We start from the raw sequence: 57671 nt of genomic DNA on the forward strand, positions 1-57671 counted from the left end.
TTGCCGGACTTGTCGCTGTCATCCTTGCCGGATTTGCCGCCGCCGTCCTTGCCGCTGTCGGAGCCGCCATTGCCGTTGCCGCCGGCGTTGCCGTTGCCGCCGGCATTGCCGTTGTCGGTTCCGCCGCCGTTGCCGTTGCCACCGGCGTTGCCGTTGTCGGAGCCGCCGGCGTTGCCGTTACCGTTTCCGCCGGTATTGCCGTTGTCGGCTCCGCCGCCGTTGCCGTTGCCGCCGCCATTGCCGTTATCGGCCCCGCCGCCGTTGCCGTTGCCGCCGGCATTGCCGTTGTCGGACCCGCCGCCGTTGCCGCCGCCGTTGCCGTTGCCGTTGCCGCCGCCATTGCCGTTATCGGCCCCGCCGCCATTGCCGTTGCCGTTGCCGCCGGCATTGCCGTTGTCGGACCCGCCGCCGTTGCCGTTGCCGTTGCCGCCGCCATTGCCGTTATCGGCCCCGCCGCCATTGCCGTTGCCGTTTCCGCCGGCATTGCCGTTGTCGGCCCCGCCGCCGTTGCCGTTGCCGTTGCCACCGGCATTGCCGTTGCCGTTGCCGCCGGCATTGCCGTTATCGGCCCCGCCGCCGTTCCCTCCAGCGTTGCCATTATCGCCGCCAGCGTTGCCGCCGCCCGAATTCCCACCGCCAGCGTTGCCGTTGTCACCGGCGCCATTGTCGGTCCCGCCTCCACTGCCGCCGCCGTTGCCGTTCCCTCCGCCGCGGGCGATGTCCCGGACCGCGCTGCTGAGCTCGGCGAGGACGATCTCGGCTGGCGAGCTGCCCTCGAGCAGACCGCCGGTCAGCTCCGAAAGCGACGGAGCGTCTTCGGTGACCGCAGACTCGATTTCGGCAGGCTGGACATCGGGACCTTTATAGGCGTCCGAACCGGACGCCGGCGTCCCTTCGGGCCCGCGCGCTGCTGCCGCTGCCGCCGGGGCCCCGGGGACGACGGCGACCGTGCCTGCGCCCGCGGCCTCGGAGCGGATCACCTTGCTGGCGTCCCCCTGGATGGTGAGCTGGAAGAGATCCCCCGCGCCGACCTCGGCGACCGAGCCCGGACGCACGATCTCCTTGGCGCCGCCGTCCAGCGTCGACACTTCCACGGCGCCTTCGGTCACCTGGACGGTGCCTCCCTTGGGGCCGACGATCACGGTGAAGGTCGTGCCTTTCACGACGGCGGCGAGATAGGGAGTCTTCACGCCGAAATGGGGCGTGCTCTTCTTCTCGATCTTGAACAGCGAGGTGCCGAAATCGGTGATCATCTGCATCAGCCCGCCGCGGCTCTCCGCCTCGACCGGTACGCGCAGCTGGCTGCGCGGCGAGATCACCACGAACTCCTGGCCCCGCACGATCACCGCGCGGGAATTCGCGCCGGTCGCGATGGCCGAGCCGCTCGACAGCAAGGCGCCCTTGGTTGCGGCGCGCGAGCGGCCGTTGTCGACCAGGCGGACGTCGCCGGATGCTTCGCTGACCCGCCATGCGATCGGCGGGGCCGCCATGGCGCCTCCGGTGATGGAGAGCAGGACCGGCGCTGCCGCGCCCAGGAGGAGCTTCCGCATGGCTGTCGCCTCGTTTCCGCCGGCAGACGCTGCCGGCACTCTGGTCAAGGCTGCAGAATAGGCCTCAGGCTCTTTCGAAGGTCTTGCCGGGGCTGGTTAATTGGGCTGAAGGCTGTGTGACGGCGATGCTCTGCGGGCGGCGCCCGCTCAACGCTCGTCGTGATCGCGATCGTCGCCGCGCCTGCCGCCACGATCCTCGTCACGATCCTTGTGACGCTTGTCGTCGTCGCGATCCTTTTCGTCGTGATCCTTGCCGCGCTTGCCGCCGCGATCATCATCGTCGCCGCCCTTGCTCCCACCACGGCCGTGCTTGTCTTCGTCGCGCGTGTCGTCGTCATGTTTGCCGAAGCTTCCCGGATTGCCGCGCGCTTCGCCGGCGCCGGGGGGCGGACCGGGCTCACCGCCGCTCCGCGTTGGTCCCTGATCATCCGAAGGGCCCGCGCTGGATCCGCCGTTCGCCGGCCCATCGGGGCCGTTGCCGCCCGCGCCAGCGGGAGGAAGCGCGCCGGCGTCGCCGCCCTTCGACGGCCTGCCCGCATCGGCAAGGAGCTGGTCTTCCACCGCGTCCCCGGGGGCCTTCTTGCCGCCCTCCGCCGGCCGTTTGACGTCGCGCGAGGAATTCACGGCTTGGGCAGCGTCAACGGCATCGCTGCCCAGCTCTGCGAACAGTTGCGCGGCAGGTGATCCTCGATCGAAAGTTTGAGCGGCAACCATCGGAAGAAGAGCCGATTCTTCCGAAATGACGAGGTCCATGGGTGCGATCTTCAACACCGGCGCGACCGGCGTGGGAGCGCCTTCGTCGGCTCTCGCCGTGGGCGCCGCCCCATCGGATCGGATGACCTTGCTGACATCTCCCTGGATGTTCAGCTGGAACATGTCGCTGGCCACGATCGAGGCGATCGAGCCCGGCCGGATGATCTCGGAGGCGCGGCCATCGAGCGTCGACACCTGCACGGCGCCTTCCGTGACCTGCACGGCGCCGCCTTCCGCGCCGACCGTCACGGTGAACGTCGTTCCTTTTACGACTGCCGCAAGAAACGGAGTTTTAACAGAGAAATGCGGGGTACTCTTCTTTTCAATCCTGAAAAGGGAGGAGCCAAAATCCGCGATCATCTGCACCAATCCGCCGGCGCTTTCCGCCTCAACGGGAACGCGCAGACGGCTGCGCGGCGAGATCACCACGAATTCCTTGCCGCGCACGATCACCGCGCGCGACGCGGCGGCGGTGGCGATGGTCGCGCCGCTGGCGAGCAGCGCGCCGCGCAGCGCCGGTCGCGGCTTGCCGTTCTCGATCAGCTGAACGTCTCCGGCGACCTCGCTGACCGTCCATGGCGGCGGCGCCGCCTGCGCGGCGATCGGGGCGAGCAGCAGGGCAAGAGCCGCGGGCCCAAGCAAGACCTTGCGCATGCTCGTCTCTCCTCCACCTGAGGGCGCGCGGCACGCACGCGCCTGTTCAACCATCGCCATTGCACGCATCCGATTGCGAGGAGCTTTTCGGGGGAGGTTAACGGCGCGCTAGGCAAGCGCGGCTCTAAACCATTCCTTCAACTTGTCCGGCTAAGACCGGAGAGATTGCGAATGGAGAGCCGATGCGCCGGATTGTCCTGATCGAAGTCTCGGTGCTCGCCGCCTTCGCTGGCGCGGCGTCGCCCGCGCTCGCGCAGCAGAACGGTGCGGATCGCGCCGATCCCTCGGTCGCCGAGCAGGAACTGCGCGAGGAGAGGGCGGTGCCCACCACGTCGGCCGAGCCGATCCTGCGCCCTGCCGAAGGCTTGCGAACGGGCAGCGCGGTGACCGAGCCGATCCTGGCCGGCGCCATTCTCGTCGAAGGGGCGGAGGCGCTGCCGCAGGCAGCGTTCGCGCCGGTGGTCGAGCGCTATCTGGGCCGCACCCTTTCGGTAGAGGAGCTTCGCACCCTCGCCGCCGACATCGCGGCCGTGGCGCGCGATGCCGGCTATGGTCTCGCGACCGCCTGGATTCCCGAGCAGCGGCTGCAGAATGGGCTGCTTCGCGTGCGCATCGAGGAAGGGCGGATCGACGCCGTCGAGGTCAATGGCGACGGACGCGATGCGGTGGAGCCGCGCCTGACGCCGCTCGCCGACGGGCGGCCGGTCCGCACCGCCGCGCTCGAGCGCCAGCTGCTTCTTGCCGGCGACGTCGCCGGCATCCGGATGGGGAAGGCCAAGCTCGAGCGCCGCGGCGGCCGCAACGTGCTGGTCGTCAACGCGACGCGCGATCGTTTCTCCGGCCGCGGCGGCGTCGATAATTGGGGCTCCTCGACCTCCGGGCCGGTCCGCGCTCGGGTCGCCATCGACTTCAACCGGCTGCTCCGCCCCGACGATTCGCTCACGCTCGAGGCACTGACCACGCCGTTCGAGCCGAAAGAATTCGGCCTGATTGCCGCACGTTACACGGCGGCGCTCGGATACAGTGGAACGGAATTCTCGGTTGGCGGCTATCTCGCCCGGTCCGAGGCCGGAGGTTTCCTGGCGGACCGCGATCTCGACGGCCGCAGCAGCGAGATCGAGGCCGAGCTGCGCCATCCGCTGAAAAGGAGCCGTGCCGGCAGCCTCTGGGCCTCGCTCGATGCGCGGATCCGCGACTCGGAACAGACCCGCGAGGACCTGCTGGTCCGCGACGACAGGCTCGCGCTCGTCTCGGCGAGCGCCTTCGCCTATCGGCGGCTCGGCGCCGGACGGCTGCGCGCCCGGGTCAGCCTTGTCCAGGGCCTCGACCTGTTCGGCGCCAGCGACGCGGGCGATCCGCTCTCGTCCCGGTCCGATGCCGATGGCCGCTTTTCGAAGCTGGAGCTGTGGGCCGAGCTCGATCAGCGCCTCGCACCGCAGCTCAGCCTAGTGATCCAGAGCGAGGGGCAGGTCGCCAACGGGCCGCTGCTCTCCTCGGAAGAAATGGGGCTCGGCGGCCGCCGCTTCGGCCGTGCCTGGGATTATCGCGAATTCTCGGGCGACCGCGGAATTGCCGGCAGCGTCGAGCTTCGCAAGGATTTTCCGAAGCCGGTGAAGGGCGTCGCCAACGCCCAGGTCTACGCTTATGCGGACGCCGGCGCGGTCGACAATTACCGCCTGGGGTTCGGCGGCGGGTCGCTGGCTTCGGCCGGCGGCGGCGTCCGCCTGCGTTTCCCGCCGGGGGTGTGGACGAGCCTCGAGCTCGGCGTGCCGCTGACCGACGGCTACGATCCTTCGCGACACCGCGATCCGCGGCTCTCGTTCACGATCGATTTCCGGTTCTGACGGCGCCTCGGGCGCGCTCCTGACGGACCGCCTCGGCTTAGCCCGCCGCCTCGTTGGACGCGGTGGGGACGATCTCGACGATCCGATCGCCCGCCTCCAGCCTCGCCGCCTCGGGCTCCCAGAAGCCATGGGCCTTGCCATTGCGGTAGATCCGCACGCCGAGACCGCGGGCGAGGGCGGAGAGCGGCTTGCCCGCCTCCTGCGCCGTCACCTCGCGCTCGGCCAGCTGGACGGTGCCGGAGGTCGAGGCGAGGTCGGCGATATAGTCGGCGAGATGCTCGCCATGAGTCGATCCGGCGAGGAGCAGGCCAGCGAAGCTGATCGGGTTGATCACCGTCGTTGCGCCCGCCTGGCGGGCGAGCAGCTCATTGTCCTCGTTGCGGACGACGATGCTGATCGGCAGCGACGGCACCAGATGGCGGGCAGTGAGGGTGATCAGGATCGACGTATCGTCCCGTCCGGCGGACACGATCATCGCGCGCGCCCGCTCGATCCTGACCGCCTGCAGCGTCTTGTCGCGGGTCGCATCGGCCTCGGCGGTGAAGCAGCCGATGGAGGCGGCGCGCTCCAGCGCCTCGGACGTGCAGTCGATCACGACGATCTGGTCACCCGGCGTGCCGCGGGCGATCAGCTCGTCCACCGTCTCCGATCCGGTCGTGCCGAAGCCGGCGACGATGATGTGATCGCACAGATCCTTGCGCAGCTTTTCCATCCGAAACCTTTCCCAGACGCGCCGCAGCACGAACGTGTATGCTGTCCCGATGAAGATCAGCACGAAGAACAACCGGATCGGAGTCACGACCAAAGCGTCGAACATGCGCGCCCGATCGGTCACCGGCACGATGTCGCCATAGCCCGTGGTGGTGATGCTGATCATGGTGAAATAGATGACGTCGAGGAAGCTGACGTGGCCGTCGTGCGTGTCCTTGAGGCCCCCGCGCTCGATCCAGTGAACGGCGATCGCCAGGCCGAGCAGACCGAGGACGAGCCCGACCCGCCACGCGATCTGCGCGCCGACCGGCAGGCGGCTGCGCCGGCGGAGAGTCACCTCGTCCGGGCGTCGCGCGGGCATCAGCCGTAAAGCGCCTTTAGCCGGGCGAGCGTCGGCTCATGGGTGAGGTCGAGGTGGAGCGGCGTCATCGAGACATAGCCGTCCGCAATCGCTTCCAGGTCGGTGGTATGCCCCGGGGTCTCCACGGTCGGGCCGAGAGCGAACCAGAAATAGTCATAGCCCCGCGGATCGGTGCGCTGCACGATCTTCAGCCGGCCATAGTCCCGGATCCCCTGTCGGACGAGGCGGATCCCCTTGATCTCTTCGGGCGGCAAAGCGGGGAAGTTGACGTTGATCAGGGTGCGCGGCTCGATTCGGGCGGAGAGCAGGGGCGCCAGCGCCCGCTCTGCCCAGGCCTCGGCGGCGGCGAACGGCACTGCGTCGCCCATGCCGGCGCGCGCATAGACCTGGGAGAGGGCGATCGAGGGGATGCCGGCCAGCGCGCCCTCCATCGCGGCGGAGACCGTCCCGGAATAGGTGCAGTCCTCGCCAAGGTTGGCGCCGCGGTTGACCCCGGACAGGATGAGGTCCGGCGGGTGATCCTGCATGATATGGGCGATCGCCATCATCACGCTGTCGGTCGGGGTGCCGGCGACGCAGAAGCGGCGCTCCCCCAGTCGGCGCAGCCGGACGGGGCGGGTGAGCGTCAGCGAATGTCCGGTGCCGGACTGCTCCTCGGTCGGAGCGACGATCCAGATATCGTCCGAGAAACGCCGCGCGATGCTCTCCAGCACCTTGAGGCCGCACGCATTCACGCCGTCGTCATTGGTGAGGAGGATCCGCACCGCCCGGCTATGCGGCGCGACGGCAGGAGACGCAAGGCCGTCGGACGGCCGAAACCATCGCCGCCGCTCCGGCGTTCACCATGCGAGAACAAGAGGAGATTGCGATGCAGGTTCCGCACAATACGTTCGTGGTCGTTGCCGACGGGAAGAAGATGCTCTTCCTGCGCAACGAGGGCGATGCGGAATATCCGAAGCTCGAGCTCGAGCGGAAGGTGGAGCAGGAGGATGCTGCCGATCGGGATCAGAAGACCGACGGTCCGGGCCGGACATTCGATGCCTCCGGCGGCGCCGGGCGAAGCGCCTATGAGGAAGTCGACTTCCACCAGCTCGAGGAAGACCGCTTCGCGCACGAGACGGCCGAGATGCTCAAGCGGCGCGCCCTGCGCAACGAGTTCGACTCGCTGATCGTGGTCGCGCCGCCCCGCACTCTGGGCGAGCTCCGCAAGCATTATCACAAAGAGGTCGAGAAACGTCTCGCCGGCGAAGTCGCCAAGGATTTGACCGGCCACCCGGTGCCGGAGATCGAGAAGATCCTTCAGAGCGCCTGACGATCCGGCGGAGCCGAGACGCGGGACCGGCGACCAAGGTCGCCGGTCCCGTTTGCGTGTCGATCCCACGAAATCGGGGGCTCCCTAACGACTTCGGTGGAAGCGCAGAGCGCTTCCACCTCGTCGATCGGGCCCCGAAGGGAGGCGGAGCCCGCTCGCAGTCGGCAGGGCGGGCCGGTTCTTCCGGTCCCGTCCTGCTCAGGCCTGCGCGGGTCCCGTTGCGCGGCCGAGCCTCCGCCGTGCCACCAGAGCGGCCGCGGCGGCACCGAACAGAAGCACCATCGGCGGTGCCGGCACCTCGGTGCCGCCCGTGCTCGACGGCGGCTTGCCGCTGGAGCCCGAAGAGGTCGACGAGGAGGTCGAGCTGGACGTGGAGCTCGAGGTCGAGCTCGACGTGGAGCTGGAAGTCGACGAGCTGGTCGAGGTCGAGCCCGAGGTCGTGCTGGTCGTGCTGATCCCGCCGAAGCTGCTCGACGAGGAGGTCGTCGAGACGTTGCCGCTCGACGAGGTGGTCGAGACGGTGCCGCTCGAGGTCGAGCTGGTGCTCGAGATCGTGCCGCTCGACGTCGAGGTCGTGCTCGACACGCCGCTCGAGGTCGAGACGTTGCCGCTCGAGGTCGAGACGCCGCTCGACGTGGAGACGTTGCCCGTCGAGGTCGAGACGTTGCCGCTCGAGGTCGAGATGCCGCCGGTCGAGGTCGAGGTGCTGGTCGAGGCGGTGAAGATCGCGTTGCCGCTCGACCCGCCGAAGAAGCCGCCGCTGAAGAAGCCGCCGCCGAACCCGCCGCCGAAGCCGCCACCACCGCCGATCACGACGGGGACGCCGCCGCCGCCGCTCACGAAGCCTTCCGCGGGCGGGAGCGGGGGAATCGGCATCGGTGCTACGCCGGGGTAAGTCACCGTACGGGTGGTGACGGTCTGCGCCGGCTGCCGAACCACGCAGGCGGTCCGCGCCACCTTGCGGACCCGCTTGGTCCGCACCTTGGCGGTCGGGCGCAGCTTCGACCGGCCGGCCGATTTGATCTTTGCCTTCGCCTGCTTGACGATCGCGGGTCGCGCTGCGGGGTTTTCGGCCACGTGCACAGCGCCGCCGCCGATGATCGCCCCGCCGCAGGTGCAGGCGCAGAGTTTCGCTAAGGCCATTCGTACCGACATATGACGCACCCTGTTCCAGGCTTTGAAGTCGGTCCGGATAATCGTCGCCAAGAATCCGGTTCCGCTTCTGGCTATTCCAGACAGATGCAAAGGAATCCTTCCGGCGCAAGCGTGTTAACCATGATGATGCCCGGAAATGCCGCGTAAATGGCCTCGCCGAGGACTTCCGTCCCATTAGGAGACATTGTCGGAGAGCGGGTGAATGAAGGAAGCCGCCGCCGGGCGCGCGGATCGTGCGCGGCGGCTGCTTCAATCGCCCCGATTCGCGGGTCGAATCATTGGCTCCTCAAATTCGCCGAGTGGCCCGCAGCCGCGCTCCGATGGCGTCTTTGCACGAACATTTTTAGCCCTTTTTGAGTGACTTGTGCTGCAACGCTGCTGCGCGTATAGGCGCGCTGGGGACAGGTTCCGGTAAACTCCCGGACGACTCGGGAGCGGAACCCTAGGAATTGCGTGTTCGCACATGGCGAGGACGTGAGGATCGGAGGGGTTATGGCAACGGCGTTGAGTGGGGTTTACGACCAAAGCTATAATGAGATCGCGGGAATGGAGGCCTATCGGCCGACCGCCAACGAAGATTTCATGAATGCAGCGCAGCTGGCTTATTTCAGGCAGAAGCTGCTCAACTGGAAGGACGAGATCCTTCGCGAGTCCGAAGGGACGATGGCCCAGCTCAAGACCGGGCCGATGCGCGAGGCGGATCTGACCGACCGCGCGTCCAGCGAGACGGATTGGGGCATCGAGCTCCGCACGCGCGACCGGCAGCGCAAGCTCATCTCGAAGATCGACGCGGCGCTGCGCCGGATCGAGACCGGCGAATACGGCTATTGCGAAGTCACCGGCGAGCCGATCGCGATCGCCCGCCTGGAGGCGCGGCCGATCGCGACGATGACGGTCGAGGCGCAGGAGCGCCACGAGCGTCAGGAGCGGATCTCCCGCGACGACTGAATACGGGACCGGGCCGGAGCGTCGCTTCGGCCCGGTCGCCTTTCGACGGTACGTGACGGCAACGCGAGGACGCGGCCGGATCCGACGATCCACGGATCACCATGGGCGGCGGCGCGCGCCATAGTGCGCCGAGCGGCGCACGCGGAGCATTCGGACGATCTGGAGGTCGATCGGCGGTCCCGGCCGTGGCCGGCCGGAACCGCCTTATCGGATGTCAGTGGAGGCCGACGATGGCCTCTTTCACGCGGAGCTTTTCCTTCTTCAGGCGCGCGAGGGCGGCCGCGTCGGGCATGGGCCGCTGGGTTTCTTCAGAAATGCGGGCTTCGATGTCAGCATGCTTGAGTTCCAGTGCCGAGATATGCGCCTGTTGCATTCCCATCTCCTCTGCTGCGTGGGTCATCCTTTAACCACCGAAGTTGTGCCCCTGTCTCCCGCCATGGGACCGTCGACACGATATATACGACAGTCCGTTGATGGATTATCTATACGCCGGTTGCGGGCCGTCGGGTAGGCGTGAGGAGGCGTACGGAGGCGATGTTTGAAGGCGGCGAAGTCGGCGCGGCGACGCAGCTCGTGCGATTGAGGATGGAGCACCGGGACCTGGACGCCGCAATCGAGGCGCTGCGCTCGCTCGCCGCCCCGGACCAGCTGCAGCTCGCGCGTCTCAAGAAGCGCAAGCTGCGCCTGAAGGACGAGATCGCCCTGCTCGAGGACCAGTTGATCCCCGACATCATCGCCTGACCGGACGAGCCGGTGGGGGCGCCGATTTACCCTCTTTGCCCGTTCCCGCCGCGGCCCGGCTGTGGCAGGTTGACATGATGGCGCAGGAAGATGGACGCATTCAGCTCACTCCGAAGCTGATCGGATCGCTCTACACCGAGGCGATGGTGCTTGCCGACGAGGCGCGCTCCTATTTCGACCGGCACGGCCGGGAGGAGCGCGACGCGCTCGATCCGATCCTGCGGGTCGGCTTCGCCTGCGAGTCGCTGAAGGTGACGACACGGCTGATGCACATCATCGCCTGGCTGCTCACCCAGCGCGCGGTCGAGGCCGGCGAGCTCAGCCCGCTCGAGGCGCGCCGGCCGGCGCGGCGTCTCGGCGAGGCGCCGGAGAGCGACGAGGCGGTCCTCGCCAGGCTGCCCGACGCCGCCCGCGCCCTCATCGATTCCAGCCGCGACCTGTTCGCCCGGGTGCAGCGGCTCGACGACGGCAGGCCGGAGGCGGACGGCCAGGCCAGCCCGGCCCGGACCCTGCTCAGCCGGCTGGAGCGCGCTTTCTAGAGCGACGTCGAAGGCGGGGGGCCATGTTCCCGGGCGCGATCCTGGTCTAGACCGGGTCGATGCAGAGCTTCCAATTCTCTTATGGCCCCAGGCTGATCGCGGCGCCCGGCGCGGCGGAGCGACTCGCCGAGCTGCTGCCCGCGGGCCGATGCCTGTTCGTCACTGACGGGCAGCTTCGCGACCTCGGCCTCGCCGACGCCGCCCTGGCGGCGCTCGGGCAGGCGGGAAGGGCTCCGACCGTGTTCGACGCGGTCGAAGCCGATCCCTCGCGCGAGACGCTGATGGCCGCGGTGGCGGCAGGCGAGGGCTGCGCCTCGGTCGTCGGATTCGGCGGCGGCAGCCCGATGGATGTCGCGAAGCTCGCCGCCTATCTGCTCGGCTCCGGCGAGCCGCTCGACGATCTGTGGGGAGTCGGCCGGGCGACGGGCAAGCGCCTGCCGCTCGCCCTCGTGCCGACGACGGCTGGAACCGGATCGGAGGCGACTCCGGTCAGCATCATCACGATCGGTGGCGCCGAGAAGAAGGGGGTTTCGAGTCCCGCACTGGTCGCCGACTGGGCGTTGCTCGACGCCGCGCTGACTACCGGCCTGCCGCGCGCAGTGACGGCGGCGACCGGCATCGATGCAATGGTCCATGCGATCGAGGCCTATACCTCGGCGCGCCTCAAGAACCCGATGTCCGATCTGCTCGCCCGCGAGGCGCTCCGCCTGCTCGCCGCGAATATCGACCTCGCCTGCGAGACGCCGTCCGACCTGGAGGCGCGCGGCGCGATGCTGCTCGGCGCCCATCTCGCCGGCGTCGCCTTCGCCAACGCGCCGGTGGGCGGGGTCCATGCGCTCGCTTATCCGCTCGGCGGCCATTTCCACGTTCCGCACGGCGCCTCGAATGCGCTGATGCTGACCCATGTGCTCGGCCATAACATGCCGTCCGCCATGCCGCTTTACGCCGAGCTCGGGACGATGCTCGATCCCGGGCTCGAACGGCTCGGCACCCAGGGCCGGGCGCAGGGTTTCGTCGAGCAGATGGCGGCGATCTGCCGCAGGAGCGGCGTGCCGCTCCGTCTCTCCGAGGTCGGGGTCGGGCGGGAGCATCTCGATCTCCTCGCCCGCGAGGCGATGAAGCAGGAGCGGCTGCTGGTGAACAATCCCTGCGCGATCGACGAGGCGGATGCGCGACGGCTCTACGAGGCGGCGCTGTGAGCGAGGCGCGCGCGCCGCTGCGCGGACGCGAGGCCTATCGGGTGTGGCGGGAGATCGGCACGCGCTGGGCCGACAACGACGCCTACGGCCACGTCAACAACACGGTCCATTACCAATGGTTCGACACGGCGGTGAACGCCTGGCTGATCGAGGCCGGGCTGCTCGATGTCGCCGCGGGCGATCCGATCGGCCTCGTGGTCGAGACGGGCTGCCGCTACGCCCGCGCGCTCTCCTACCCCGAGACGGTGGAGATCGGCCTCGCCGTCGAGCGGATCGGCGGCTCCAGCGTCCGCTATCGGCTCGGCGTCTTTGCACGGGGCAGCGACGCGCCCGCGGCAGAAGGGTTCTTCGTCCACGTCTATGTCGGCCGGGCAGACCGCCGCCCGGTGCCGCTTCCGGACGATTGGCGACGCGCGTTCGCGGCGATCGCCGGCTGAGCGGCGCCCGCCTAAAGCCGGGCCTTCGCCTTCAGCTCCGCTTTCGCCGCCTCATATTGGCCGGCAAGCTCGGCGACCAGAGCGCCGGCCGCCTGCACCCGGGTGACGGCGCCGATGCCCTGGCCCGATCCCCAGATGTCGCGCCAGGCCTTCTTCGCGCCTTCGCCGCCGAAGTTCATCGTCTTGAGATCGCCCTGCGGCAGATTGTCGGGATCGAGGCCGGAGGCGGCGATCGACGCGCGCAGGTAATTGCCGTGAACGCCGGTGAAGAAGCTGGAATAGACGATGTCCGCCGCCCGCCCGCCGACGATCCCTTCCTTGTATTCGGCCCCGGCATTGGCCTCCTCCGTCGCGATGAACGGCGAGCCGATATAAGCGAGGTCCGCGCCCATCGCCTGGGCGGCGAGGATGGCGCGGCCGGTGGCGATCGCGCCGGACAGGGCGATCGGGCCGTCGAACCATTCCCGGATCTCCTGGACCAGCGCAAAGGGCGAGAGGGTGCCGGCGTGGCCGCCGGCGCCGGCCGCCACGGCGATGATCCCGGTCGCGCCTTTCTCGACCGCCTTGCGGGCGAAGCGATCGCTGATCACGTCGTGGAGCGTGATCCCGCCCCAGCCCTGGGTCGCCTGGTTGATCTCGGGGATCGCGCCCAGTGAGGTGATGACGATCGGCACCCGCCACTTGGCGCAGGTCGCCATGTCCTGCTCGAGCCGGTCGTTCGAGCGGTGGACGATCTGGTTGACCGCGAACGGCGCCGCGGGCCGGTCCGGATTGGCTCGGTCCCAGGCGGCGAGCTCCTCGGTGATCTGGTGCAGCCATTCGTCGAGCAGCGACTGCGGCCGGGCGTTCAGCGCGGGAAAGGAGCCGACGATGCCCGCCTTGCACTGGGCGATCACCAGCTCCGGGTTTGAGACGATGAACAGAGGCGCGCCGATCGCCGGCAGGCGCAGCTTGGAAAAAACGGCAGGAAGGCTCATCCGCTCTTCTTAGGGAGCGAACGGCCTGCTGGCAAAGCTGCGAGTCTCAGTCCGGGTGCTGGGCCGCGAAGGCGGCGGCGGCGCCGAACAGGCCCGGCTGCGGATGGGTGATCAGCTTGACCGGCATGTCGTCCATCCGCCGCTCGAAACGCCCCTTGGCGATGAAACGGTCGCGAAAACCCGAGCGCGGCAGGTGCGCCGCGAGACGCTGGCCGAGGCCGCCGGCGATCACCACGCCGACCGCGCCCTGGGCCAGCGCGAGATCGCCGGCGACGGCGCCGAGGCTGAGGCAGAAGCGGTCGAACGCCGCCGCGGCGAGGCTGTCCGCGCCGGACATGGCGAGCTGCCAGAGCTCCTTGTCGTCGCGGACCTGGACCGGACGGTCCTCGATCGCCGCCAGGGCCTCGTAGATGTTGGGCAGGCCCTGGCCCGAAACGATCCGCTCCACCGAGACGCGGCGGAAATGCTTGCGCAGATGGACGAGGATCTTGTCCTCGAGCGGATCGAGCGGCGCGAAATCGACATGACCGCCCTCGGTTTCGATCACATGGTAGACGCCGTCGCGGCGGAGCAATTGCGCGACGCCCAGTCCGGTGCCGGGGCCGACGACGCTGATCACGCCCTCGGACGGCAGCGGCGTCTCCGGCCCGCAGAGATGGGTGAAGCTCGCGTCGTCGAGCTGCGCGACGGCATGGGCCACCGCGCCGAAATCGTTGACCAGGGTGTAGCGCTCGGCACCGAGCTTCGAAGGCACCAGCGACGGGCGGATCACCCAGGGATTGTTGGTGAGCTTCAGCACCTCGCCCTGAATCGGCCCGGCGATGGCGATCCCCGCGGCCGGGGGCAGGGGACGGCCGACCCGGCGCCCGAACTCCTCCCAGGCGGTCTGCAGGCTGGCGTGCTCGGCCGTCTTGAGCGTCACCTCCTCGTCGAGGTGAACGACTCGCCCGTTCTCGGTGCGGGCGAGGGCGAAGCGGGCATGGGTGCCGCCGATGTCGACGGCTACAATCTCGGTCAAGCAACCATCTCCATGGCGTGAAGCATTGCGGATGCGCCGCGTTCGGCCTCGTCGGCCCCGGCGCGGAACATGGCGAAGAGCTCGCGTCCGGTGCCGAGCGCCGGCGGCGGGGCGACCGCCTCGGCGCGCGACTCCCATTCGGCGGCGTCGACCAGCGCGCTGAGCTCGCCGGTCTCGGCGGACAGGCGGACGACGTCGCCGTCGCGGATGCGGGCGAGCGGGCCTCCGCCAAGCGCCTCGGGCGAGACGTGGATCGCGGCGGGTACCTTGCCGGACGCGCCGGACATGCGGCCGTCGGTCACGAGCGCGACGCGGAAGCCGCGGTCCTGGAGGACGCCGAGCGCCGGGGTGAGCTTGTGAAGCTCGGGCATTCCGTTCGCCTTCGGGCCCTGGAAGCGGACCACGACGACCACGTCGCGCTCGAGCTCGCCGGCCTTGAACGCCTGAAGCACCTCGTCCTGATCGGCGAAGACGCGGACGGGGGCCTCAATCGTCCAGCGGTCGCGCTCGACCGCACTGGTCTTGAAGGTCGCGCGGCCGAGATTGCCCTTGACCAGGCGCATGCCGCCGTCCGGCTGGAACGGATTGCTCGCCGGGCGCAGCATGGTCTCGTCGAGCGACGCCTCGGGAGGCGCGCGCCAGACCAGCCGGTCCTCCTCGAGCGCCGGCTCGCGCGCATGATCGGCGAGCGGCGCCTCACCCTCGCCGGCGACGGTGAGGATGTCGCCGTGCAGCAGGCCGTTGTCGAGCAGGGTGCGGATGGTGAAGCCGATGCCGCCGGCCGCCTGGAAGTGGTTCACGTCGCCCGAGCCGTTCGGATAGACGCGGGCGATCAGCGGGACGGCCGAGGAGAGGCGATCGAGGTCCTCCCAGTCGATCACGATCCCGGCGGCGCGCGCCATGGCGGGGATGTGGATGGCGTGGTTGGTCGAGCCGCCGGTGGCGAGCAGGCCGACGGCCGCGTTGACGATCGCGCGCTCGTCGACGCAGCGGCCAAGCGGCCGATAATCGTTGCCGTTCCAGCCGATCTCGCTCAGCCGGTGGACGGCCGCGCGGGTGAGCTCCTGGCGCAGCTTCGTGCCCGGGTTGACGAAGGCGGCGCCGGGCATGTGGAGGCCCATCACCTCCATCATCATCTGGTTCGAATTGGCGGTACCGTAGAAGGTGCAGGTGCCGGCGCTGTGATAGCTCGCCGCCTCCGCCTCGAGCAGCTCCTCTCGGCCGATCTTGCCTTCGGCGTAGAGTTGGCGGATGCGCTGCTTCTCCTTGTTCGGCAGGCCGCTCGGCATCGGGCCGCCAGGGACGAGGATAGTCGGCAGATGGCCGAAGCGAAGCGCGCCGATCAGCAGGCCCGGCACGATCTTGTCGCAGATGCCGAGCAGGGCGGCGGCCTCGAACATGCCGTGGCTGAGCGCCACCGCGGTCGACAGCGCGATCGTGTCGCGGCTGAACAGCGACAGCTCCATTCCGGGGAGGCCCTGGGTGACGCCGTCGCACATCGCCGGGACGCCGCCGGCGACCTGCGCGGTGGCGCCGACCTCGCGCGCGAACAGCTTCATCTGCTCGGGGTAGCGGCCGTAGGGCGCGTGCGCCGAGAGCATGTCGTTATAGGCGGTGACGATGCCGATGTTGGTGGAGCGGGCGGCGCGGATCGCCGGCTTGTCCTCCTCCTCGGCCGCCGCGAAGCCATGGGCGAAATTGCCGCACGACAGGCGCGTGCGCGAGACGCCGGTCTCGCGCTGGGCGGCGATCAGGTCGAGATAGCGGCTGCGGGTCGGCCGCGACCGCTCGATGATCCGGTCGGTGACGGCGGAGATGGTGGAATTGAGGCTCATCGTTCGTCTGTCCAGTGGCTGCTCATGCGCCAGATAGGGAGGGTGCCGCCCGGGCACCAACGTTATTCATGCCAGGAGACGCCGTCGCGCTCGGTGAGCGCGATGGCGGCGGAGGGGCCCCAGCTGCCCGCGCCATAGGCCTTGGGCGTGATGCCGTTGGCCGACCAGCCGTTGCGGATCGCGTCGATCCACTCCCATTGCGCCTCGACCTCGTCGCGGCGCACGAACAGGGTCGGATCGCCCTCGAGGAGATCGAGGATCAGCCGCTCGTAGGCGATGCGGCGGCGGGTGTCGGCAAAGGCGTTGGCCATGCCGAGATCGAGCGGAACCTCGCGCAGGCGAATGCCCTGGCGATCGAGCCCCGGCTGCTTGGCCATGACCAGCAGGCGGATATTCTCTTCCGGCTGCAGGCTGATCAGCAGCTTGTTGGGCTGCACGGTGGCGCCGCGCGCGGCGAAGATCGAATGCGGGACGCCCTTGAACTGGATGAAGATCTCGGAACGGCGGGTGGGCAGGCGCTTGCCGGTGCGCAGGTAGAAGGGCACGCCCTTCCAGCGCCAATTGTCGACATGGGCCTTCAGCGCGACGAAAGTCTCGGTGTCGGACGGGCCGCCGAGCTCGTCGAGATAGCCGGGCACCGGATCGCCGCCGACGGCGCCTGCCTTGTACTGGCCGGTCACGGTCTCGCCGGCCGCGCTCTCGGCGGTGATCGGCCGCAGCGAGCGGAGCACCTTCACCTTCTCGTCGCGTACCGCATTGGCGTCGAAATGGGAGGGCGGCTCCATCGCGACCAGCGCGAGCAGCTGCAGCATGTGGTTCTGGACCATGTCGCGCAGCGCCCCCGACGTGTCGTAATAGCCGGCGCGGCCTTCGAGGCCGACCGTCTCCGAGACGGTGATCTGGACGTGGTCGATGCCGGTCGAGTTCCACAGAGGCTCGAACAGCGAATTGCCGAAGCGCAGGGCGAGGAGGTTCTGGACCGTCTCCTTGCCGAGATAATGATCGATGCGGAACGTCCGCTCCTCCGGGAAAGCCGCGGCGACCGCGTCGTTGATCACGCGGCTCGAGGCGAGATCGGTGCCGAGCGGCTTCTCGAGCGCCAGCCGCACCGTCTCGCCGGCGAGGCCCGCCGCGGACAGGCCGGCGATGGTCGAACCGAACAGCGACGGCGCGGTCGACAGGAAGATGGCGAGATTGCCCTCGATCGGGCCGATCGCCTCGGCCAGACGGGAGAATTGCTCCGGCTGCGAGGCGTCGAGCGGCACGTAATGGAGGCGGCCGAGGAAGCGATCGACCACGTCGGGGATCAGCCGATCGGCATCGATGTAGCGCTCCAGCGACTCCTTGGCGGCGGCGCGGAAGCCGGCGCCGTCGAGATCGCTGCGGGCGGTGCCGAAGATACGGAGCGCCTCCGGCAGCAGACCGTCGCCGTCGAGCCCGAACAAGGAGGGCAGCAGCATCCGCTGGGCGAGGTCGCCGGTCGCGCCGAAGAGCAGAAGCGTATTCGCAGGACTGTTGGGCACCGTGCGTCAGTTCCTTCCGTGCAGGCTGCTCGATGCGCGCCCGCGTGTAAGCAATAGCGACTTACCGTCAATGACAGCGCTGTCAAATACCGTAGACATGCTCATGCGCGACGCTGCGGCGGCGCCGATCCGATCATCGCGCCGCGACGAAGCGGATCGCCTGCCCGCCGCCGGCCGCGAGGCGCAGGGTCAGCGTGTCGGCGGAGGTGACCTGCCGTTCCTCGATGACGATATCCTTCCCGTTCGTGCGGTAATCGGCGTCCGGTCCGTCGCGGTAGATCTGGGCGCGGTACTTGCGGCCCGGCGTCAGGAAGGAGAGGGGCACGCTCAGCACCCGGCCTTCCTCGTCGGTGATCGCGCCGAGGTACCAATTCTCGCTCTTGCGGTCCTTGCGCGCGATGGTGACGAAATCGCCGATCTCGCCGTTCAGCACCCGGGTCTCGGACCAATCGGCCGGGACGTCCTTGATGAACTGGAACGGGCGCGGATTGGCCTCGTAATTCTCGGGAAGGTCCGCCGCCATTTGGATCGGCGAATAGATCACGACGTAGAGCGCGAGCTGCTTGGCGATCGTCGACTGGATCTTCTGGCCCTTGCCCTCGAGGCTGATCACGCCGGGCGTGAAGTCCATCGGCCCCGCCAGCATGCGGGTGAAGACGAGGTTCGCCTCATGCTCCGGCGGGTTGGGCGGCGCGCCCCAGGCATTGTACTCCATGCCGCGGGCGCCTTCGCGCGAGACCATGTTCGGATAGGTGCGGCGCAGGCCGGTGTCCTTGAACGGCTCGTGCGCGTTGATCGCGATCTTCCGCTCGGCCGCCTCGGTGACGACCTTGAGGTGGTGCTGCGCCATGCGCTGCCCCTCGTGCCACTCGTAGCGGACCTGGCCGTCGGGGCCACGGGTCTGCACGCCGCCCATGTCGGCGACATAGCCGGTCTTCACCGCATCCACGCCGAGCCGCTGATAGAGATCGAGCGCCGCCTCGAGCTGCGGCTCGTAGACGGCGATGTTGCCGGCGGTCTCGTGATGGCCGATCAGGCGCACGCCATTCGAGCGCGCGTAGCGGGCGAGCTCCTCGATGTCGAAATCGGGATAGGGCCGGGTGAAGCTGAAATCCTTGCCGTTGGCGAACCAATCGTCGTTCCAGCCCTCGTTCCAGCCTTCGACCAGGACGCCGCGGAAGCCGTTCTTCGCCGCGAAATCGATGTAGCGCTTGACGTTGGCGGTCGTCGCGCCGTGCTTCGGCCCGGCGCCCCACGTCGCCTTGTCGAGATGCATCTCCCACCAGACGCCGACGTATTTGAAGGGCTCGACCCAGCTGACGTCGCCGAGCTTGTTCGGCTCGTTGAGGTTCAGGATCAGATCGTTGGTGACGAGGCCGGCCGCGCTGTCGGCGATCTGCATCGTCCGCCATGGCGTCGTGAACGGCGCCATCCGGCGCACCTTCGGCCCCTCGGACGACGGGGTCAGCACCGCCCGGAAACGGCCCTGGCCCTCGTTCTGCAGGTTCATGCCGGAATAGTCGACCAGCGCCGCCTCGTGGAAGGCGATGTGGAGGCCGTCGCCGGTGCGGATCGTCATCGGGGTCTGGGCGACCCCGACCTCGGTGATCGGCGTCTTCTGGTAGAGATATTCCTCGCGAGTCCATTGGAAGGCCGGGATCCACCAGGCGGTCGCCGGATCCGCGACGGCGAATTCGGTCAGTTCCTCGGCGATCTCGACCTGCTTCAGGCCGGCCTGGTCGGGGAATTCGTAACGGAAGCCGACGCCGTCGTCATAGACACGGAAGACCACGTCGATCCGGCGGCCGGGTGCGGGCGCCACCTCGGTCATTGTGACGCGGACCTCGTTGTAGCGGTTGCGGACGAAGCGGCGCTCGCCCCAGGGCTGCTCCCAGCGGCCGTCCTCGCTGCGCCGCCCGGCGTCCGCGACCTTGACGTTGCGCAGGAACTGCGGCGCGTTGGTGAAGAGGAAGCCGAGACGGGAGGGGGCGATCACCGCCCGGCCGAGCCGGCTGACGCTGTATTCCGGGCGCCCGTCCGGCGCGACATCCACGGAAACGGTGAGGACCCCCTCCGGCGAGGACACCCGGACGGGTTCCGCGACGGCGGGCGCGGCGAGCGCCACCGCGACCATGGCCAGGATGTATCGGATCATCTCAGTCAGCCCTCCAGATTCGGCTTGCCACCGGGCCTCCAGGATGTCCTATTCGGCGCATGGCATTTCTTGCAGCAAAGTTTTCAGCGTGAGCCGCCGCTCGACACGGCTGGAGGACATAGCGGCCCTTGCCGGCGTGTCCATATCCACGGCGTCGCGCGCGCTGAACGACAGTCCGGCGGTGAACAGCCGGACCAAGCAATTGATCTGGAAGCTGGCGAAGGAGCATGACTATCCCTTCCGCCGCTACATGCCCGCGGGCCCGATCGGCGCTACCGGCACGATCGCTTTGGTGGTGCCGCGGCCGCAGGGGCGGGAAGGGCAGCTCGACGATCCCTTCTTCCTCGAATTGTTCGCGGGGATCAGCGACGCCGCGCGGGACCGCGGCTGCGACCTGCTCGTCAGCCATTTCGCGCCGACCAGCTTCGAGGACCTCTCCGCGGCGATGACGACGAGCCGCGCCGACGGAGTGATCTTCCTCGGCCAGAGCTCGCTGCATCCGGCGTTCAACCTGCTCGCGCAGAGCGGCGCCCGCTTCGCGGTCTGGGGCGCGCAGCTGCCGGAGCAGGGCTATTGCTCGGTCGGATCGGACAATCTGGCGGGCGGGCGCCGCGCCACCCTCCATCTCGCCCGGCTCGGGCGCAAGCGAATCGTCTTCCTCGGCGACACGGAGGCGCCCGAGGTCCAGCAGCGGGTCCGCGGCTATCTCGACGGTCTCGAGCAAGCGGGCCTGGCCAACGATCCGGCGCTGCTCGTGCCCGCGCATTTCACCGTCGAATCGTCCGAAGCGGCGGTCGACGCGCTGCTTGCCCGCGGCGAGAGGTTCGACGGCATCGTCGCGGCCAGCGACCTGATCGCGCTCGGCGCCATCCGTTCGCTGCTCCATGCCGGTCTCGCCGTACCGGACGACGTCTCGGTGATCGGCTATGACGACGTTCCGTTCGCCCGCTACAGTCGGCCGGCGCTGACCACGATCAACCAGGACACCGCGCGCGCAGGGCGGCTGCTCGTCTCCAAGCTGCTCGACACCGGCGCGGGCAGCGACATGCGCTCGGAGCGCCTGCAGACCGAGCTGATCGTGCGGGAGAGTTGCGGCGGCTGACGCGGCGCGCGCCCGGTGCGCGGGGTGCGGCCGCCGCCGGGTCACGCCGGTTCGGCGATGAAGCCGGACAGCGGCGCGAGCGGCTCGCCGACCCGCTCGACGATCCGCCAGCCGGCGGGGAGCGGCCAGTCGATCGGCTCCTCGCCGAAATTGAAGACGCAGAGCAATCTCTCGCTGCCCGCACGGCGCTCGAATGCGAGGACCTGCGGCGGCGCGTCGACCCGCTCGATCGTGCCGACGCGCAGCGCCGCGCGCCCCTTGCGCAGCGCGAGCAGCCGGCGGGTGAGCGCCAGCATCGACCCCGGATCGGACTCCTGGCGGTCGACCGCCAGCGGCAGGTGGCGCGGATCGAGCGGCAGCCAGGGCTCGGCGTCCGAGAAGCCGCCGTTCGGCGCGGCCGCGCGCCACGGCATCGGCGTGCGCGCGCCGTCGCGGCCCTGCGTCTCAGGCCAGTTGGCGATCGCCTCCGGATCCTGGAGCCGCTCGAACGGCACCTCGGCCTGCTCGAGACCGAGCTCCTCTCCCTGATAGAGGAAGACGTTGCCACGCAGCGCGACGAGCAGCAGCATCGCCTGCCGGGCGAAGGCGGCGGCGTCGCGCGTGCCCAGCCAGCGCGAGACGACGCGCGGCGCGTCATGGTTGGAGAAGGCCCAGCTCGGCCAGCCTTCGCCTTGCGCCCCCGGCCAGATCGCCATCGAACCGTGGATCAACTCGGGCGTCAGCCGGTCCGAATAGAGGAAGTTGAAGCCATAGGCGCTGTTCAGACGCGCCGGGCCCTGGGTGAACAGCTTCATCTCGCGATCGGCCTGCTCGCCGCCCACCTCGGCAACGGTGAAGCGGTCGCCATAGGTGTCGATCACCGCCCGGAGCCGCTCGAGGAACTTCGGAATGTCCGGGTGCGACTGGTTGTGGAAATGATGCTGGAAATCGAACGGCCGGGTGCGGCGGCCGAGGCCTTCCGCCACCGGCGGATTGTCGCGCAGCGCCGGGTCGTGCATCGAGAAATTGATCGCGTCGAGCCGGAAGCCGTCGACGCCGCGATCCAGCCAGAAGCGCGCGGTGGCGAGCAGCGCCTCCTGCACCTCCGGATTGTGGACGTGGAGATTGGGCTGGCTGCTCAGGAAATTGTGCAGATAATATTGGCCGCGGCGGGCGTCCCAGGTCCAGCACGGGCCGTGGAAGACCGATTGCCAATTGTTCGGCGGCGATCCGTCCGGCTTGGCATCGGCCCAGACGTACCAATCGGCCTTGGGATTGTCGCGGCTCTGCCGGCTCTCCTGGAACCATTGGTGCTGGTCGGAGGTGTGCGAATAGACCTGGTCGACGATCACCTTGAGGCCGAGGCCGTGAGCGCGCGCCAGCAGACGATCGAAATCGGCGAGCGTGCCGAAGATCGGATCCACGTCGCAATAATCCGAGATGTCGTAGCCGAAATCCTTCATCGGCGAGCGGAAGAAGGGGGAGAGCCAGATCCCGTCGACACCCAGCGAGGCGACATGGTCGAGGCGCTCGGTGATGCCCGGCAGGTCACCGATGCCGTCGCCGTTCGAATCGGCGAAGCTGCGCGGATAGATCTGGTAGATCGCGGCGCCGCGCCACCATTCGGCGCCGGCCGAGGATGCGGCGGCAGGGCAGGGGGCCTCGCGTTCGATGGTGGTCTGGGTCAATTGGGTACGGCCTTGCAGATGATGTAGTCGAGCGGCGCGAGCTCGACCCGGTAGCTTCCGGGTGCGCTCCCGGACGGCGCGCAGCGGCCGCGGAGCGGCTGCCAGCTGCGCGCACCGGCGTCGACGGCGATGTTGGCGCCGATTGCGCTGGTTCCGGTGTTGAACACGACCAGCGTCTCGCCGCCTCCCGAGGGCGCGCGCCGGGACAATGCGAACAGGCCCGGCGTCTCGGCATAAGCGCGCACGATCTGCTCGCCGCGGCTCAGCGCCGGATCGCTCTTGCGCAGCGCGGCCATGGCGGCGATCGCGCGGTAGAGTGGCCCGTCCTGGCCGAAACTGACCTGGGCGGTGGTGGCGCTGGTGCCGACCAGGCGATTGTCGTTGTAGCTCGCCACCCGGCTCGCGAACATGTCCTCGCGCGCGTCCTGATCGCCGCCGTCGCCGGCGAAGCCCTGCTCGTCGCCATAATAGATGGTCGGCACGCCCCGCGCGAACAGCAGCATTGCATGGCCGAGGATCACCCGCTTCAGCACCTCGTCCTCGGACGCGGCGGGGTTGGCCTCCCGCACGAAGCGGGCGAAACGGCCCATGTCGTGATTGCCGAGGAAGGTCGGCAGCTGTCGCGCCGTCGCCTCGCCGCCTTCGTAGAGGGCATCCATCTGGAAGAGGCGCGCCAGCCGCTCGGTCGGCGCGCCGCGGCCGACGACGTCGGTCACCGCCGCCTGGAAGGCGAAATCGAGCACGGCCGGGTAGCGATCGACCTTGGTGAAGCGCGCCAGCATGCCCGGATCGGGATCGAACACTTCGCCGAAGATGTGAAAGTTCGGAATGCCGCGCGCCTTGGCGCGCTCGGTCATCGCCGGGACGAAGGCCTGCCAGAACTCGGGATTGACGTGGCGTGCCGTATCGATGCGGAAGCCGTCGATCCCGAAGTCGTCGATCCACTGGCCGTAGATCTCGATGAAGCCTTGGACGACGCGCGGATGCTCGGTGAACAGATCGTCGAGCCCGACGAAGTCGCCCATCGTCGAGCTCTCGCCCCGAAAGGTCGAGTCGCCGCGATTGTGGTAATAGATCGGATCGTTGAGCCAAGCCGGGGCCTTCACGCCGGCTTCGCCCCGCGGAACGTAGGGAGTGTAGGCGTAATCGGGCCGCTTCAGCGAGGCGAAATTGTCCGGCCGCTGGTTGGGCTTGTCGATCCCCTCGAACCCCTGGTTGATCGGCGCGCCGTCGAGACCGCCGCGCCGCGTGTGCGGAAAATCGCCGAGGCCGCGATAGGCGCAGTCGTTCTTCGGGCATTCGCGATATTTGATCACGTCGGCGGTGTGGTTGGTGATGATGTCCAGATAGACCTTGATGCCGCGTGCATGGGCGGCGTCGACGAAGGCCTTGAGGTCGGCACGGCTTCCGAAATGCGGATCGACGTCGGTGAAATCGGTGATCCAATAGCCGTGATAGCCGGCGGATTCCTGTCCGGGGGCACCCTGCACCGGCTTGTTGCGGTAGATCGGGCCCAGCCAGATCGCCGTGGCACCGAGACCCTGGATATAGTCCAGCCTGGCGGTGAGGCCCTTCAGGTCGCCGCCGTGATAGAAGCCCTTGTGGGCCGGATCGAAGCCGCTCTCCAGCCGCCCACCCGAGATCCCGCCGCGGTCGTTCCCCGGGTCGCCGTTCTCAAACCGGTCCGGCAGGACGAAATAGACGACCTCCCGATCGGGTGTGCGATCGCGATAGGTCTGGGCGCCGACGGGGACGGCGGCCGCCGCCAGCAGGACGGAGAGCAGGCGTCGGCCTGCCCGGCTGAAGCGGCCCTCTGGCTCCACACGCTCTCTCCTTCGTCTGGCGCGGCAGCTTTGTGCCTGCGCACCGGTTTGCAATAGTTTGCAAGGAAACTGCAAACGGTCAAGCGGCATGTTTCGCCTCCCTGCAGCCCAATCGTTCGGCTCTCCTTGTGAGCGCTAACAGCGGCAGAAATGCCACATGCTGCACGGCTTCCGAAAATTGCCGCTTGCGATTCGCGGCAATAGTTTGCAGTAATTTGCGGAAGAGCCGACCGCGAGTCCATCGCGGCCTCTCGCTGCTGCAGGGTCATCCCGCCCGGCGAAGGAGAGTGGCAGGAGCGCAGGGATGCGCGCCTGTCTTGATGCACAAGGGCCGCGCGAGTGGGGGCATTCGGCGGTCGGAAACTGGAGGGACCCGCATGACCAACTCGACCGACACCCGCCGCCGCACGCTGATGGCCGGCGCCGCCCTCGTCGCGCTCGCCCTCGGCGGAGCGACTCCGGCCCTCGCGCAGGATCAGAGGCGCCCGGACGGAACGGTCGATCCGGCGGGGCAGGCGGACGACGTCGATCTCGCCTCAGCCGATCCGCAGGATCAGGGCGAGATCCTCGTCACCGGCTTCCGCCGCTCGCTGGAGAATGCGGTGGTCGAGAAGAAGGAGCGCGACCAGATCGTCGAGTCGATCTCGGCCGAGGATATCGGCAAGCTGCCCGATGTGTCGATCGCCGAATCGATCGCGCGCCTTCCCGGCCTCACCTCCCAGCGCGTGTCCGGACGCTCCAATGCGATCTCGATCCGCGGCTTCGCGCCGGATTTCTCGACGACCCTGCTGAACGGCCGCGAGCAGACGTCGACCGGCGACAACCGCGCGGTCGAATATGATCAATATCCGTCCGAGATCATGAGCCAGGTGCTGGTCTACAAGACGCCGATGGCCTCGCTGGTCGGCCAGGGTCTCTCCGGCACGGTCGATCTGCGCACCATCCGTCCGCTTGCCTTCGGACGACGTGCGATCTCGGTCGGCGGCCGCGGCACCTATGCCGACCTCGGCAAGCTCAACGTCGATTCGAACAAATATGGCTGGCGGGTCAACGGCACCTACGTCGACCAGTTCGCCAACGACACGATCGGCGTCGTGCTCTCCGCCTCCTATCTCGACGAGCCGTACCAGATCCAGGAGTTCAACGCCTGGGGCTATGCCGGCACCACGCCGGCCGGGCCGCCGGTCGTGATCGGCGGCTCCAAATCCTACGTCACCTCGACCCAGCTCAAGCGGCTCGGCCTGCAGGGCACGCTCGAGTGGCAGCCGGCGCCGCAGTTCACGACGAGCATCGACGGCTTCTATTCCGACTTCAAGGACGACCAGATCAAGCGCGGCGTCGAGCTTCCGCTCGCCTTCGGCGGCGCGCCGCTCTCGGGCGCAACGGCGAGCGACGGCTTCGTCACCTCCGGCACCTACTCGAACGTCGAGGGCGTGGTGCGCAACGACGCCTTCCAGCGTCACGCCAAGCTCTATTCGTTCGGCTGGAACGGCAAATATGAAGGCGACGACGGCTGGAACGCGACGTTCGACGTCAGCATGTCGAAGACCGACCGCAACGAGCTGGTGCTGGAAAGCAACGCCGGCACCGGCCGCGGCGCCGGCGTGGGCGCGACCGACACGATCGGCTTCATGAGCGACGCCAACGGTACGCGCTTCAGCCACCAGCTCAATTACGGCGACTACAACACCATCCTGCTGACCAGCCCGCTCGGCTGGGGCGGCGATCAGACCGCGGTCGACGGACGCCGAATCCGCGGCGGCCAGGACGGCTATTACAACAACCGGATCATCGAAGACGAGCTGTGGCAATATCGGATGGAGGTCGAGAAGGAGCTCGACGGCTTCCTCGGCGGCATCCGCGCCGGCCTCAACTACACCGATCGCACCAAGGCGCTGACGCCCGACGAGGCGTTCCTCGGCCTCGTCGCCAACACGGACGGGCTGACCAGCGTCGCCGTTCCGTCGCAATATCAGCTGGGGACGACCGATCTCACCTATCTCGGCCTCGGGCCGGTGATCAGCTACGATCCGGTCGCCTTGCTCGAGGCGGGCATCTACCAGCTCGTCCCCAACCCTTATGGCGACGTGGTCGTGAAGTCCTACGACATCAGCGAGAAGCTGATGACCGCCTATTGGCAGGCCGACATCGACGCCGAGCTCGGCTCGAGCCTGCTGACCGGAAATTTCGGCGTGCAGGCAATCTGGACCGGCCAGAATTCGAACGGCGCGACCGCGACCTTCCTCGGCACCAATCCGAACGGATCGCCCAACATCGGCGCGACGCAGCGCCGGTCGAGCGTCGATTACGTGGACGTGCTGCCGAGCCTCAACCTGTCGCTGCGCTTTCCCAGCGACTTCGTGATCCGTGCCGGCGCGGCGCGCGAGATCATCCGGCCGCGGCTCGACGACATGCGCGCCTCATTGAGCTTCGATTACACGATCGTCGATCCGGACGGCCCGGCCGGCCCGCAGCCGGCGGTGGCGTTCGCCACCGGGCGGAGCGGCAATCCCGAGCTGCGTCCGTGGCGCGCCAACGCTTTCGACCTGACGTTCGAGAAGTATTTCGGCAACCAGGGCTATGTCGCGCTGCAGCTCTTCTACAAGGATCTCAAGACCTACATCTACAACCAGGACGTCGAGATCCCGACGTCCGAGTTGACGCTGGCCAATCCCGGCAGCGGCATCGTCCTCGCCCCGAGCGTGGAGGTGAACGTGCCGATCAACGGCACCGGCGGCAGCCTCTACGGCGCCGAGCTGGCGGCAACCCTGCCGTTCAGCGTCTTCGCCAATGCGCTCGACGGCTTCGGCGTGACCGGCGGCCTGTCCTACACCAAGACCCAGATCGAGCCGACGCCGGGCGAGGATCCGGAGGACATCCCGGGCTATTCCAAGTGGGTGGCGAACGGCACTGCCTTCTTCGAGAAATGGGGCTTCTCGGCCCGGGCGAGCGTCCGCTACCGCTCCTCGTTCGTCGGCGAGGTCTCAGGCTTCGGCGCGGCACGCACGCGGCGCCGCGCGGCGTCCGAGACGATCGTCGACGCGCAGATCGGTTACGATTTCCAGCCGGGATCGTCGCTCGAGGGGCTGTCCCTGTTCCTCCAGGGGCAGAACCTCACCGACGAGCCGTTCGTCACCTTCGATCCGGGCGAGCGGCTGCGCGTCATCGATTTTCAGCGCTACGGCCGCCGCTTCCTGGCCGGATTCACCTTCAAGTTCTGATCACGCGCTTGTCGGAACCCCGTCTTCTCGGCGAGAAGACGGGGGCGCAGCGGCGGGGGAGCGGTCGGCATGGCTGATGGGGCGGTTCGCAGCATCGTCATCGTCGGCGGCGGCACCGCCGGCTGGATGGCCGCAGCCGCCTTCGCGCGGTTCCTCGGGCCTCCGTTCGATATCCGATTGGTCGAATCGGACGAGATCGGCACCGTTGGGGTCGGGGAGGCGACGATCCCCCAGATCCGCCTGTTCAACGACGGACTCGGCATCGACGAGGACGAGTTCCTGCGGGCGACACAGGGCACGTTCAAGCTCGGCATCGCGTTCGACGGCTGGAGGGCGCCGGGACAAAGCTACATCCACGCCTTCGGCTCGATCGGACGCCCGCTCGGCCTGATCGCCTTCCACCATTATTGGCTGCGCGCCCGCGCCGAAGGCGCTGCGGAAGGACTGTGGGATTATTCCCCCTCGGCACTGGCCGCGAACGCGAACCGGTTCGCGAGGCCGAACGAATCGGGGCTGCCGAGCGGCATCGCTTATGCCTTCCACTTCGACGCCTCGCTCTACGCCGCCTATCTTCGGAGTTATGCCGAGGCACGGGGGGCGCGCAGGATCGAGGGGCGGATCGCCGACGTGGCGAGGCGCGGAGAGGACGGCTTCGTCGAGGCGGTGACCCTCGCCGGCGGGCAGCGCATCGAGGGTGATTTCTTCGTCGATTGCTCGGGCTTTCGCAGCCTGCTGCTCGGCGAGGCGCTCGAGACGGGGTTCGAGGACTGGTCGCGCTGGCTGCCCTGCGACCGCGCGCTGGCCGTGCCCTGCGCGCCGGTTCGCCCGCTGACGCCCTGTACGCGCGCCACGGCCAAGGCGGCCGGCTGGCAGTGGCGCATCCCGCTCCAGCACCGCACCGGCAACGGCTATGTCTACTCGAGCCGCCACGTCTCCGACGACGAAGCCGAAGCGACCCTGCTCGCCGGCCTCGACGGCGAGGCGCTCGCCGAGCCGCGGCGCCTGCGCTTCGTCGCCGGACGCCGCCGCGAGGCCTGGCGCGGCAATTGCGTGGCTCTCGGCCTCGCCGCGGGGTTCCTCGAGCCGCTGGAATCGACCAGCATCCACCTCGTTCAGGCCGGGATCGCCCGTCTGCTCCAGCTTCTTCCCGGCGGCGCGATCGACCCGTCCTATGCGGCCGAGTTCAACCGCCAGACCGCGCGCGAGTGGGAGTCGATCCGCGACTTCCTGATCCTCCATTATCACGCCAACGGACGCGACGAGCCGCTCTGGCGGGCGTGCCGCGAGATGGAGATACCGGCGAGTCTCACCGAGAAGATCGCGCTGTTTCGCGCCGGCGGCCGCATCTTCCGCACGGAGGAGGAACTGTTCACCGAAGTCGGCTGGCTCCAGGTGATGCTGGGGCAGGGGATCGATCCTGTGTCCTACCATCCGCTGGCGGACCGGCTCGCGCCGGAGCAGCTGCGGGAGTTCCTGTCGCTGGCAAGTAGTCATGCGGGGCACGTCGCCGGCCGGATGGTGGATCATGCCGATTATGTCGCGCAGCGCTGCGCTGCGGCGCCGCGCCGATGAAAGCGCCTGAGAGGGGAGAAGGAGAAGATATGGCCAGCGCAGGGGAGACGGCGATCGCCGGGACGGAAAAGCCGAAGCTCGGCTGGCGCAGCCTGTGGAACATCTCGTTCGGCTTCTTCGGCATCCAGATCGGCTTCGCGCTTCAGAACGCCAACATGAGCCGGATCTTCCAGACGCTCGGCACGGAGATCGACAATCTTCCCGCGCTGTGGGTCGCGGCGCCGCTCACCGGGCTGCTGGTCCAGCCGATCATCGGCCACATGAGCGACCGCACCTGGCTGGGCCGGCTCGGGCGGCGGCGTCCCTATTTCCTGACCGGGGCGATCCTCGCGGCGCTCGCTCTGTTCCTGATGCCGCTCGCGCCCGTCCTCTTGTTCGCCGCTGTGATGCTGTGGGTGCTCGACGCGTCGCTCAATATCTCGATGGAGCCGTTCCGCGCCTTCGTCGGCGACATGCTGCGCAAGGACCAGCACAGCGCCGGCTATGCCGTACAGACCGCCTTCATCGGCGCCGGGGCGGTGTTCGGATCGATCTTCCCCTGGCTGCTCGAACAGGCCGGAGTCTCGAACGTCGCGCCGCCGGGACAGATACCGGACACGGTGCGCATCGCTTTCTGGTTCGGCGGCGCCGCCTTGTTCCTCTCGGTGCTCTGGACGGTGCTCAGCACCCGCGAATACAGCCCGGACGAGATGACCGGCTTCGACCGCGCCGTCGTGGAGGCTGGCGCGAGCGAGACGGGGCTGGCAGGACGCGGCTACGGCCAATCGGTCGGCTGGATTGCGGCCGGCGTCCTCATCGTTTTCGCAGTCCAGGAGCTCGGCCTCGAAAAGGAAGTCTACCTGCTCGGCGGCCTGCTCGCCGCCTACGGGGTGGCCAGCGCCGCCGCGATCGCGCTGGCGCGGCGGGGCCGCGGAGCCAACATGCTGAGCAGCATCGTCGGCGATTTCTCCGGCATGCCGCCGCTGATGAAGCGGCTGGCGCTCGTCCAGTTCTTCAGCTGGTCGGCGCTGTTCATCATGTGGATCAACACGACGCCGATCGTCACCCGGAACTTCTTCGGCGCCGCGAACGCGGCCAGCCCGCTCTACCAGGAGGGGGCGAATTGGGTGAACGTCCTGTTCGCCGTCTACAACGGCGTTGCCGCGGTGGCAGCGCTGGCGCTGCTCCCCTTGCTCTCCGCCCGCCTCGGCCAGGCGCGGACGCACATCGTCGGGCTGCTCTGCGGCGCGGCCGGCTTCGCCAGCTTCTTCCTGTTCGAGAATCCGATTCTCCTGCTGGTCAGCGAGATCGGGGTCGGCATCGCCTGGGCGTCGATCCTGGCGATGCCCTATGCGATCCTCGCCTCGAGCCTGCCGCAGCGCAAGCTCGGCATCTACATGGGTCTATTCAACGTCTTCGTGGTCGTGCCGCAGCTGCTGGTCGCCACCGTCATGGGCTCGATCATGAAGCGCTTCTTCCCGGACGAGCCGATCTGGACGATGGCCTTTGCCGCCGGAATGCTGCTGCTCGCCGCGGCGGCAATGCTGCGCGTGACGGGAGGGGAAGCGGAGCGGCGCTAAGGCACGCACGCGGACGATTGCAACGCGTGGAGCCTAGCGCCATGTTGCGGGTTCTGTGTCACGAAGGAGAGCGGACATGGTGAAAGCAGCTGGGCTGGCTTTGGCGATCGTTCTGGCGGGGTGCGCCGCCGAGACGCCGCCGGCGGAGATGGCGTCCGGAGAGACGACGATCCCGTTCATCAGGAGCAACGGCATCCTCAACTTCCGTTACGGCGGCGAGGAGGACCTGGTCTACATCCACGGTTCCGGCGGGCAGTGGTACCAGGTGCGGACCCAAGGGCCGTGTCCGCGGCTGCAGACCGCCAACAGCCTGGGCTTCGACACCAGAGGGCCGGACCAGCTCGATCGCTTCAGCACGCTCCTTGCCGAAGGCATGCGCTGTCCGGTGAAGAGCATCACCCGGTCCGATCCCCCGCCCAAGAAGCAGAACGGCTGACCCGCTTCGCGGCCGGCGCTACGCCTCAACGAAAAAGGCCCCCCGGGAGACCGGACGGGCCTTTTTGCTGGTCGAGCCGGCCGGCCCCAACGGGCCGGCCGAGCGACATCAGAAGCCGATGTTGATCGAGCCGATCACCGCGCGCGGCGCGCCGATCTGCGCGTTCGGGACGCGATTGTTCTCCAGGTTGGCGGTGAAGCCGCCGACGTAGAACTTGTCGAACAGGTTCGTCACGTTCAGCTGGAAGAAGGTCTCGTCGCTGAGGCCGGCGAAGCCCAGCGGCACGCGAACGTCGAGGTCGACGATCGTGTAGGCCGGGGTCTTGGCCGGATAGACCTCGCGAACCACGCCGCCGACGGTCTGCACGATCGGCAGGTTGGCGTCGTTGACGAATTTCGGGCCGGTGCGCTTGGCCTGAACGCCGAGCTCGACCGGGCCGAGACGACCCTGGACGCGACCGCCGAAGGTGTACTTCGGAGCGCCGCCCTCGCGATTGCCCGACGTGTCGATGAAGATCGGCACGCCGCCGGCGCCGACGCCGCTCTGCACGTCGTCCTTGATCTTCGACCACAGGTACGAACCGAAGGCGTAGACCGAGAGCTGGTTCGGGATGAACTCGTACGAGACGCTGGCGTCGACACCATATTTCTCGACGTCGCCGAGGTTACGGTAGACGGTGCGATCGGTCTCCGGATCGTAGGCCGAGGCGAGACGATCCTTGAACGCGGTGTACCAGCCCGAAATCTGAGCCAGCAGGCCGCGCTGACGGTAGCGGAAGCCGGCGTCGAAGTTGTTCGTCGTCTCCGGGGTCGGACGCGCCGACGGCGTGTTCGCCGGGAAGAAGAAGGCGTTGTACAGATTGTCCGTGCCCGGGACCTGGATGCCCTTCGAGTAATTGGCGAAGGTGCTCAGGCTGTCGGTCAGATCGAAGATGAAGCCGACGTTCGGCAGGATCGCGTCGTACTTCAGCTTGCGGTTCTGCGGGCCCTGGACCGTCGGGTTGAGCGCCGCGTAATTCGCCTCAGCGGTGGTGTTGGTGCCGAAGCACTCGACAAAGCCCGTCGCGCTCGACGTAAAGCAATTGTTGGTCAGGTCACGCGTGAAGAACGGCGCACGAAGGCCGGCGTTCACGACCAGGCGGCTGTCCAGGAACTCGCCGCGATACTCTGCACCCACCTGATGGAGGATCGCGTAGGAGAGGCGGTCGCGCTTCTGGAGAACGTTGCCGTTCACGTCGGTGAGCGGGTCGTTGACCGGGAAGACGTCGAACGGCTCGCCGTTCGGCTGCAGCAGGCCGGTCTCGCCGGTCTGGCGGTGGCGGGCACGGTCCCAGCTGTAGGTGACGCGCGCCGTGTGATCGTCATTGATGTCGTAGCGCAGCGAGGCGATCACGCCGTAGCGGCGGGTCTTGGTCTGGCTCGGCGCGAGCACGGTGACCTGGTCACGGGTGTCGCCGTCGCCGTTGAGATCGCGGCCGTAATAGGGGCTGCCGCCGATGTAGCCGAACGAGTTGAACACCGCGGCGCCCGGGGCGAGATCGCCGGGGCCTTCACGGCCGGTGGCGGTGCCGCCGCCGTTCGCGCTGGTGAACTGCACGCTCGGATCGACGGTGAGGATGAGGCCCTCGGCCAGGGTGAAGCGCGAGTTCAGGCGGACGTTGCCGGTGTTCGACGGGTTGTAGCGCTCGTCGAAGGCAGTGCCGCAGGTGTTCGCCGTGTCGGCGAGACCCGGGCGAGCGGCCGCCACCTGGCAGCGGGCGACGGTGTAGTCACGCTCGTCGGCATTGGCCGGGAAGCGCTGGCTGGAGAGCGAGCCGACGACGCGGTCCGGATCGAGGCGCAGCGGCATCGAACCGAAGAAGTTGTTGCGGTTGCGGTTGTAGTGGCCGCCGAGCGAGACGAAATCGCCATTGTCGCCGAACGGCTGGTAGATCTTGGCGTTGAACTGGCGCTTCTCGATCTTGCCGCGGTTGCCGAACACGGCGTTGTTGGTCGCCTGGCTGGCCGAGACGAACGCGCGGGTGCCGAACGAGGTGAAGTTGCCGGTGTCGATCGCGACGAAGGTGCGGAAGAAATCGTACGAGCCGGCCGAGCCGACCATGCGCACGTTGAACTCCTCGAACGGCTGGCGCGTGCGGTAGTTCACGGTGCTGCCCGAGGCCGCGGCGGTCGGGCTGTCGACGTCGGTCGAGCCGAGGTTGACGTTGACCTGCTCGATCAGCTCCGGATCGACCTGCTGGTTCGAATAGAGGGCGTAGTTGCCCGAGTCGTTCAGCGGCAGGCCGTCGAAGGTCTGCGAGATGCGGGTCGCGTCGAAACCGCGGATGGTCAGCGTGCCGCCGGCCGAGCCGAACGGATCGTTGTTGGTGAAGCTGACGCCCGGGAGCTGGTTGATGATGTCGTTGACGGTCTGGCCAGGGGTCTGGCGCTGAATGAACTCGTCGGTGAGAACGGCCTTCGCCTTCGGAGTCTCCGGAACCTGCACACCGGCGACGTCGGTCTGACGGCTGCCGGTGACGACGATCGCCTCTTCCTCGAAATCCACCGAGCCGGTGGACTGCGCCATGACGGCCGCAGGCATGATGAGCGCGGTCGTCGCGCAAAGCAGCGTGAACTTGTTCATTTGAATTCCCCTACCCGAGGCCCTCGCGGGCTTCCCGTGCATAACCGATATTGCGCCTTAGCGGCGCTCGCAATCCGCTAGCCCCGCCAGGTTGCGCTTCTGTGACAAACCGTCACCCATCTGCCGCACTGCAGCCGAGGGGTGGCGAGTCGCTTGTCCTGAAGGAACCTTGCGCGGCCCCTTAGTCGTGCGCGGCTTTGTCGTCCAGACGCCTTCCGGCAGCGACCAAAAGAGTGATCAGCAGTGGCACCAGAACCACACTGAGAACGACCTTGGCGAGCGCCTGGCCGAGGATCAGATCGCCGATCGGCCGCACGCCGTAGAAGGACACGGTGATGAAGATCAGAGTGTCGACGATCTGCGAGAGCGCGCTGGCGATGGCGGCGCGGCCGGCGAGCCACAGGCCGCCGCTGCCGCCGGAGCCCATGAGCTTCGAGAAGATGAAGACGTTGAGGAATTGCGACACGCCGTAGGCGATGATTCCCGCCGCCATCAGCCGCCAGCTCTGTCCCAAAATGATCGGGAAGGCCTCCTTGGCCGGCTCGTACATGCCTTGGTCGGTGGGAAGCTGCAGCACGAGCCAGATCAGCGCGATCGAGGTCAGCAGCGGAATGAAGCCGAAGCGGACGAGGCGGTTCGCCGTGTCCGGCCCGTGAAGCTCCGCGACGGTGCTGCCGAGCACGACGAGCAGGAGGAAAGGGAAAATCCCTGCCTCGACCGCGAGCGGCCCGAGCGCCACCTGCTTCGCGCCGAGCACGCCTGCGATGCAGACCATGCCGCCGTAGAGGACGGTGAAGATGAAGAGCGAGCGGGCGATTGCCGGCGGGGATGTCGTTGCCATGGGCGCGTTGCGTAACCGCTTTGGCGGCTCGCAAAAAGAGCTTTCCGTCGCGCGCGGTTCGGGCCATCAGGCGCGCGTGACAGACTTCAGACTGGACGTCCTTGCGATCGGCGACGCGATCGTGGACGTCATCGCCACCGCAGACGATGCTTTCCTGCAAGAGGAGGGGCTCCCGAAAGGCTCGATGAGGCTCATCGACGCCGCCGAGGCGACTCGCCTCTATTCCCACATGGGGCAGGCGCGCGAAACGAGCGGCGGATCGGCCGCCAACACCATGGCAGGGATTGCGGCGCTGGGCGGCAGGGCCGGCTTCGTCGGGCAGGTGGCCCGGGATCAGCTGGGCGAGATCTTCGCGCACGACATCCGCGCGCTCGGCGTCGAGTTCACCACTCCGCCGTGCGACACCGACGAGCCGACCGGCCGCTGCCTGATCCTGGTCACGCCCGACGGGCAGCGGACGATGAACACCTCTCCGGGCGCGTCGCACAGCCTTTCGGTCTCGGCGCTCGACGAGCAGCAGATCCGCGACTCGGCGATCCTCTATCTCGAAGCCTATCTCTGGGTTCCCGACTCCCCGCGCGCGGCGATGGAGCGGGCGATCGAGATCGCCCATGCCGCCGGCCGCAGGGTCGCCTTCACTCTCTCCGACATCGCCTGCATCGCCAAGCGGCGCGACAGCTTCCTCGATCTGATCCAGGCGCGCGCCATCGACATGCTGTTCGCCAACGAGGCGGAGGTGAAGGCGCTCGCCGGCATCGACGCCTTCGATCCGGCGCTCGCCGCGCTGCAGGACAAGGTGCCGCTGATCGTCTGCACCTGCAGCGAGCGCGGCGCGGTCGCCGTGGAGAACGGCCGCCGTGTCGCGGTGCCGGCGGCGCCGGTGGAGCGCGTGGTCGACACGACGGGCGCGGGCGATCTGTTCGCCGCGGGCTTCCTTTCCGGCCAGGCGCTGGAGCGGCCGCTCGAGGAGTGCCTCCGGCGGGGCGCGATCGCGGCGGCCGAAATCATCTCCCACTTCGGCGCCCGCCCCGAAGCGGATCTGAAGGCATTGATGGCATGAAGAGACTCGCGGTCTATTGCGGCTCCAGCATGGGAACCGACCCCGCGTTCGCGGACACCGCACGTGCGCTGGGCGAGGAAATGGCGCGGCGCGGCGTGGACCTCGTCTACGGCGGCGGCCGCCTGGGCCTGATGGGGGTCGTCGCGGACGCCGTCCTCGGCGCCGGCGGTAAGGCCTATGGAGTCATTCCCCAGGCGCTCACCGACCTGGAAGTCGCCCACCAGGGGCTGACCGAGCTCCACACCGTGACCTCGATGCACGAGCGCAAGGCGAAGATGACCGAGCTCACCGACGCCTTCGTCGCATTGCCGGGAGGAATCGGCACGTTCGACGAACTGTTCGAGGCCTGGACGTGGAACGCGCTCGGCTATCACGCCAAGCCGTTTGCTCTGCTCAACGTCAACGGCTTCTGGGACGGAATGATCGGCTTCCTCGATGGCGTCACGGCCAACGGCTTCATGTCGCCGGCGCGCCGTGCGCAGCTGCTCGTCGGCGACAGCATCGGCGAGGCGCTCGATCTGCTGGACAGCGCCTCGGGGGCATCCGAAAGAAAGATGGTCTGGTGAAGACCGGCGGGGAACAAGGGGCGAGGGGCCGATGAATCGTATTCTGATGGGGATTGCGGGGATGGCGCTCATCCTCGCTCTGGCATTCCTGCTGTCTTCGAACCGCAGGGCGATCCGCTTGCGCGTGGTCTCCGCCGCCTTCGCGCTGCAGGCCGGGATCGCGGTGCTCGTCCTCTACACCAGCTGGGGCAGGGCCGGGATCAACTCGCTCTCGACCGGCGTCGCCAACCTGCTCGGCTACGCCAACCAGGGCACCGAATTCCTCTTCGGCCCCAAGGAGAGCAACCCGCTCGCCAACACGTTCGCGCTGGGCGCGCTGCCGGTGATCATCTTCTTCGCTTCGATGGTCGCGATCCTTTATTATCTCGGCGTCATGCAACGGATCGTGCGCTGGGTGGGCGGCGCGATCGGCATGGTCACCGGCATCAGCCGCGTCGAGTCGCTGAGCGCCGCCGCCAACATCTTCGTCGGGCAGAGCGAGTCGCCGCTGGTGATCCGCCCCTATCTCGCCAGCCTCACCCCGGCTCAGCTCTTCACCGTCATGACGGTGGGCATGGCCGGAGTCGCCGGCACCATCCTCGCCGCTTATGCGTCGCTGCTCGGCCCGGGCGCGCTTCCCTATCTGCTCGCGGCCGCGTTCATGTCCGCGCCGGGCGGCATCCTGATGGCCAAGATCATGATGCCGGACGAACCGAAGAGCGACGAGCTGCCGCTCGGCGATACTCCGACCGACCAGAAGGTGGAGATCGAGACGTTCGAGGAGGGCGAGCGCCCGGCGAACGTGATCATGGCCGCGTCGCAGGGCGCACAGACCGGCGTCCGGCTTGCCGTTGCGGTGGGCGCCATGGTGCTCGCCTTCGTCGCGCTGGTGGCGCTCGCCAACGGCCTGCTCGGCGGGATCGGCGGCTGGTTCGGCTATCCGAACCTCAGCTTCCAATATCTGATCGGCCAGGTGTTCGCGCCGATCATGTATCTGATCGGCGTGCCGTGGAACGAGGCGCAGCAGGCCGGCGGCCTGTTCGGCACCAAGCTGGTGCTGAACGAGTTCGTCGCGTTCATCGACCTCGGCAAGATGGCCGAGCTTTCGGAGCGCAGCCGCGCGATCGTCACCTTCGCTCTGTGCGGCTTCGCGAACTTCAGCTCCATCGCCATCCAGATGGCGGTGACCGGCGGCCTGGCGCCCAACCAGCGGCCGGTGATCGCCCGCCTCGGCATCAAGGCGCTGATCGCGGGATCGCTCGCCAATTTGATGAGCGCGGCGCTGGCCGGCCTGCTTCTGCCCTGATCGGCGCGCGTCAATCCGGCATGCGCCGCAGGTGACGCGCGTGGAAGATGGAGCTAAAGCGAGCGGCATGAGCACTCTCGCAAGATCCATCGCTTCCGTCTCGCTCAATGCGTCGCGCACCGACCCCGAGGGCTTTGCCCGGGAGCTCGGCGAGTCGTTCGAGCGCTACGGCTTCGCCATCATCGCCGATCACGGTATCCCGGCCGATCTCATCGCCCGCGCCGAAGCCAAGGCGCGCGCCTTCTTCGCACTGCCGGAGGAGGTGAAGCGGAGCTATCACATCGCCGGTGGCGGCGGCGCGCGCGGCTATACGCCGTTCGGCATCGAGACCGCCAAGGGCGCGACCGCGCACGACCTCAAGGAATTCTGGCACGTCGGCCGCGAGCTGCCGGAAGGCCACCGCTTCGCCGAGGTGATGGCGCCGAACGTCTGGCCCAAGGAAGTCGACAGCTTCCGCGACACCTTCCTTGAGCTGTTCGCCGCCTTCGACACCGCGGGGCTGCGCATCCTCGAGGCGATCGCCCGTCATCTCGGCCTCCGGCCGGACTTCTTCGAGGACACGGTGGAGGACGGCAATTCGGTCCTCCGCCTGCTCCATTACCCGCCGGTCTCGGGCGATGCGCCGGGCGTGCGCGCCGGCGCGCACGAGGACATCAACACCATCACCCTGCTGCTCGGCGCCGAGGAAGCCGGCCTCCAGCTCCTCGACCGCGACGGCGAGTGGCTGCCGGTCTCGCCGAAGGAGGGCGAGCTGGTCGTCAACATCGGCGACATGCTCCAGCGCCTGACCAACAACGTGCTGAAATCGACGTCGCACCGCGTCGTCAATCCGCCGGCCGAGCGGCGCGGGCATTCGCGTTACTCAATGCCCTTCTTCCTCCACTTCCGTCCCGATTATCTTATCGAGACGCTGCCGAGCTGCATCTCGGACGAGCGGCCGAACCTCTATCCCGAGCCGATTACCGCGCACGATTTCCTGCTGCAGCGTCTGCGCGAGATCAAACTGGTCTGATCGTTCGTCCCCGAGCTCGGCTCAGGGACGAACCGCTTAGCCGGCGTCCTTGAGATTGGCCGGGCCGAAGCCGTGCGGGATCAGCTCCGAGATGCGGCTGCTGCGCGTCTCGGTGCCGTTGCCGTTGGAGGCGATCACCTCCAGGTCGCGACCCGAGACCTGCGCCGCCTCGAGGATCGACTGGCGGCAGCCGCCGCAGGACGTCACCACCGCGTCGCCGGCGAGCGCCCCGTCGTCTCCGACGTGGCCGCCGGTCACGGCGATCCGCGCGATGTTCTCCAGCCCGAAGGCCTGCTGCGCGGCCGCCAGCGCGGAGAGCTCCGCGCAGATTCCCAGCCGGTAGCAGGCATTCTCCATGTTGGCGCCGACGGCGATCGCGCCGTCGACCGATTCGATCGCGCAGCCGACGCTGAAGCGGGAGTAAGGCGCATAAGCGCCGAGCGCCGCAGCGCGGGCGCGTTCGATGAGGGGGTCTTTGGTCATGGCGGCGTCATAGAGCGGCGCCGCGCATAGGGCGAGGCTGATGACAGGCTGCCGGGCGCATGCCAGTGACGGGCCACAGCTCCTGGAAGGATTCGAGATGCGGTTGAAGCTTTTCCTCGCGGCAGCGTCGTTGCTCGCAATGTCCGCCTGCACCACGCCGAACGGCGGCGAGACCGGTGCGGTGACGGTGAAGATCATCGGCCTCAACGACTTCCACGGGAATCTCGAGGCCGGGAAGCTCAACGTCGAGGCTCCGGGCGCAGTGGGCGCGAGCGTGCGCGTGCCGGCCGGCGGCGCCGCCTATCTCGCCTCGGCGGTCGATCGGCTGCGCGCCGAGAACCCGAACAACGCCGTGGTGTCGGCCGGAGACATGATCGGTGCCTCGCCGCTGGTCTCGGCCTTGTTTCTCGACGAGCCGACGATCGCCGCGATGAACCTGATCAGGATCGACTACAACGCGCTCGGCAATCACGAATTCGACAAGGGCCGGTCCGAGCTGCTGCGCATGCAGAACGGCGGCTGCGAGAAGCACACGCCGCGCCAGCCTTGCCGGGTCGACGCCGATTTCGCCGGCGCCAGCTTCCCCTTCCTCTCGGCCAACACGCTGACCGAGACCGGGGCGCCGCTGGTCCAGAGCTACGGCATCAAGACGTTCGGCAGCGGCGCGCGCGCGGTGAAGGTGGCGTTCATCGGCCTGACCCTGAAGGAGGCGCCGTCGCTCGTCACCCCGGCGGGGGTCGCGGGCCTCACCTTCGCCGACGAGGCCGACACCGCCAACGCCCTGATCCCGCAGCTTAAGGCGGAAGGCGCCGACGCGATCGTCGTGCTGATCCACCAGGGCGCCTACACCAAGGTGCCGTTCAACGACAAAAGCTGCGGCGGGCTTTCCGGCGACATCCTGCCGATCCTCGACCGGCTCGATCCCGCCGTCGACGTGGTCATCTCCGGCCACACCCATGTCGCCTATGTCTGCGACTACGGGAAGGTGAACAAGGATCGTCCGTTCCTGCTGACCAGCGCCGGTTACGGCGGCACGATCATGACCGATCTCGATCTGACCATCGACCCGCGCACCGGCCGGGTGATCGCCAAGAAAGCCGACAACATCATCGTCCAGGGCGAGCCGTTCAGCAACGCGCGCGGCGACTATCCGGTGTCCGATCTCTATCCGCATTTCTCGTCGCGTCAGGACGTGGCGTCGCTCGTCGCGCGCTATTCGGCGGCCGCCGCGCCGGTCGCCGCCGAGCGCGTCGGCCGGCTGACCGCGCCGGCGACCAAGGCGGAGACCGAATGGGGCGAGCAGGTGCTGGGCAATCTGATCGCCGACGCACAGCTCGCCGCGACGCGCGCGCCCGAAGCCGGCGGCGCCGAGATCGCCTTCATGAACGCCGGCGGTGTCCGGGCCGATCTCGTCCCCGCCGCCGACGGGACGATCACCTACGGCCAGGTCTTCGCCGTCCAGCCGTTCGGCAACACGCTGATGGTGAAGAGCTTCACCGGGCGCCAGATCCGCGCGATCCTGGAGCAGCAGTTCGACAGCGGCACGAACACGGCCGACCACCCGAACTTCCTCAATCCGTCGGCAAGCCTGCATTACGCCTACGATCTCAGCCGCCCGGCGGGGCAGCGCATCCTCGACGTCACGGTGAACGGCAAGCCGCTCGAGCACGAACGGGTCTACCGCGTCGCGATGAGCAATTTCCTCGCCAGCGGCGGCGACAATTTCACTGCGTTTCGCGAGGGCACCAACCAGGTCGGCGGGGCGCAGGATCTCGATGCGCTGGTCGCCTACCTCTCCAGGTCGCAGCCGATCGTGCCGCCCAAGACGGACCGCGTGGCAAAGCGCTGAGTATCTCCCCTCCCTGTGGGAGGGGATGAATTTGGATCTGGAGGTTTTCTTCCGGCCTTACCGGAAGGGGGGCTCGTCGAAGCTGCGCAGCTTGCGCGAGTGGAGGGTGGCGCCTTCGCGCTTGAGGATGCGCAGGGTCTCGATCCCGATCCTCAAATGCTGGCTGATCGCCCGCTCGTAGAAGGCGTTGGCCTGGCCCGGCAGCTTGATCTCGCCGTGGAGCGGCTTGTCGGAGACGCAGAGCAGGGTGCCGTAGGGCACGCGGAAGCGGTAGCCCTGGGCGGCGACGGTGGCCGATTCCATGTCGATCGCGACGGCGCGCGACTGATTGAAGCGACGCGCGGACTGGGTGTAGCGCAGCTCCCAGTTTCGGTCGTCGGTGGTGACGACGGTGCCGGTCCGAAGCCGGCGCTTGAGCTCGCCCGGCTCCTCGCCGCTCACTTGCGCCGCGGCGTCGTACAGCGCCTGCTGGATCTCGGCGATCGCCGGGATCGGGATCTCGATCGGCAGGACGTCGTCGAGGACGTGATCGTCGCGCAGATAGGCGTGGGCAAGGACATAGTCGCCGATCGTCTGGCTGGGCCTGAGGCCCCCGCAATGGCCGATCATCAGCCAGGCCTCGGGCCGCATCACGGCGAGATGGTCGCAGATCGTCTTGGCGTTGGAGGGCCCGACGCCGATGTTGACCAAAGTGATGCCGCGACCTTCGGCGGCGATCAGATGGTAGGCGGGCATCTGGTATTTGCGCCATGCGCCCGCCGCGACCTTGCCCTCGGCGCCTTCGGTGTCGCGGGTGATGAACACGCCGCCCGGTGCCGACAGCGCCTCGTAGGGCGAGTCCTCGCGGCGCAGCTCCTCGATCGCCCAGCGGACGAATTCATCGACATAGCGGACATAGTTGGTGAACAGCAGGTAGCGCTGGGTGTGCTCGGACGGGGTGCCAGTGTAGTGGCGCAGCCGCGCGAGGCTGAAATCGACCCGGGGGCCGTCGAACAGAGCGAGCGGCCGGGCGGGATGGGAATTATGATCCCAGGCGCCGTCGGCGATCTCGTCGCCGATATGGGCGAGCTCGGTGGTCGGGAACCAGCGGCTGAGATCGGCGGCGTGCGCACCGTCGAGCCGGAGATCGTCGGTGCCGTCGAGCACATAAGGGTAAGGGATCTCGCTGGCCGAGCGGCCGACGGTCACTTCGACGTCATAGTCCCGCACGAGATAGCCGAGCTGCTCGGCCAGGTATTTGCGGAAGAGGTGCGGGCGCGCAATGCTGATCGCATAGACGCCCGGCTGGTTGAGCCGGCCAAAGGCGCGGCCCGGGAATTTCGGCGTGCTGTCCAGCCGATAATGGATGCGCAGCTCCGGATAGGCGAACAGGCCGGCGGCGCGGGCGTCGAGATGGGGGCGCTCACCGTTCTTGAGGTAATGGGCCAGCGCCTTCCGCAGGCTGCTCACCGACTGGTCGTAGGTCTCGATGAGCTCGGCGATGATGCCGGGGATATCTTCGATGCGAGTCATGGCCTTCACTGTCCTGTCGCACCGCCCTTGGCAAGCCCGCCGCCGCTCCGGAACGAACCAAGGGGGAGGGCAGCCGTTCCCGAAAGGCCCGGCTGCCCTCGCGAGGCTCAGTGCCGGCCGTGGCCGCGGCGCTTCTCCCGGGCCGCGGCAAGCTCGGCGGCCGAGATCGTGCCGTCGCCGTTCGAGTCCGCCCGGCCGAGGCGCCGCCGAAAGCCCTGCTCGAACTCGCCCGGGGTGACCGTGCCGTCACCGTCCGCGTCGAGACCGGGGCGGCGGGGCGCTGCGGCGACCGGGCCTGCACCCGGTCCGATTCCCGCCGTCGGCGCCGCACCGTCGCGTTCCGCACCGCGGTGGTGACCGCGGCCGCGGCGCGGCAGCTCGTCGCCGGTCAGCCGGCCGTCCTTGTTCGCATCGGCCTCGGCGAATCTCGCCGCGGCGGCGGCGCCGATCTCCGCCGCGGTGATCTGGCCGTCCCTGTTCAGATCGGCCGCGCCCGGGCCCCGCTCCGGCGCCAGGGCGAACGCTGCCGCAGCGGCCGCGAGCACGCCCGCAACGCCGCCGCCCGCGAGCAGCAGGGTCTTCTTCCTCGTCATCGTCGATCTCCTTCCCGCACCTTCGGTGCGGTCAGGAGATGAAGCGGGCCTGTCGCTGGACTTTCCGCCGATCGGGCGAAAAGTGTCGCAAGATGTATCAGGACGCGGCCGCGACGGCGGGAGCCTCCTCCCAGCCGCCGCCCAGCGCGAGGAAGACGGTGACCAGATTGTCGGAGAGCTGCGCCTCCGCCTGGGCGAGCGCGGTCTCGGTCTGGGCGAGCGAACGCTCGGCGTCGAGGACGATCTGGAACGACTCGCGGCCCGCCCGGTAGCGCAGGCGCGCGACCCGGGCCGCCTCGGCGCTGCTGGCGCGGGCGCGGCGCAGGATGGCGACGCGGTCGAGTTCGGTGGCGTAGCGGGTGAGGGCGCTCTCGGTCTCCTCGAGCGCGCCCAGCCAGGTGCCGTCGAAGCGGGCGAGCGCCGCGTCCGCGCCGGCCTCGGCCTGGGCGATGCGCGCGCGGGCGACGGCGGTGTTCGGGAAGGTCCAGCTGATCAGCGGCCCGAGACCGAAGCGGAAGCCCGAGCTCGACAGCAGATTGCCGGCGGTGCCGGTGGAGCCGATCGAGCCGCCGAGCCGGATGTCGGGGTAGAGCTCGGCCGTGGCGACGCCGACCCGGGCCGTGGCCGCGGCGAGCTCGCGCTCGGCCGCGCGAATATCGGGGCGACGGGCGAGCAGGCTTGCGCCGCTGCCGACCGGGATCGGGCGGCCGAGCGCCGGCGGCGTCGCGCAGGCGGCGACCTCTCGCGGGAACTCCGCCGGCGGGCGCCCGGTGAGCACCGACAGACGATAGAGCGCGGTCTGGCGCTGCGCTTCCAGCGTCGGGATCTGGGCCCGGGTCTGTTCGAGCTGGGCGCCGGCCTGGCCGGTCTCCAGCGCGGTTCCGCGGCCACCTTCGACGAGGCGGCGGGTGAGGTCGAAGGTCTGCTCCTGGATGCGGACGCTCTCCTGCGCCACCGCGAGCTGGCGCCCGGCGCTGCAGGCGTCTGCGTAGGCGCGCGCCGTCTCGGCCGCGACGCTGACGCGGGCGACGTCGAACGCCGCCTGGACCGCGCCGACGTCGGCGCGGCTCGCCTCGATGCCGCGACGGATGCGGCCGAACAGATCGAGCTGGTAGCCGACGTCGAGGCCCGCATCGAAGGTGAGGTCGGCGCCGCCGGGGCCAGGCTGGTTGGCGTAGGTCGCACCGCCCGCGACGCTGGTCGAGGGCAGGCGGCCGGCGCGGGTCTCGCGCAGCGTCGCCCGGGCCTGGGCGAGGTTGGCCGAGGCGACGCGCAGATCGGTGTTGGCGGTCAGCGCCTGCTCGATCAGCCGGTCGAGCACCGGATCGTCGAACAGGCTCCACCAGCGCCCCGGCGGCTCGTCGCCGGTGAAGGCCGGGGAGGCGGCGCCGACGAAGCCGCTCTGCGCCGGGGCGGTGGGGGCCGGCGACTGATAGTCGGGGCCGACGGTGGTGCAGGCGGCGAGGGCGAGCAGGCTCGCCGCGGCCATGAGCGTCTTGGTCATCAGCTGTTCGCCTCTCCGGGCAACGGATCGTGCGCCGTGCCGCCGTAGGAGGTTGGGTAGACATTTTCCGGCGCGCGCTTCTTGGGGAAGAAGCGGGTGAGGCCGCGGGTCACGACGTAGAAGATCGGCGTGAAGATCAGGCCGAAGATGGTGACGCCGAGCATGCCGAAGGTCACCGCCGTGCCGAGCGCCTGGCGCATCTCGGCGCCCGGGCCGACGGCGATGGCGAGCGGCAGCACGCCGAAGATGAAGGCGAAGCTCGTCATCAGGATCGGCCGCAGGCGCTGGCGCGCCGCCGTCACCGCCGCCTCGAAGCGATCCATGCCGCGCTCTTCCTCGGCCTGCTTGGCGAATTCGACGATCAGGATGGCGTTCTTCGCCGCCAGCGCGACCAGCACGACCAGGCCGACCTGGGTGAGGATGTTGTTGTCCATCCCGCGCAGGCCGACACCGACCAGCGCGGCGAGGATGCACATCGGCACGATCAGGATCACCGCGAGCGGCAGCGTCAGCGCCTCGTACTGGGCGGCAAGCACCAGGAAGACGAAGACCACCGCGAGCAGGAAGACGAGCACGGAGCTGCTCCCCGCGTCCTTCTCCTGAAAGGCGAGGCCGGTCCATTCGTAGCTGAAGCCGGCCGGCAGGGTCTTTGCCGCCAGGCCCTCCATCGCTTGCAGCGCTGCGCCCGAGGAAACGCCGGGCGCCGCCTGTCCCTGCAGCTCGACCGCCGGGAACATGTTGTAGCGGACGACGCGCGACGGGCCGCTGTCGTTGCGCAGCGTCGCAACCGAGGAGAGCGGCACCATCGAGCCGCTCGACGAGCGCACCTGGATGCGGCCGATATCGGCGAGATCGTCGCGCGCCGCGGGCTCCGCCTGGGCGGTGACGCGGAAGGTGCGGCCGAGCAGGTTGAAGTCGTTGACGTAGGTCGAGCCGAGATAGGTGCCGAGCGCCTCGTAGACCTGCTGCGGCTGGACTCCGAGCAGCTGGGCACGATCGCGGTCGACATCCGCCTCGATGCGCGGCGAGCCGGTGTTGAACAAGGAGAAGACCTGGGTGACCTGCGGAGTCTGCGCGGCCGCACCCATCATCTGGAAGGTGAGGCCCTCCAGCGCCTTGTAGCCGGCACCGGAGCGGTCCTGCAGCATCATCGTGAAGCCGTTGCCGGTGCCGAGGCCCGGCACCGCCGGCGGGGCGATGAAGAAGACCTGGGCGCCCTGGATCGCGCCGGCGACCTTGCCGGTGATCAGCTGCGACAGGTCGTTCGCCGTCTGGCCGCCCTTGTCGCTGCGCTCGCCCCAGTCGGCGAGGCGGATGAACATCGTGCCCGCGTTCGACGCCTGGGAGAAGCTGGCGCCGTCGAGGCCGGCGAACACCGCGCCGTCGACCACGCCGTCGGTCTCGCGGGCGATCTTGTAGGCCTGGTTGAGCACCGCGCTGGTCCGTTCGAGCGACGAGCCCGGCGGCAGCTGGACGACGCCGATCAGCACGCCCTGATCCTGCTCCGGGATGAAGCCGGTGGGCGTCGCCATCAGCCGCCAGCCGGTGAGGCCGAGGAGACCCGCGTAGAGGATCAGCATGATCGTCGACTTGCGGACCAAGCTGCCGGTGGTGCGGCCGTAGCGATCCGAGAGCCAGTCGAAACCGGCGTTGAACTTGGCCGCGGCGACCCGCACCGGACGCATCCAGCGGGCGCCGTGCTCTTCCTCGTGCGCCTTGTGCGGCTTGAGGAGCAATGCGGCCATCGCCGGCGAGAGGGTGAGCGAGACCAGCAGCGAGATCACCGACGCGGCGGCGATCGTCACGGCGAACTGGCGGTAGAAGATGCCGGGGATGCCCGAGACGAACGCCGTCGGGATGAACACCGCGGTGAGCACCAGGCCGATGGCGATCAGCGCGCCCGACACCTCGCGCATCGTGCGGTGGGCCGCCTCGCGCGGCGTCAGGCCCTCGCGTATGTGCTTCTCCACCGCCTCGACCACGACGATCGCGTCGTCGACGACGATTCCGACGGCGAGCACGAGCGCGAACAGCGACAGCGAATTGATCGAGAAACCGAGGGCGAGCTGGACGGCGAAGGTGCCGATCAGCGCCACCGGGATGGCGATGATCGGGATCACCGCCGCGCGCCAGGTCTGGAGGAAGACCAGCACCACGATCATGACCAGCACGATCGCCTCGAGCAGGGTTTCCTGCACCGCCTCGACCGAGGCCGCGACATATTCGGTGGGGTTGTAGGGGATCGAGTAGACGATGCCTGGCGGGAAGTCCTTGGACGCCGCCTCGACCTCGTTCAGCACCAGCTCGGCCGCATCGAGGGCGTTGGAGCCGGGCTGCTGGATGATCGCGAGCGCAACGCCGCGGCGGCCGCTGAACGAGCCTTCGATGCCATATTCTTGGCTGCCGAGCTCGACCCGGCCGATGTCGCGGATGCGGGTGATCGCGCCCGACGGATCGGTCTTGATGACGACGTCGGCGAATTGCTGCGGGTCGCTGAGGCGGCCCTGCACCTGGATCGGCAGCTGGAAGGCGGGATTGCCCGAGCCGTAAGGCGGCTGGCCGACGGCGCCGCCGGCGACCTGCACGTTCTGGGTGCGCAGCGCCGTGACGATCTCGCCGGCGGTGAGGTTGCGCGCGGCGGCCTTGTCCGGATCGATCCAGATGCGCATCGAGTAATTGCCGCCGCCGAACACCTGGACGCCGCCGACGCCCTCGAGGCGGAGCAGGCGGTCACGCAGGTTCGAGTTGGCGTAATTGCCGATATAGTCGATATCGAGGGCAGGGTCGGTCGAGGTCAAAGCCACGATCATCAGGAAGCCCGACGATTGCTTGGCGACGGTGACGCCGACCTGGCGCACCTGCTCCGGAAGGCGCGGCTCGGCGAGCGCGACGCGGTTCTGGACCAGCACCTGCGCCGCATCGAGATCGGTGCCGGGCTTGAAGGTGACCGTGATGTTGCTCTGGCCCGAAGAGGTCGAGGACGAGGTCATGTAGAGCATGTCCTCGACGCCGTTGATCTCCTGCTCGAGCGGCGCGGCGACCGTCTCCGACATCGTCTCGGCCGAGGCGCCGGGGTAGAAGGCGCTGACGCTGATCGTCGGCGGCGCGATCTCCGGATATTGCGACAGCGAGAGCTGCGGGTAGGAGAAGGCGCCGATCAGCACGATGAAGACCGAGATCACCGCCGCGAAGATCGGGCGCTCGATGAAGAACTTGGAGATGTTCATCGCTCAGGCCTTCAGCGGCGGCCGGCGGCGGGGGCGCCGCCGACCGGGGTGGCGATCGAGGAGGGCGGCGTCGACGGCGCGGCGGGCGCGGGCTCCGGTCCGCCGGCGGCCTGGATGCGGCCGGGCGTCGGCTTCACCTTCTGGCCCGGACGGGCGCGCTGGATGCCGTCGATGATCACCTGCTCCTGCGGGCCGAGGCCGGCGCGGATGACGCGCAGATTGCCGGTCAGCGGTCCGAGCTCGACCGGCCGCGCGCTGACCGTGCCGTCCTTCGCGACGACGTAGACCACGCGGCGGGCGGCGTCGGTGACGATCGCCGTGTCGGGGACGAGCAGGGCGCGATAGGGCTGGGTCGCGGCGAGGCGCATGTGGCCGAACATGCCGGGCTTCAGGAAGCCGTTCGGGTTCGGCACGATGGCGCGGGCGCGAACGGTGCCGGCGCCGGTGTTCACGACCGTATCGATGAAATCGAGCGTGCCGGCATGGACGTAGCTCGCCTCGTCCTGGAGGCGGATGCGGACCGCGGTGCCGCTGCGGTTGCCGGCGTTCTGGCGCTGATACTTCAGCAGCAGGGCTTCCGATCCCTCGAAGGCGAAGTGGAGCGGGCTGGTCGAGACGATGGTGGTGAGCACCGTCTGGTCGGCGGTCACCGAATTGCCCGGGTCGACGCGGCGCTCGGAAATCTGGCCGGAAATCGGCGCGGTGACTCGGGTGAAGCCGACGTTGAGCTGCTGCGCGCGGATCGCCGCCTGGGCCGCGGCGACGTCAGCCTGGCCGGTGCGCACCGCCGCCTGGCGCTGCTCGACTTCCTCGACACTGGCGGCCTGGGAGGCGGCGAGGGTGCGGGAGCGGGCGAGCTCCGTCCGGGCGTTGGCGAGCGTCGCCTGAGCGCGGGCGAGCTGGGCCTGCGCCTGGGCGAGCGCGGCCTGGGTCTGGCGCGGATCGATGGTGAAGAGCAGCTGGCCCTTGCGGACGAACTGGCCGTCGCGGAAGTGGACGGCCTGCAGATAGCCGGTGGCGCGGGGCTTCACCTCGACGCTCTCGATCGCCTCGAAGCGGCCGACGAAATCGTCCCAGTCCACCACTTCCTGCGAAATGGGCGTCGCGACGGTGACCGGCATCACGGGAGGCGCCGCGGCCTGCTCTTCCCCGTTCGAACAGCCCGCCACCGACGCGGCGAGCAGGAGCGACAGCATGCCGCCCAGAGCGGCAGATTTCATCCGTGACATGGTCAGCTTTCGGTCTAAGGCACGCGCGAGACTCGCGGCCTGCTCCCCGGGGCAGGCGCAGCGGGAACTAAGAATCTGTTCAGGCGATGTCAACATGTGTAGACTTACCATGTCAACGATTGTTGATTTTTCACCTGCCGAGCGAGCCGAGACCGAATGTCGCCACGCGTAAAGAATGCCGCCGCCACCAGGGAGGCGATCCTCGCCTCCGCGCGGAGCCGCTTCATCGAAGAGAGCTACGACAATGTCGGGCTGCGTGAGATCGCCGGCGATGCCGGAGTCGATGTCGCGCTGATCGGCCGCTATTTCGGCTCGAAGGAGGAGCTGTTCAAGGAGGTCCTCCGCGCCGGCAAGAAGCCGGACTGGCTCGATCCCAGCGTCGGCCACCGGGAGCTTCCCGCCTATCTCGCCTCGCTTGCTGTCGAGGAGGATTGCGCCGACCGCAAGAAGCACGCCGAGGGGCTGCTGATCATGCTCCGCTCGGCCTCCTCGCCCAAGGCGGGCGAGGTGATCCGCCAGGCGCTGCGCGAGGACGTGCTGGAGCCGATCGCCAAGCTCCTTCCCGGTGCCGACGCGGAGGTCCGCTCGAGCCTCGCGCTCAGCATCTTCTTCGGCACCAACGTGATGCGCACGATCATGGCGGTCGAGCCGCTCTGCCAGTGCGACTCGGGTTCCGTCCGCGGCCACATGCAGCGCCTGCTCGAGGCGGCGCTGACCGGCGACCGGACCGCGTGATCCCGCGCGAGGTCCTCGCGACGTCGCACATGCCGGACGGCGGCGGGGAGATCCGGCTGGTCCGCAGGGGCGAGGAATATTCGATCATGCTCGGCGCGACCGAGCTGATGAACAGCCGGCTGAGCGGCTCGGAGGAGCAGCTCGCGGCGACGCCGTGCGAACGGATCGCCGGACGCGCCCGCCCGGCAATTCTGATCGGCGGGCTCGGCATGGGCTTCACTTTGCGGGCGGCGCTCTCCCGGCTGGCGAAGGATGCCGAGGTTACCGTCGCCGAACTGGTGCCGGCGGTGGTGGACTGGGCGAGGGGGCCGCTGGCCCATATCTTCGCCGGCAGCCTCGACGATCGGCGGGTGCGGATTTTCGAGGGCGACGTCGCTGCCCTGATCGACGGCGCGCGCAACGCTTGGGACGCGATCCTGCTCGATGTCGACAACGGCCCCGGCGGCCTCACCCGCGAAGCGAACGACCGCCTCTATGCGCGCGGCGGCCTTGCCGCGGCGCACGACGCGCTGCGCCCCGGCGGGGTGCTGGCGGTCTGGTCGTCGCATCCCGACACCGGCTTCACCCGGCGGCTGGAGAGCGCACGCTTTCAGGTCGAGGAGCGCGTGGTCCGCGCCCGCGGCGACAAGGGGCCCCGCCACGTCCTGTGGTTTGCGACCAGGCGGCGCTGAGGGAACGGGAGCGGCGTCCCGGCGATTGAACGGCCAGAGTCACTCCGCGGGGATCCAGAATCATGGCTATCGAACGACCACGTGCGCTCGTCACCGGCGCGTCCTCCGGCATCGGCCGCGTCTATGCCGAGCATCTCGCCCGCACCGGCCACGACCTGATCCTCGTCGCCCGGCGCGCCGACCGGCTGCAGGCGCTGGCCGACGCACTTGCGCAGGAGCACCGGATCGAAATCGAGGTGCTTCCGGCCGATCTCGGCGAGAGCGACGGGGTGGAGACGGTCGCGCGGCGGATCGAAGCGGGCGCGCGGATCGACATGCTGATCAACAATGCCGGCTATGCGGCGCGGGCGCGGGTCGCCGAGCTCGACTTCGCCGCGCTCGAGGCGATGCTGCGGGTCAACATCCTCGCGCTCGCCCGGCTCTCCCAGGCGGCGCTGAAGCGGATGATTGAGGTGGGCCGCGGCACGATCATCAACATCGCCTCCGGGACCGTGTTCATGCAGATGCCGGGCAATGCCGGCTATGGCGCGTCCAAGAACTTCGTCACGGCCTTCACCCGCCACATGCAGGTCGAGGCGGCGGGCACCGGGGTGCGCGTCCAGCTGCTCGTGCCCGGCGTGATCGCCACCGACTTTCACGAGGTCGCCGGCAACGATCTCGCCAATTTCCCGCCCGAGCGGGTGATGAGCGCCGAGGATCTGGTCGTCGCCTCGCTGCGTGCGCTGGAGCTGGGCGAGGAGGTCTGCATTCCCTCGCTGCCCGACATGGCGGCTTGGGACGCTTATGCCGACGCGGAGGCGGGCGTGGCGGCGAACGTCTCGAGGGACCGGATCGCGCCGCGCTACCACGCCGGATGAGAAGGGGCGGCGCTCTCGCGAGCGCCGCTCCGTCATTCTCTTCGCGCTCCGGTCAGGCGCCGAGAACGGTCTTGCCGTCGAGGAGCCGATCGTAAGGCGAGGAGTCCCTGAGCTCGGGCGGCAGCAGCGCCTCCGGCATGTCCTGGTAGCAGACCGGCCGCAGGAAACGGTCGATCGCCATCGTGCCGACCGAGGTCGAGCGGCCGTCCGCGGTCGACGGATAGGGGCCGCCATGGACCATGGCGTGCGCCACCTCGACGCCGGTGCCGAAGCCGTTGACCAGGATGCGGCCGACCTTGCGCTCGAGCACCGGGATCAGCTTGCGGGCGTCCTCGTGATCGGCCTCGGTGATGTGCAGCGCCGCGGTCAGCTGGCCTTCGAGGCTGTCGAGCACGCTGGCGAGCTCGGCCTCGTCGCGGCAGCGGACGACCAGCGAGGCCGATCCGAACACTTCTTCGGCCAGCTTGCGGTCGGCGAGGAAAGCCTCGGCGGTGGTCGAGAACAGGCCCGGCACGCCCTGATAGCCCTGGCCGGCCTGGCCGCGGGCGATCGTCTGGACCGCGGTGTGGCTGCGCAGCGCCTCGACCCCGGCCTCATAGGCCTGGTGGATGCCCGGGGTCAGCATCGTCGCCGCACTGGCGCTCTGCAGCGCATTGCCGGCGCCGGCGATGAACTCGTCGAGCTTGTCGCTCTCGATCGCGAGGATCAGGCCGGGGCTGGTGCAGAACTGGCCGGCGCCCATCAGCAGCGAGGTGATGAAGCCATGCGCGATCTTCTCGCCGCGCTCGGCCAGCGCGCCCGGAAACAGGATCACGGGGTTGATCGAGCTCATCTCGGCATAGACCGGGATCGGCTCCGGCCGCGCCTGGGCGATCTTCATCAGGGCGGTGCCGCCGCCGCGCGAGCCGGTGAAGCCGACCGCCTTGATCCGGGGATCGGCGACCAGGCCCTGGCCGATGTCGCGGCCGGTGTCGAACAGCAAGGAGAAGACGCCTTCGGGCAGGCCCGAGGTGCGCACCGCAGCCTGCACCGCGCGGCCGACCAGCTCGGAGGTGCCGAGATGCGCGGAGTGCGCCTTGACGACGACGGGGCAGCCGGCGGCAAGCGCCGACGCCGTGTCGCCGCCCGCGACCGAGAAGGCGAGCGGGAAATTGGAGGCGCCGAACACCGCCACGGGGCCGAGCGGGATCTTGCGCAGGCGCAGGTCCGGACGCGGCAGCGGCTGGCGCTCCGGCATGGCCGGATCGATCCGCAGGTCGAGATAGCGGCCATCCCGGACGACCTGGGCGAACAGGCGGAGCTGGCCGACGGTGCGGCCGCGCTCGCCCTCCAGACGGGCGCGCGGCAGGCCGGTCTCGGCCATCGCGCGCTCGATCAGCGCATCGCCGATATCGAGGATGTTCTGGGCGATGGTCTCGAGGAAGCGCGCCCGCGTCTCCGGCTCGAGGCTGCGATAGGGATCGAACGCTTCCCAGGCGAGCCGGCAGGCCTCGTCGAGCTCGGCGCGGGTGGCGCCGCGATAGACCGGATCCAGCGTCTCGCCAGTGGCCGGGTTCACCGCCCGCGCTTCTCCGGAAGTTCCGGAAAGGCTGCGGCTGCCGATGAACATTTCTCCGTTGATCACGTCAATCTCCTTGCCGCCCGATGTCGGTGCCTGCGGCATCTAGGCGGAGCGGCGGCGCTTTGAAAGGGGAGGGCGCAGCGCCGCCGCACGAGAGCGAGGAGGCGCGGGCTTTTCATTTCGGTTGCAACGCTTTACGTCGCGCCCAGCGTGCCTCGTCCGGGAGCCGCGCCGGTGGATGTGTATTCGATGGTTCAGCTCTCCGAGGTCCATTCTTTGGGTTTCCTCCTCGGCGACGGCGAGATGGCCGCCCGCACGCGCGATTACGACTGGGCATCGACGCCGCTCGGTCCGCCGGAGACCTGGCCGCAATCCCTCCGCTCCGCGACCGGCATCTGCCTCCATTCGAGCTTCCCGACCGCCATCTACTGGGGCGACGAATTCCGCCTGCTCTACAACGACGCCTGGGCACCGATCCCGGCCGATCGCCACCCCTGGGCGCTGGGACGGCCGGCACATGAGGTCTGGGCCGACATCTGGGACATCATCGGACCCCAGCTGCGCGGCGTGGTGGAGAGCGGCCAGGGCCTGTCGGAGTTCGACCGGATGCTGCCGATGGAGCGGAACGGGCGGGCCCGGGAGACCTATTGGAACTACAGCCTGACCCCGATCCTGGGCGAGGACGGCCGCGTCGCCGGGGTGTTCAACCAGGGGCACGAGGTTACCCAGCGGGTTCTCGCCGAGCGGCGGCAGGCGTTCCTGCTGGCGCTCAGCGACGCGCTGCGCCCTCTCGGCGATCCCAACGAGATCATCGTGCGGGCGCAGCAGATGCTCGGCGAACATCTGCGCGCGCACCGGGTCGGCTATGGCGAGGTCGATGCGACCGAGCGCTTCTTCACCACCGAGAACAACTGGACCGACGGCACCATCCCGTCGCGCCACGGCACGCACGATCTCGCCGGCTTCGGCGAGGAGGTGCACGGGCGGCTGAAGCGCGGCGAGCCGCTCGTCATCGACGACGTCGAGACCGATCCGCGGACCTGCTCGCCCGCCTATCTCGCCGCCTTTGCGGCGATCGACACCAAGGCCGCGATCACCGCCTCGCTGGTTCGGGACGGACGGATGGTCGCGGCGCTCTACGTCCATAGCCGGGAGCCGCGCAGCTGGACCGCGAGCGACGTGGCGGTCGTCGGCGACGTCGCGGAACGCACCTGGTCGGCGGTCGAGCGTGCCCAGGCGCAGGCGCAGACCGCCGCCGCGCGCAGCCGCCTCCAGGCGGTCTATGACGCCGTGCCGGTCGCCATCGTCATCGCCGATGCCCCGTCGGGCCGGATCGTCGGCGGCAACGCCCAGGTCGAGCGCGTTTTCGGCCATCCGGTGCTGCCCTCGCCCGACGTCGAGGCCTATCGGCAGTGGATCGGCTTCGACGCGACCGGCCGCCAGATCGCTCCGGAGGAGTTCCCGCTCGCCCGGGCGCTCCGCGGCGAGGAAGAGCGGCCGGAGATCGAGACGCTCTACGAGCGCGGCGACGGGCGTAAGGTCTGGCTGCGCCTGATCGGCTCCGCGGTGAAGGACGAGCGCGGGCAGATCCAGGGCGCCGTGGTCGCCGCGCTCGATATCGACCGGCACAAGCGCGCCGAGGCGGCGCTGCGCGACCTCAACGACGTGCTCGAGCACAAGGTCGCCGAGATCGCGGCCGAGCGCGACCGGGTGTGGAGCAACTCGCGCGACCTGCTCACCATCGCCGATGCGGAAGGGGTGTTCCGCGCGGTCAGTCCGTCGTGGCAGGCCATCCTCGGCCATGCGCCCGAAGAGGTGATCGGCCGCAACTTCCTCGAGTTCGTTGTCCCGGACGACGTCTCGCTGAGCCGCAGCAGCCACGACCAGGCGGCGGTCCGCGATCTCAGGAATTTCGAGAACCGCTTCATGCACAAGCACGGCGGCTATCGCTGGATCTCGTGGCACACCGCGGTCGAAGGCGGGCTGGTCTACGGCTATGGCCGCGACGTCACCGAGGAGAAGCAGCGCCGCGCCGAGCTCGAGCAGGCGCAGGAGGCGCTGCGCCAGAGCCAGAAGCTCGAGGCGATGGGGCAGCTGACCGGCGGCGTCGCGCACGATTTCAACAATCTGCTGTCGCCGATCATCGGCGGGCTCGACCTGCTCCAGCGCAAGCAGCTCGGCGACGAGCGGGCGCAGCGGACGGTCGCCGGCGCGCTTGCCTCGGCCGAGCGGGCGAAGGTGCTCGTCCAGAGGCTGCTCGCCTTCGCCCGGCGGCAGCCGCTGCAGCCCTCCGCCGTCGACATCGGCCGGATCGTCGAGGGCATGGCCAGCCTGCTGGCGAGCACGCTGGGCCCGCGGATCCGCCTGGTGCTCGAGATCGAGGCCGGCCTGCCCGCCGCGCGTGCCGACGCCAACCAGATCGACATGGCGCTGCTCAACCTCGCGGTGAACGCGCGCGATGCGATGCCGGACGGCGGCGCGCTGACCATCGCGGTCGACGTCGAGACGATCGCGCCCGGCGCCGCCGAGCGCCTGGCCGCCGGTTCCTACATCCGCCTGCGGGTCAGCGACACCGGCTGCGGCATGGACGCGCGGACGCTGGCGCGCTGTGTCGAGCCGTTCTTCTCGACCAAGGGCATCGGCCAGGGAACCGGCCTCGGCCTGTCGATGGTCCACGGCCTCGCCGCGCAGCTCGGCGGCGGCCTGGCGATCGACAGCAAGGTCGGCGTCGGCACGACCATCACCCTGTGGCTGCCGACCTCGGCCGCCGCGGCCGAGGAAGAGGAAGCGGACGAGGCGCTGCCCGCCGGCGCCGCGGCCGGGGTGGCACTCGTCGTCGACGACGAGGACCTGGTCCGCGCCTCGACCGCGGGGATGCTCGAGGACCTCGGCTACGAGGTGATCGAGGCGAACTCGTCCGAGGAGGCGCTGCGCATCCTGGAGGGCAGCGCAATCGACCTGCTGGTGACCGACCATCTGATGCCGCACATGACCGGCAGCGAGCTCGCCCGCACCGCGCGGCAGCGCTGGCCCGAGCTGCGGCTGCTGATCGTCTCCGGCTATGCGGAGGTCGAGGAGATCGCGCCGGACCTGCCGCGGCTGACCAAGCCGTTCCGCCTCTCCGACCTCGCCGGGGCGCTCGCGGCGAATTCCTGACGCGGCCGCCGCTCTCCCGGCTTCGTCGCAAAGCATGAGAGATCTCCGCGCCGATTTGGATCAAACGGATTGAACCGGAAATCCCGGCGAGCGCCACCCATGGCCGCGCACCCCTGCGTTCGCGGCAGGGGGCCACGCGGGAGAGGGACATGGCAGACATCGACGGCACCGCAGGCAACGATCTTCTGAACGGCACCGAGGAGCGCGATCGGATCAGGGGCCTGGCCGGCAACGACATCATCAATGGGCTCGGCGGCAACGACGTCATCGACGGCGGCGACGGCGACGACCGGATCAACGGCGGCGCCGGAGCGGACGTGATCGACGGCGGCAACGGCAACGACCTGGCCAGCGGCGGCGACGGCAACGACATCATTCGCGGCGGCGCGGGCATCGACCGGCTGACCGGCAATGCCGGCAACGACATCATCGACGGCGGCGACGGGCGCGACACGGTGCTGTCCGGCGGCGACGGCAACGACATCGTCTACGGCGGCAACGGCAACGACACGCTCGACGGCGACGCCGGCAACGACATGCTGTTCGGCGGCAATGACGACGACGTGCTGTTCGGCCTCGACGACAACGACCTCCTCTCCGGCGACGCCGGCGACGACGAATTGTTCGGCGGGCGCGGCAACGACGTGCTCTCCGGCGGCGACGGCGACGACGAGATCCAGGGCGAGGAGGGCGTCGACCTGCTCTCCGGCGGGGCGGGGGTCGATCGGTTCGTCTTCTTCACCAGCGCCTTCCAGCCGGACTCGATCTTCTCCGCGCGTGACGTGGTGACCGACTTCCAGGGCGCCGGGATCGCAGGGGGCGACGAGCTCCGGCTGAGCGGAGAGACCTATGCCTTCGTCGGCGCGCTGACGATCAGCCCGCGCGTCGGCGCGGCGCTGCCGGGTGCGGGCGACGGCGTCACGCAGGTCGGCTACGCCCAACGCGGCGGCAACACCTATCTGATCGCCGACACCAACGACAACGGCCGCCTCGACGGCGACGACTTCACCGTCGAGTTCCAGGGCCGGCACGCCTTCACCACCGACGACTTCGTGTTCACCGATTTCGTCATCGCCGGCACCAACGGCGACGACGTGATCTTCGGCACCGAGGGCGACGACCGCATCTTCGCCGCGGGTGGCAACGACGTGGTCTTCGCGCTCGGCGGCAATGACGAGGTTCATGGCGGCGCCGGCGACGATTATCTCGACAGCGGCGCCGGAGCGGACAATCTGCTCGGCGAGGAGGGCAACGACACGCTCACCCTGGCGAGCAGCGACATCGGCGGCAGCGCGTTCGGCGGCGACGGCAACGACGTCATGTTCGGCAGCGACAGCTCGTTCAGCTTCTTCGACAACCAGATCGACGGCGACGCCGGCGACGACGATCTCCATGCCGGTACGGTCGGCACGACGATGAACGGCGGCCTCGGCACCGACCGGCTGTTCAGCAGCGCCAGCGACGACCAGATGAGCAGCGGCCGCGATCTCGACACCTTCCTGCTCGACGGCGCCCAGGATCTGTTCGTCTACGGCGGGACGGGACGGTGGAGCGAGGAGGGCAGCTTCTTCGGCGACCTGATCTTCGGCTTCGAGGACGGCGTCGACCTGTTCGACATGCGCGGCAGCGGCCTGACCTTCGCGGACCTGACTATCGTCAACGGCGATTTCGAGACGGTGATCAGCTCGAGCCGCGGCCAGATCACCATCGTCGAGGGCTTCGACGAGCCGGTCGACATCACCGCCGCCGACTTCCTGTTCTAGGCAGTTGCGGTCCGAAGGGCGCTCGCGGCCCGACCCGGGAGCGCCCTTCCACG

Annotated in this window: 44 protein-coding genes; 23 read left to right on the plus strand and 21 right to left on the minus strand. The window is 68.8% G+C overall.

Features of this window, described 5'->3' with window-relative positions:
• Together E2493_RS09445 and E2493_RS09450 are read right to left on the minus strand one after the other, a co-directional pair.
• The coding region (locus E2493_RS09445) for a FecR family protein (protein ID WP_135086086.1) at nt 1–1550 on the minus strand (1550 nt) is incomplete at its 3' end.
• Nucleotides 1551–1697: 147 nt separating this feature from the next.
• On the minus strand, nt 1698–2957 hold the full coding sequence (locus E2493_RS09450) for a FecR family protein (protein ID WP_167737464.1): 1260 nt from the start codon (nt 2955–2957) through the stop codon (nt 1698–1700).
• Between the two features lie 182 nt (nt 2958–3139).
• On the opposite strand from E2493_RS09450, the gene E2493_RS09455 reads away from it, so the two are divergent.
• Nucleotides 3140–4801: a ShlB/FhaC/HecB family hemolysin secretion/activation protein gene (locus E2493_RS09455; protein ID WP_135086090.1), complete on the plus strand. Its 1662-nt coding sequence runs from the start codon at nt 3140–3142 to the stop codon at nt 4799–4801.
• Between the two features lie 37 nt (nt 4802–4838).
• Here E2493_RS09455 and E2493_RS09460 read toward each other — a convergent pair whose 3' ends face one another.
• Nucleotides 4839–5873 carry a potassium channel family protein gene (locus E2493_RS09460; RefSeq protein ID WP_135086091.1) on the minus strand — a complete coding sequence of 345 codons (1035 nt, stop codon included), beginning with the start codon at nt 5871–5873 and terminating at the stop codon, nt 4839–4841.
• On the minus strand, nt 5873–6637 hold the full coding sequence (gene surE / locus E2493_RS09465) for a 5'/3'-nucleotidase SurE (RefSeq protein ID WP_135086093.1): 765 nt from the start codon (nt 6635–6637) through the stop codon (nt 5873–5875). Before surE ends, E2493_RS09460 begins: the two co-directional genes overlap by 1 nt.
• Before the next feature lie 104 nt (nt 6638–6741).
• Between surE and E2493_RS09470 the strand changes: the two genes are divergently transcribed.
• The 3 genes from E2493_RS09470 (at nt 6742) to dksA (ending at nt 9288) form a co-directional block, all read left to right on the plus strand.
• Nucleotides 6742–7185 carry a host attachment family protein gene (locus E2493_RS09470; RefSeq protein WP_135086095.1) on the plus strand — a complete coding sequence of 148 codons (444 nt, stop codon included), beginning with the start codon at nt 6742–6744 and terminating at the stop codon, nt 7183–7185.
• Nucleotides 7186–7486: 301 nt separating this feature from the next.
• On the plus strand, nt 7487–8080 hold the full coding sequence (locus tag E2493_RS21185) for a hypothetical protein (protein ID WP_167737465.1): 594 nt from the start codon (nt 7487–7489) through the stop codon (nt 8078–8080).
• An 806-nt stretch (nt 8081–8886) separates the two neighbouring features.
• Complete coding sequence (gene dksA / locus E2493_RS09480) at nt 8887–9288, plus strand: RNA polymerase-binding protein DksA (protein ID WP_225421324.1); 402 nt, start codon at nt 8887–8889, stop codon at nt 9286–9288.
• Nucleotides 9289–9502: 214 nt separating this feature from the next.
• Here dksA and E2493_RS09485 read toward each other — a convergent pair whose 3' ends face one another.
• Nucleotides 9503–9661 carry a YdcH family protein gene (locus E2493_RS09485; RefSeq protein ID WP_135086101.1) on the minus strand — a complete coding sequence of 53 codons (159 nt, stop codon included), beginning with the start codon at nt 9659–9661 and terminating at the stop codon, nt 9503–9505.
• A gap of 161 nt (nt 9662–9822) precedes the next feature.
• On the opposite strand from E2493_RS09485, the gene E2493_RS09490 reads away from it, so the two are divergent.
• From E2493_RS09490 to E2493_RS09505, 4 genes are all read left to right on the plus strand, one after another.
• Complete coding sequence (locus E2493_RS09490; RefSeq protein ID WP_135086176.1) at nt 9823–10029, plus strand: YdcH family protein; 207 nt, start codon at nt 9823–9825, stop codon at nt 10027–10029.
• 77 nt (nt 10030–10106) lie between these two features.
• Nucleotides 10107–10568 carry a DUF1465 family protein gene (locus E2493_RS09495; protein ID WP_404828307.1) on the plus strand — a complete coding sequence of 154 codons (462 nt, stop codon included), beginning with the start codon at nt 10107–10109 and terminating at the stop codon, nt 10566–10568.
• Between the two features lie 59 nt (nt 10569–10627).
• A complete protein-coding gene (locus tag E2493_RS09500) occupies nt 10628–11767 on the plus strand; it encodes an iron-containing alcohol dehydrogenase (RefSeq protein ID WP_135086103.1) in 1140 nt (379 codons plus the stop codon).
• Nucleotides 11764–12204, plus strand: a complete 441-nt coding sequence (locus tag E2493_RS09505; protein WP_225421301.1) for an acyl-CoA thioesterase — start codon at nt 11764–11766, stop codon at nt 12202–12204. Before E2493_RS09500 ends, E2493_RS09505 begins: the two co-directional genes overlap by 4 nt.
• Before the next feature lie 11 nt (nt 12205–12215).
• Here the strand turns inward: E2493_RS09505 and E2493_RS09510 are convergent, their stop codons facing one another.
• The 5 genes from E2493_RS09510 to E2493_RS09530 form a co-directional block, all read right to left on the minus strand.
• Nucleotides 12216–13181, minus strand: coding sequence for an NAD(P)H-dependent flavin oxidoreductase (locus E2493_RS09510; RefSeq protein WP_135086105.1), 966 nt, complete (start codon nt 13179–13181; stop codon nt 12216–12218).
• Nucleotides 13182–13227: 46 nt separating this feature from the next.
• The gene (gene glk / locus E2493_RS09515; protein WP_135086107.1) at nt 13228–14199 is read right to left on the minus strand and encodes a glucokinase; all 972 of its coding nucleotides are present in this window, start codon (nt 14197–14199) and stop codon (nt 13228–13230) included.
• Nucleotides 14196–16034: a phosphogluconate dehydratase gene (gene edd, locus E2493_RS09520; RefSeq protein ID WP_135086109.1), complete on the minus strand. Its 1839-nt coding sequence runs from the start codon at nt 16032–16034 to the stop codon at nt 14196–14198. Before edd ends, glk begins: the two co-directional genes overlap by 4 nt.
• A gap of 62 nt (nt 16035–16096) precedes the next feature.
• Nucleotides 16097–17494: a glucose-6-phosphate dehydrogenase gene (zwf, locus tag E2493_RS09525; protein WP_404828310.1), complete on the minus strand. Its 1398-nt coding sequence runs from the start codon at nt 17492–17494 to the stop codon at nt 16097–16099.
• A gap of 196 nt (nt 17495–17690) precedes the next feature.
• Nucleotides 17691–19712, minus strand: coding sequence for a glycoside hydrolase family 97 protein (locus tag E2493_RS09530; RefSeq protein WP_135086113.1), 2022 nt, complete (start codon nt 19710–19712; stop codon nt 17691–17693).
• A 43-nt stretch (nt 19713–19755) separates the two neighbouring features.
• On the opposite strand from E2493_RS09530, the gene E2493_RS09535 reads away from it, so the two are divergent.
• Complete coding sequence (locus E2493_RS09535; RefSeq protein ID WP_225421303.1) at nt 19756–20814, plus strand: LacI family DNA-binding transcriptional regulator; 1059 nt, start codon at nt 19756–19758, stop codon at nt 20812–20814.
• A 41-nt stretch (nt 20815–20855) separates the two neighbouring features.
• Here E2493_RS09535 and E2493_RS21770 read toward each other — a convergent pair whose 3' ends face one another.
• Nucleotides 20856–22466 (minus strand): alpha-glucosidase family protein, encoded by a 1611-nt coding sequence (locus E2493_RS21770; RefSeq protein WP_225421325.1) that lies wholly within the window; start codon nt 22464–22466, stop codon nt 20856–20858.
• Between the two features lie 11 nt (nt 22467–22477).
• Nucleotides 22478–24304, minus strand: coding sequence for an alpha-amylase family glycosyl hydrolase (locus tag E2493_RS21775; protein ID WP_225421305.1), 1827 nt, complete (start codon nt 24302–24304; stop codon nt 22478–22480).
• Between the two features lie 377 nt (nt 24305–24681).
• On the opposite strand from E2493_RS21775, the gene E2493_RS09545 reads away from it, so the two are divergent.
• From E2493_RS09545 to E2493_RS09560, 4 genes are all read left to right on the plus strand, one after another.
• Nucleotides 24682–27525 carry a TonB-dependent receptor gene (locus E2493_RS09545; protein ID WP_225421306.1) on the plus strand — a complete coding sequence of 948 codons (2844 nt, stop codon included), beginning with the start codon at nt 24682–24684 and terminating at the stop codon, nt 27523–27525.
• Between the two features lie 69 nt (nt 27526–27594).
• Nucleotides 27595–29097 (plus strand): tryptophan halogenase family protein, encoded by a 1503-nt coding sequence (locus E2493_RS09550; protein ID WP_135086117.1) that lies wholly within the window; start codon nt 27595–27597, stop codon nt 29095–29097.
• A gap of 29 nt (nt 29098–29126) precedes the next feature.
• Nucleotides 29127–30656 (plus strand): MFS transporter, encoded by a 1530-nt coding sequence (locus tag E2493_RS09555; protein ID WP_135086119.1) that lies wholly within the window; start codon nt 29127–29129, stop codon nt 30654–30656.
• 76 nt (nt 30657–30732) lie between these two features.
• Entirely contained in the window at nt 30733–31092 is a 360-nt protein-coding gene (locus E2493_RS09560; protein WP_135086121.1) for a DUF6491 family protein, read from the plus strand.
• Between the two features lie 108 nt (nt 31093–31200).
• On the opposite strand, the gene E2493_RS09565 is transcribed toward E2493_RS09560, so the two are convergent.
• The gene (locus E2493_RS09565) at nt 31201–33714 is read right to left on the minus strand and encodes a TonB-dependent receptor (protein ID WP_135086123.1); all 2514 of its coding nucleotides are present in this window, start codon (nt 33712–33714) and stop codon (nt 31201–31203) included.
• A gap of 181 nt (nt 33715–33895) precedes the next feature.
• Nucleotides 33896–34555 carry a queuosine precursor transporter gene (locus E2493_RS09570; protein ID WP_135086125.1) on the minus strand — a complete coding sequence of 220 codons (660 nt, stop codon included), beginning with the start codon at nt 34553–34555 and terminating at the stop codon, nt 33896–33898.
• Between the two features lie 76 nt (nt 34556–34631).
• Between E2493_RS09570 and E2493_RS09575 the strand changes: the two genes are divergently transcribed.
• The 4 genes from E2493_RS09575 (at nt 34632) to E2493_RS09590 (ending at nt 38478) form a co-directional block, all read left to right on the plus strand.
• Nucleotides 34632–35615 carry an adenosine kinase gene (locus E2493_RS09575; protein ID WP_225421307.1) on the plus strand — a complete coding sequence of 328 codons (984 nt, stop codon included), beginning with the start codon at nt 34632–34634 and terminating at the stop codon, nt 35613–35615.
• Complete coding sequence (locus tag E2493_RS09580) at nt 35612–36181, plus strand: LOG family protein (protein WP_135086128.1); 570 nt, start codon at nt 35612–35614, stop codon at nt 36179–36181. The genes E2493_RS09575 and E2493_RS09580 overlap by 4 nt, the downstream gene beginning before the upstream one ends.
• Before the next feature lie 31 nt (nt 36182–36212).
• Nucleotides 36213–37466, plus strand: coding sequence for a NupC/NupG family nucleoside CNT transporter (locus tag E2493_RS09585; protein WP_135086130.1), 1254 nt, complete (start codon nt 36213–36215; stop codon nt 37464–37466).
• 67 nt (nt 37467–37533) lie between these two features.
• Complete coding sequence (locus E2493_RS09590) at nt 37534–38478, plus strand: isopenicillin N synthase family dioxygenase (RefSeq protein WP_135086132.1); 945 nt, start codon at nt 37534–37536, stop codon at nt 38476–38478.
• Between the two features lie 36 nt (nt 38479–38514).
• Here the strand turns inward: E2493_RS09590 and E2493_RS09595 are convergent, their stop codons facing one another.
• Nucleotides 38515–38961: a cytidine deaminase gene (locus E2493_RS09595; protein WP_135086134.1), complete on the minus strand. Its 447-nt coding sequence runs from the start codon at nt 38959–38961 to the stop codon at nt 38515–38517.
• A 97-nt stretch (nt 38962–39058) separates the two neighbouring features.
• Here E2493_RS09595 and E2493_RS09600 point away from each other — a divergent pair, with 97 nt between their 5' ends.
• Nucleotides 39059–40810, plus strand: a complete 1752-nt coding sequence (locus E2493_RS09600) for a bifunctional metallophosphatase/5'-nucleotidase (protein ID WP_225421311.1) — start codon at nt 39059–39061, stop codon at nt 40808–40810.
• A 57-nt stretch (nt 40811–40867) separates the two neighbouring features.
• Here the strand turns inward: E2493_RS09600 and E2493_RS09605 are convergent, their stop codons facing one another.
• The 5 genes from E2493_RS09605 to E2493_RS09625 form a co-directional block, all read right to left on the minus strand.
• Entirely contained in the window at nt 40868–42322 is a 1455-nt protein-coding gene (locus E2493_RS09605; RefSeq protein WP_135086138.1) for an AMP nucleosidase, read from the minus strand.
• A gap of 107 nt (nt 42323–42429) precedes the next feature.
• Nucleotides 42430–42915: an EF-hand domain-containing protein gene (locus tag E2493_RS09610; protein ID WP_135086140.1), complete on the minus strand. Its 486-nt coding sequence runs from the start codon at nt 42913–42915 to the stop codon at nt 42430–42432.
• A 97-nt stretch (nt 42916–43012) separates the two neighbouring features.
• Nucleotides 43013–44419 (minus strand): efflux transporter outer membrane subunit, encoded by a 1407-nt coding sequence (locus tag E2493_RS09615; protein WP_135086142.1) that lies wholly within the window; start codon nt 44417–44419, stop codon nt 43013–43015.
• A complete protein-coding gene (locus E2493_RS09620; RefSeq protein WP_135086144.1) occupies nt 44419–47646 on the minus strand; it encodes an efflux RND transporter permease subunit in 3228 nt (1075 codons plus the stop codon). The genes E2493_RS09615 and E2493_RS09620 overlap by 1 nt, the downstream gene beginning before the upstream one ends.
• A gap of 11 nt (nt 47647–47657) precedes the next feature.
• Nucleotides 47658–48866 carry an efflux RND transporter periplasmic adaptor subunit gene (locus tag E2493_RS09625; protein WP_225421313.1) on the minus strand — a complete coding sequence of 403 codons (1209 nt, stop codon included), beginning with the start codon at nt 48864–48866 and terminating at the stop codon, nt 47658–47660.
• Between the two features lie 165 nt (nt 48867–49031).
• On the opposite strand from E2493_RS09625, the gene E2493_RS09630 reads away from it, so the two are divergent.
• The 3 genes from E2493_RS09630 (at nt 49032) to E2493_RS09640 (ending at nt 51138) form a co-directional block, all read left to right on the plus strand.
• Nucleotides 49032–49610, plus strand: a complete 579-nt coding sequence (locus E2493_RS09630; RefSeq protein ID WP_135086148.1) for a TetR/AcrR family transcriptional regulator — start codon at nt 49032–49034, stop codon at nt 49608–49610.
• Nucleotides 49607–50281 (plus strand): spermidine synthase, encoded by a 675-nt coding sequence (locus tag E2493_RS09635; protein ID WP_135086150.1) that lies wholly within the window; start codon nt 49607–49609, stop codon nt 50279–50281. Before E2493_RS09630 ends, E2493_RS09635 begins: the two co-directional genes overlap by 4 nt.
• Nucleotides 50282–50343: 62 nt before the next feature.
• Nucleotides 50344–51138 (plus strand): SDR family NAD(P)-dependent oxidoreductase, encoded by a 795-nt coding sequence (locus E2493_RS09640; protein WP_135086152.1) that lies wholly within the window; start codon nt 50344–50346, stop codon nt 51136–51138.
• A gap of 52 nt (nt 51139–51190) precedes the next feature.
• Here E2493_RS09640 and E2493_RS09645 read toward each other — a convergent pair whose 3' ends face one another.
• Nucleotides 51191–52762, minus strand: a complete 1572-nt coding sequence (locus tag E2493_RS09645; protein WP_404828309.1) for an aldehyde dehydrogenase (NADP(+)) — start codon at nt 52760–52762, stop codon at nt 51191–51193.
• Between the two features lie 171 nt (nt 52763–52933).
• Here E2493_RS09645 and E2493_RS09650 point away from each other — a divergent pair, with 171 nt between their 5' ends.
• Both E2493_RS09650 and E2493_RS09655 read left to right on the plus strand, forming a co-directional pair.
• The gene (locus tag E2493_RS09650; RefSeq protein WP_225421315.1) at nt 52934–55855 is read left to right on the plus strand and encodes a PAS domain S-box protein; all 2922 of its coding nucleotides are present in this window, start codon (nt 52934–52936) and stop codon (nt 55853–55855) included.
• A 149-nt stretch (nt 55856–56004) separates the two neighbouring features.
• On the plus strand, nt 56005–57618 hold the full coding sequence (locus E2493_RS09655) for a calcium-binding protein (RefSeq protein ID WP_135086158.1): 1614 nt from the start codon (nt 56005–56007) through the stop codon (nt 57616–57618).
• Nucleotides 57619–57671: the final 53 nt, after the last annotated feature.

Origin of the sequence: Sphingomonas parva (ex Maeng et al. 2020), from assembly GCF_004564275.1 — a bacterium.
In the GTDB taxonomy this organism is placed as follows: domain Bacteria; phylum Pseudomonadota; class Alphaproteobacteria; order Sphingomonadales; family Sphingomonadaceae; genus Allosphingosinicella; species Allosphingosinicella parva.

Bases quoted from the DNA above. Each gene is read 5' to 3' on its own strand.
- E2493_RS09460 (WP_135086091.1), bottom strand. From the start codon at position 5,873: ATGCCCGCGCGACGCCCGGACGAGGTGACTCTCCGCCGGCGCAGCCGC.
- E2493_RS09510 (WP_135086105.1), bottom strand. From the start codon at position 13,181: ATGAGCCTTCCTGCCGTTTTTTCCAAGCTGCGCCTGCCGGCGATCGGC.
- E2493_RS09630 (WP_135086148.1), top strand. From the start codon at position 49,032: ATGTCGCCACGCGTAAAGAATGCCGCCGCCACCAGGGAGGCGATCCTC.
- E2493_RS09550 (WP_135086117.1), top strand. From the start codon at position 27,595: ATGGCTGATGGGGCGGTTCGCAGCATCGTCATCGTCGGCGGCGGCACC.
- E2493_RS09530 (WP_135086113.1), bottom strand. From the start codon at position 19,712: ATGATCCGATACATCCTGGCCATGGTCGCGGTGGCGCTCGCCGCGCCC.
- E2493_RS09625 (WP_225421313.1), bottom strand. From the start codon at position 48,866: ATGAAATCTGCCGCTCTGGGCGGCATGCTGTCGCTCCTGCTCGCCGCG.
- E2493_RS09610 (WP_135086140.1), bottom strand. From the start codon at position 42,915: ATGACGAGGAAGAAGACCCTGCTGCTCGCGGGCGGCGGCGTTGCGGGC.
- E2493_RS09595 (WP_135086134.1), bottom strand. From the start codon at position 38,961: ATGACCAAAGACCCCCTCATCGAACGCGCCCGCGCTGCGGCGCTCGGC.
- E2493_RS09570 (WP_135086125.1), bottom strand. From the start codon at position 34,555: ATGGCAACGACATCCCCGCCGGCAATCGCCCGCTCGCTCTTCATCTTC.
- E2493_RS09500 (WP_135086103.1), top strand. From the start codon at position 10,628: ATGCAGAGCTTCCAATTCTCTTATGGCCCCAGGCTGATCGCGGCGCCC.
- E2493_RS09455 (WP_135086090.1), top strand. From the start codon at position 3,140: ATGCGCCGGATTGTCCTGATCGAAGTCTCGGTGCTCGCCGCCTTCGCT.
- E2493_RS09535 (WP_225421303.1), top strand. From the start codon at position 19,756: ATGTCCTATTCGGCGCATGGCATTTCTTGCAGCAAAGTTTTCAGCGTG.
- E2493_RS09620 (WP_135086144.1), bottom strand. From the start codon at position 47,646: ATGAACATCTCCAAGTTCTTCATCGAGCGCCCGATCTTCGCGGCGGTG.
- E2493_RS09640 (WP_135086152.1), top strand. From the start codon at position 50,344: ATGGCTATCGAACGACCACGTGCGCTCGTCACCGGCGCGTCCTCCGGC.
- E2493_RS09590 (WP_135086132.1), top strand. From the start codon at position 37,534: ATGAGCACTCTCGCAAGATCCATCGCTTCCGTCTCGCTCAATGCGTCG.
- E2493_RS09580 (WP_135086128.1), top strand. From the start codon at position 35,612: ATGAAGAGACTCGCGGTCTATTGCGGCTCCAGCATGGGAACCGACCCC.
- E2493_RS09615 (WP_135086142.1), bottom strand. From the start codon at position 44,419: ATGACCAAGACGCTCATGGCCGCGGCGAGCCTGCTCGCCCTCGCCGCC.
- E2493_RS09655 (WP_135086158.1), top strand. From the start codon at position 56,005: ATGGCAGACATCGACGGCACCGCAGGCAACGATCTTCTGAACGGCACC.
- E2493_RS09560 (WP_135086121.1), top strand. From the start codon at position 30,733: ATGGTGAAAGCAGCTGGGCTGGCTTTGGCGATCGTTCTGGCGGGGTGC.
- E2493_RS09485 (WP_135086101.1), bottom strand. From the start codon at position 9,661: ATGCAACAGGCGCATATCTCGGCACTGGAACTCAAGCATGCTGACATC.
- dksA (WP_225421324.1), top strand. From the start codon at position 8,887: ATGGAGGCCTATCGGCCGACCGCCAACGAAGATTTCATGAATGCAGCG.
- E2493_RS09450 (WP_167737464.1), bottom strand. From the start codon at position 2,957: ATGCGCAAGGTCTTGCTTGGGCCCGCGGCTCTTGCCCTGCTGCTCGCC.
- E2493_RS09555 (WP_135086119.1), top strand. From the start codon at position 29,127: ATGGCCAGCGCAGGGGAGACGGCGATCGCCGGGACGGAAAAGCCGAAG.
- E2493_RS09605 (WP_135086138.1), bottom strand. From the start codon at position 42,322: ATGACTCGCATCGAAGATATCCCCGGCATCATCGCCGAGCTCATCGAG.
- E2493_RS09585 (WP_135086130.1), top strand. From the start codon at position 36,213: ATGAATCGTATTCTGATGGGGATTGCGGGGATGGCGCTCATCCTCGCT.
- E2493_RS09490 (WP_135086176.1), top strand. From the start codon at position 9,823: ATGTTTGAAGGCGGCGAAGTCGGCGCGGCGACGCAGCTCGTGCGATTG.
- E2493_RS09495 (WP_404828307.1), top strand. From the start codon at position 10,107: ATGGCGCAGGAAGATGGACGCATTCAGCTCACTCCGAAGCTGATCGGA.
- zwf (WP_404828310.1), bottom strand. From the start codon at position 17,494: ATGCTGCTGCCCTCCTTGTTCGGGCTCGACGGCGACGGTCTGCTGCCG.
- E2493_RS09470 (WP_135086095.1), top strand. From the start codon at position 6,742: ATGCAGGTTCCGCACAATACGTTCGTGGTCGTTGCCGACGGGAAGAAG.
- E2493_RS09545 (WP_225421306.1), top strand. From the start codon at position 24,682: ATGACCAACTCGACCGACACCCGCCGCCGCACGCTGATGGCCGGCGCC.
- E2493_RS09600 (WP_225421311.1), top strand. From the start codon at position 39,059: ATGCGGTTGAAGCTTTTCCTCGCGGCAGCGTCGTTGCTCGCAATGTCC.
- edd (WP_135086109.1), bottom strand. From the start codon at position 16,034: ATGAGCCTCAATTCCACCATCTCCGCCGTCACCGACCGGATCATCGAG.
- E2493_RS09565 (WP_135086123.1), bottom strand. From the start codon at position 33,714: ATGAACAAGTTCACGCTGCTTTGCGCGACGACCGCGCTCATCATGCCT.